Here is a 55,778-nt window from a genome sequence, read left to right as displayed (position 1 = left end):
GCGGGCACCCCGTACCGCTCGGCCAGCGCGGAGGCCCGCTCCGGGTTACGCCCCCACACCCCGACCAGTTCCGCATCCGGGTGTGCGTGCAGCGCCTTCCCGTGCGTCTCGATCGCCCAGTGACCGGTGCCGAACAAGCCGAACCGCAGCACGTGTACCTCCGCTGTTTCCCCCCACCGTGGCAACCCCACGGACGTGATCCACGCTAGTCGCCCCAGCACGTCCGTCGGCGGCGGGTCGCCAACCGGAGCAGCTTGCGTACTGCGCCAGCCAGGGGTGACCGTGGTCTGACCGGTGCCTGTCGAGCTGCCCCAGATCCGGGGCGCACTACCCGACCTCCGACGCCCCGTCCGACTTCCGATACCCGGCACCCGGCGCCCTGCCCCGACGCACCCCGAGACGCCCGTCGCAACCCCGAGACGCCCGACACCGCGAGACGCCCGACACCGCGAGACGCCCGACACCGCGAGACGCCCGACGCAACCCCAAGACGCCCGACACCCCGAGACGCCCGACGCACCCCAAGACGCCCGACACCCCAAGACGCCCGACGCACCCCAAGACACCCGACGCAACGCCCCACTGCTGACGCAGGCTCCGTGATTGCCTGCCCCATTTCCGGGGCAGCTCGACAGTGCCTGCGCACCCCTCGGGCAGCCGGCCGCCCGCACGCGCCGCCCGCGCGCCCCGGCCGCGCGACCGGACCCGGCGGGCGCGTCGGCCGGGCAGCGTGCGGTGGTTACTACGACGGTTAGTAGGCTGTGCCGGTGACCGAGGCGACGACCGGGTGGGGCCGATGACCAGCGCGGCGGCCGGCTCGCCGGTGGACGGGCTCCTCGCGACGGTGTCGATCGTGCTGTCGTTGCTCGTCGCCGTGTGGGCGTTGGTCGCGGCGGTACGCCACCGGCCGCCGGACCGGGTGCAGTTCGCCGGTCTGGCCGTACTCGAGTTGGGGTTGCTCGCTCTGGGTGTGCTGGCCCTGGTGGCGGTCGGCGGCGGCGACCGGCCGGGCGAGCCCGGCGCGTTCTTCGGCTACCTGGTCACGCTGGTCTGCCTGCCGCCGCTGGCCTGGGTGCTGGCCCGGATGGAACCGACCCGGTGGGGGTCGGCGATCGTCTGCGCGGTCTGCCTGGTGACGCCGGTCGTGGTGGTGCGGTTGCAGCAGACCTGGGAGGTGCTCGGTGGTTGAGACACGACCAGCCCAACAACGCACGAACTCCGGCCCCGGCCGGCTGTTGATCGCGGTCTACCTGCTCTTCGCCATCGCGGCGACCAGCCGGGCGGGCCTGCAGATCGCCACCAAGTTCGACGAGGCGCCGGTGGCGTACCTGCTCTCCGCCCTGGCCGCGCTCATCTACATCGTGGCCGCGGTGGGTCTGGCCCGGGCCGGGCACACCGGCCGGCGGGTGGCGCTGGCGTGCTGTTCGGTGGAGTTGGTCGGGGTCGTCGTGGTCGGCATCCTGAGCCTGGCCGACAAGGCGCTCTTCCCCGACGAGACGGTGTGGTCGCAGTTCGGTAGCGGGTACGGCTACATCCCGCTCGTCCTGCCGGTGCTGGGCCTGTTCTGGCTCTGGCGCACCCGCCGCGACCCGGCCTGAGCCGACCGGGCCGCGGTACGAGGGCGACCGCGCTCAGGCCCGTGGGCCACCGGCGACGTAGATGACCTGGCCGGAGACGAAGCCGGCGCCCTCACTCGCCAGGAACGAGATGGTGTGGGCGACGTCCTCCGGGCGTCCCGGGCGGCGTACCGGAATCTCGGCGGCGGCGTGCTTCTGGAGGTCCTCGAAGTCGACCTTCATGCGGGCGGCGGTGGCCGCCGTCATGTCGGTCACGATGAAGCCGGGCGCGACGGCGTTGACGGTCACCCCGAACGGCCCCAGTTCGATGGCGAGCGTCTTGGTGAAGCCCTGCAGGCCCGCCTTGGCGGCGGCGTAGTTCGCCTGGCCCCGGTTACCCAGCGCCGAGGTGCTGGAGAGGTTGACGATCCGCCCCCACTTGCGCTCCACCATGTGCTTCTGGGCGGCCTGGCTGAACAGGAACGCGCCCCGCAGGTGTACGCCCATGACGGTGTCCCAGTCGGCGTTCGTCATCTTGAACAGCAGGTTGTCCCGGAGCACGCCGGCGTTGTTGACCAGCACGGTGGGCGCGCCCAGTTCGGCGGCGACCCGCTCGACGGCGGCCTCGACCTGGTCACGGTCGGAGACGTCGGCGCCGACGCCGAGCGCCCGACCACCCGCGCCGGCGATGGCGTCCACCGTCTCCTTGGTGGCCGCCTCGTCGATGTCGACCACGGCGACGGCCATCCCGTCGGCGGCCAGCCGCCGGGCGGTGGCGGCACCGATACCGCGTGCGGCTCCGGTGACGATGGCGACGCGGTGCTCCTCCGACATGATTACCTCCGGGTAACTTTGGGGTGATCGGAGGAGCTTAGCGTCAGAACCCCCGCCCCCGGCATAGGCGAATCCACCGGTATCCGTGCCCGGAGACCTTCACCGCGCCGAGCTTGCCCAGTTCGCCGTAGCCACGGTCGGTGAGCACGTCGATCGGCAGGTCGGCCTCGGGTTCGAGGCTGCTCAGGTCCACCTCGACGTCGTCGGTGCCCAGGTTGTGCAGGAAGACCATCGTGCCGGTCGGCCCGTCGGCCCGGTGCGCCAGCACCCCCGGCGGCATCGCCACGTCGATGTGCGTGGTGGAGCCGGAGCCGATCTCGGGGGCCTCCCGCAGGGTACGGATCATGCGCTCGAACCACGCCAGCAGCGACTTCGGGTCGCCGCGCTGGGCGGTGACGTTGACGTTCTGGTAACCGAACTCGCCCTTGTCGATCACCGGGCGGACCAGCTTCTCCGCATCCGCCGTGGAGAAGCCGGCGTTCGGCTGGTACGACCACTGCATCGGGGTACGGATCGCCTCCCGACCGGGCAGCGACAGGTCCTCGCCCATCCCGATCTCCTCGCCGTACCGCAGCACCGGGGTGCCGCGCAGGGAGAACTGCAACGCGTACGCCAGCTCGAGGCGCCGCCGGTCGTTGCCGAGCATCGGGGCGAGCCGGCGCCGGATGCCCCGGTCATAGATGCGCATGTTCTCGTCCGGGCCGAACTCGGCGTACACCTGGTTGCGTTGTTCGGTGGTCAGCCGGGACAGGTCGATCTCGTCGTGGTTGCGCAGGAAGGTGGCCCACTGCCCGCCGACGGGCAGCTTCGGGGTGTCCCGCAGCGCCTCGATCAGCGACTCCGGGTCCTGCCGGGCGAGAGCGAGCATGAGCCGGCCGTTGAGCATGAAGTCGAAGAGCATGTGGATCCGGTTGCCGGAGCCGCTGGCGTCGCCGAAGAACGTCGGGAGCTGGTCCGGTTCGACGTTGGCCTCGGCGAGCAGGACGGCGTCACCGCGCCGCCACTGCACGTGCTGGCGCATCTCGGTGAGGAACTCGAAGTCCTTCGGGGAGTCCGGGTTGCCCGGCTCGGTCAGCTCGATGATGAACGGCACCGCGTCCATCCGGAAGCCGGAGACCCCGAGCTGGAGCCAGAACGACATGATCTTCTTGACCTCGGCCCGGACCTCCGGGTTGGCGAAGTTGAGATCCGGTTGGAACTTGTAGAAGCGGTGGTAGAACCACGCCTTGGCGGTGCGGTCGTAGCTCCACGTCTCCTTCTGCTCACCGGGGAACACCATGCCCTGGTGGCGGTCGTCCGGCTCGGTGTCGGACCAGACGTACCAGTCCCGGTACGGCGAGTCCGGCGACGAACGGGCGGACTGGAACCAGGGGTGCTCGTCGGAGGTGTGGTTGACCACCAGGTCGATGATCACGCGGATGCCCCGGTTCTGTGCCTGGTGCAGCAGTTCGGCGAAGTCCCCGAGGGTGCCGAAGCGGGGGTCCACGTTGTAGAAGTCGGTGACGTCGTACCCGTCGTCGCGGTTGGGTGACGGGTGGATCGGGTGCAGCCACAGGCAGGTCACGCCCAGCCGGGCCAGGTAGTCCAGCCGCCCGATCAGACCACGGATGTCGCCGACACCGTCGCCGTCGGAGTCGGCGTACGTGTCGATGTCGAGGCAGTAGACGACGGCTTCGGAATACCAACGGTCACCCATGCCGCGAAAAACTCTCCAGTTGATCTCCACGGCAAACCTGCCGGACGGCGGTCGGTACCCTGCCCGGCATGGACATCGACCTCGTACCACCGAGCGATGAGTTGGACTGGTCCCGGGGCGAGTGGTTGCACCCGCCGGTACGCGCCGAGCGGGGCGCCGCCGGTGAGCTGATCGTCGAGGCCGGGGCGGAGACCGACTTCTGGCGGCGGACCAGCTACGGCTTCGTCCACGACAACGGGCCGGCGCTGCTGGCGCCGCTGCCCGTCGGCGCGGCCATGGAGGTGAGCTTCGTCCTCGACTTCGCCGCACAGTTCGACCAGGCCGGGGCGCTGGTCCGGGTGGACGAGCGGACGTGGGTCAAGGCGGGCGTCGAGGTGAGCGACGGCGAGTCGCAGCTCGGCGCGGTGGTCACCCGGGAGTTCTCCGACTGGTCGGTGGCCCCGGTGCAGGGGTGGGCGGGCCAGGAGGTCACCGTGCGAGTCAGTCGGGCCGGTGACGCGCTGACCGTACGGGCGCGGGTGGCCGACGCGCCCTGGCGGCTGGTCCGCCTCGCCCCGCTGGACCCGACGGCCGAGGCGACGGCCGGCCCGTTCTGCTGCGCGCCCACGCGCGCCGGCCTCACCGTGGTGTTCACCGCCTGGCGGCAGGGCCCGGCGGACACCGCGCTGCACCCGGAGGGCTGAACCGTCGTGGGGTGACTCACTGGCAGGTGTGCCGCGCCGATCATTGGGTATGACAGTCCGATCCCCTCGTCGGCCGCTCCGGAAGGATGACCAATGGCGTACGCCCAGACCGGTGACCCCTCCGAGTTCACCGGCCTGACCGGGTGGGTGGCGTCCGTCATCGAGGCGATGGGTCCGGTCGGCGTGGCCCTGCTGGTCGCACTGGAGAGCATCGTCCCGCCGATCCCCAGCGAGATCGTGCTGGCCATGGCCGGCTTCCTGGCCCACGAGGGCCAGTTCAACGTCGTCCTCGTCGTGGTGGCCGCGACGGTCGGCTCGCTGGTCGGCGCGCTGGTGCTCTACTGGCTCGGCGCGGCGCTCGGCGAGGACCGACTCAAGCGCTGGCTGGACCGCATCCCGCTGGTGGACCGCGACGACCTGGAGAAGGCCGACCGCTGGTTCGAGCGACACGGCCGCTGGGCGGTGCTGATCGGTCGGGTGGTGCCGGTGGTCCGCAGCCTGGTCTCCGTTCCGGCCGGGGCCAACCGGATGCCGCTCGGCGAGTTCGTCCTGCTCACCACGATCGGCAGCGGCGTGTGGAACGCACTGATCGTCGGGGCCGGTTACGCGCTGGGCAGCCGGTGGCAGAACGTCGAGCGGTACAGCGACTGGTTCAACTACGCCATCGGCGCGGTCTTCGTCGTCATGGTGGTCAGTTGGGTGGCCCGCAAGATCCGCCGCCGCCGGCAACGCGACGACCGGCGGTCGGTGACCGCCGGTCGCTGATCCGCGTCCGCGCCGTGATCAGGGCACCTGTTGGCCTGCGGCGGGTGCCGGCGCCGCCTGTGGGCGGCGCAGCACCACCTGCTCCAGCGCCGACCACGCCGTCGTCGTCACCAGGTAGATCACGGCGGCGAGCGGCAGCACCAGCGCCACCAGCACGGTCGTGAACGGCAGCAGGGGCAGCAGCCGAGCGAGTGTGGCCGCGCCCGGCCCCTCGGTGGGCGTACCGGCCACCGTGCCGACCGCCGCCGACGCGCGCCGCGCCCGCCGCGAGGACCACCAGGCCAGCGCCAGCAGCAGGACCAGCAGACCGGCGAAGAGCGGTCCGGCCGCGCCGGCCAGCCCGTCGCCGAGGTGGTGACCCAGCGGTACGCCGGCCAGCCGCTCGTCGAGCAGTCCGGTACCGCCCTCGTCGGTGGCGAACAGTCGGTACAGGACCAGCAGGAACGGCGCCTGGATCAGCAGCGGCAGGCAGCCGGCGACCGGGTTCGCGCCGGCCGAGCGGTACAGCGCGAACACCTCGCGCTGGAGGGTCGCCGGGTCGTCGGCGTACCGCTGCTGTAGCTCGCGGACCTGCGGGGCGAGCGCCGCGCGGCGCCGCTCGCCGCGGACCTGCGCGACGGTCAACGGTGTGATCAGCAGCCGGACGGCGACGGTGAGCAGCACGATGGCGGCGACGGTCGCCGCGCCGCCGGCCAGCGGTTCGAGCAGGTCGGTGAGCCAGGACAACGCGGTGCCGGCGACGCCGACGACGGTGTGCAGTGGTGCGAAGGCGAGCATGGGAAACCCCTCGGTCCGATTCCGGTGGGTCCTTGCGCCGTCGTGGACGGCACGAAGGACCGATGACGGTGGGATCGGCCGCGTGGCGACGGGTCGCTACGCGGCGAGGGGGCGTCCGGGTGCGCGGGGGCGGGGTCGTCCGGCGGCGTCCGGATCGATCTGGCGGGGTGTGCGGCGGCCCCGGGCCCGGGCGCGCAGCCCGGCCCAACGTCGGGCGATCCCGGGCGCGCGTGCCGCGCCGAGCGGATGCGCGGCGAGCAGCGCGGCGACCAGGACCAGGGCGGTCAGCGCGGCCCCGGCCAGCAGGTCGGCCGGACGGTCGGCGAGCAGGCCGAGCTGGGCGAACGCGGACATCCACGTGGCCCAGAGGAATCCCAGCAGCACCGGCACGGGCTCAGCATAGGACCCGGTGTCACGTCTCCCGGCCGGATCGCTGACGGCCCGGGGCCGACACGCGGGGACGGCGTGCCGTCACCACGTTTCCGGGCGTTACCACCGTGGGTAACCACACGTCCGACCGGCGCGGACGGACCGCGAGCGGCAGAAACGGACGGTGGTGCGCGATGACGGGGCAGGTGGCGGAGGCACCCGACGGGACGACCGCGGGGACCGATGTGCTCACCGTTGGTGTCGAGGAGGAGTTCCTGCTCGTCGACCCGCACACCGGCACCGCGGTACCCGCCGTCGACCTCGTGCTGGAGCAGGTCCCGGCGGAACTGCGCGGTCAGGTGGAGCGCGAGTTCCAGACCAGCCAGATCGAGATCGGCTCGCCGCCCGGGCTGGAGCTGTCGTCGATCCGGCACTCTCTCGGCGTACTCCGTAAGGCCCTTGCCGACGCGGCCGAGCGGGCCGGCGTGCGGCTGCTGGCCATCGGCACCGGCCCGGTGGACGGCCCGGTGCCGCCGGTCGTGGACAAGCCCCGCTTCGACCGGATGATCGAACGGTTCCGGCTGCTCGTACCCGGCCCGGGCAACAACGGCATGCACGTGCACGTGGGCGTCCCCGACCCGGAGACCGGCGTGCAGGTGCTCAACCACGTCCGGCCCTGGCTGCCGACGCTGCACGCCGTCACCACCAACTCGCCGTTCGCCGGGGGCGAGGACACCGGCTACGCGAGCTGGCGGTCGGTGGAGTGGGAGCGCTGGCCGTCGGTCGCGCCGACGCCCTGGTTGGAGTCGCACGAGCACTACCAGCGGCTGATCCGTCAGTTGATCTCCAGCGGGGTGATGCTGGACGAGGGGATGCTCTACTGGTACGCCCGGCTGTCGGCCAAGTACCCGACCGTGGAGCTGCGGATCGGCGACGTCTGCCCGACGGTCGACGACGCGGTGCTGGTCGCCGCGTTGGTCCGGGCTCTGGTGGCCACCGCCATGGACGACGTCGCAGCCGGCCGGCCGGCGCTGCGGACCGACCACCACCTGCTGGTCGGCGCGCACTGGCGGGCCGCGCACGACGGCCTGGAGGGCGACGGGGTGGACGTCACCACGGGCGAGGTGCGGCCCGCATGGGAGCTGCTGGACCGGTTCGTGGAACGGCTACGGCCGGCGCTGGAGCGGCACGGCGACTGGGCCGAGGTGTCCGACCTGCTGGGTGGGCTGCGCCGACACGGCACCGGCGCGGCCCGGCAGCGGGCCGTGTACGCCCGTACCGGACGGCTCGTCGACGTCGTGCAGGACGTGGCGCGACAGACCCGCGGCTGAGCGCGCCCGCGTGACAGGATGATCCTGTGGCGCAACGACTGATCGTCATCGGTGGGGACGCCGCCGGCATGTCGGCGGCGTCCCAGGCACGTCGCCGCCGCGACCGGGACGACCTGGAGATCGTGGTCTTCGAGCGGGGTCACTTCACCTCCTACTCGGCCTGCGGTATCCCGTACTGGATCAGTGGGCTGGTGCCCGGTCCGGAGCATCTGATCGCCCGTACCCCCGAGGTGTTCCGCGACAAGTTCGACATCGACGTGCGGATGCGCCACGAGGTGACCGCCATCGACCTGGAGCGGCGCGAGGTGGTCGCCCGGGACCTGGACCACGGCGGCGAGATCCGGGAACGCTTCGACGACCTGATGTACGCGACCGGCGCGACACCGACCCGGCCCCCCTGGGCGCAGGTGGACGTGGCGGGCGTGTTCGGCATGCAGACCCTCGACGACGGCGCGGCGCTGCGCGACTGGCTGGATGCCGAGCCGAAGCCCCGCCGGGCGGTGGTGGTGGGCGGCGGCTACATCGGCGTGGAGATGGCCGAGGCGATGATGCAGCGAGGGCTGTCCGTCACGCTCGTCGAGCAGGCGTCGCAACCGATGTCGACGGTGGACGCCGACATGGCCGAACTCGTCGCCGAGGCCATGCGCGGCCTCGGCATCACCATCCGCAGCGGCCTGTCGGTGACCGGCCTCGACCAGCGGGACGGCCGGGTGTCCGCCGTGGTCACCGTCGAGGGGCCGATCCCGACCGACGTCGTGGTCCTGGGTCTCGGCGTACGCCCCAACGTCGGCCTCGCGGAGGCCGCCGGGCTGCCGCTCGGGCCGACCGGCGCGGTCCGGGTGGACCGGCGGATGCGGGTCCCCGGGTTCACCGGTGTCTGGGCGGCCGGCGACTGCGTGGAGACCCTGCACCGGGTCAGCGGCATGCCGGTGTACATCCCGCTGGGCACCCACGCCAACAAGCAGGGCCGGGTGGCCGGCATCAACATCGGTGGCGGGTACGCCACCTTCACCGGTGTGATCGGCACGGCGGTGACCAAGGTCTGCGAGCTGGAGGTCGGCCGGACGGGCCTGCGGGAGCGGGACGCCACGGAGGCCGGCTTCGACTTCGTCTCGGTGATCGCCGAATCGACCAACCGGGCCGGCTACTACCCCGGCGCCCGACCGATGACGGTCAAGCTGATCGCCGAGCGCCCCAGCGGCCGGCTGCTGGGCGCGCAGATCGTCGGCTGGTCCGAGGCGGCCAAGCGAATCGACACGCTGGCCGTCGCGTTGTGGAATGGCATGACCGTGGACGACATGACCGCACTGGACCTGGGCTACGCTCCGCCGTACGCGCCGGTCTGGGATCCGGTGCTGATCGCCGCCCGAAAGGCGGTCGACACGCTCGCCGCCCTTGATCGCTGACCGCGCCCGCCGTGGAGGTCCACCCCGTGACCCAGACCCCGACCAGGCCCGCCGCGCGCCGACGTCCGACCATGGTCGACGTCGCCCGACACGCCGGAGTAAGCCTGAAGACGGTGTCCCGGGTGGTCAACGACGAGCCGGTGGGTCAGGAACTGCTCGGCCGGGTGCTGGCCGCCATCGCCGAGCTGGGTTTCCGCCGCAACGACATCGCGCGCAACCTGCGCTCCCGGCAGCTCAACGCCACGGTCGGGCTGCTCATCGAGGAGATCGCCAACCCGTTCTACGCCACGATCGCGAGCGTGGCGGCCGAGATCGCCGCCGCGCACGGCACGATGCTGATCACCGCCTCCTCGGAGGAGGACCCGGAGCGCGAACGCGCCGTCCTGCAGGACTTCACCCAGCGCCGGGTCGACGGGCTGCTGGTCGTGCCGGCCGGCCCGGACCACTCGTTCCTGCGGCGTGAGGTCGAGCTGGGCATGCCGGTGGTCTTCCTGGACCGGCCACCGCAGGGGCTGCTCGCCGACACGGTGCTGCTGGACAACTCCGGCGGCGGCCGGGCCGGCGTCGGGGCGCTGCTCGACGAGGGGCACCGGCGCATTGGTCTGCTGCTCGGTGCGCCCAGCGTGCCCACCATGCGCGAGCGGCTGGCCGGCGCCCGATCGGCCCTGGCCGACGCCGGGATCGAGCCCGACGAGTCACTGGTACGCGACCGCCTGATCGCCCCCGAGGACGCCGGACGGGCGGTCGGCGCGCTGCTCGACTCCCCGAACCCGCCCACCGCCTTCTTCTGTGGCAACAACCGGCTCACCGTCGGCGCGTTGCAGGAGTTGCACCGCCGGGGCAGCGACGCGGCGCTTGTCGGCTTCGACGATTTCGAACTGGCCCACCTGATGCCCCGCCCGCTGACCGTCGTCGCGTACGACACCCGCGAACTGGCCCGGGTAGCCACCGAGCGCCTGTTCCAACGCATCGCCGGCGACGACAGCCCCCCGTCAACAACGGTCCTTCCCACCCGCCTCCTACGCCGAGGCCTCCCCTAACCCGCGCGCCCCCACGCTGCCCCCGGCCCGGCCCGGCCCTCGCGCCGATCTTGCACTTTCTGTCGTTGATCTGCGCGCAAATGCACCTTTTGTCGCAGCAGAAAACGCAAGATCGCGGGGGTGGGCGACGTGCACGCGCCCACACCCACCCGGACCCCTCGCGATCTTGCACTTTCTGTTGTCGCTCTGCACAGAAGTGCACCGTTTGTCGCAACAGAAAGTGCAAGATCGCGAAGGTCTCGGGGTGACGGCCCCGGCGATCATGGACTTGTGGTGCCTCGTATATGCCGCAAAACACTACGGAACGCCCATCATGAGTCCATGATCGACCCGGGCAGGGCGGGACGGGCAGGGCGGGACGGGCAGGGCGGGCGGGGCGGGCGGGCAGGGCTGCGCGGGCAGGGCGGGGCGGGTAGGGCGCGGGGCGCGTTTAGCGCGGGGCTGCCAGGAGGGCTTGCAGCTCTGCTTGGGTTGGGGGGTTGGCGCCTCGGCGGGCGCAGGTCAGGGCGGCGACCGTCGCCGCCTGGCGGAGCACCGTCGTCCACTGCTGCTCGGTCACGGCGGCGAGCCGGTCGGCGGGACGGTCGCCGAGCGCGTCGATGTCGGCCAGGGCGGCCAGCAGACCGCCGGTGAACGAGTCGCCCGCGCCGACGGTGTCGACCACCGTGGTGGGTACGGCCGGCTGCTCGTGGAGCACGCCGTTCGGGGCGAGCAGCCAGGCGCCGTCGCCACCCCGGGTCACCACCGCGCAGGACACCCCGGCCTCGCGCCACTCGGCCATCACGTCGGCGATCGAGCGGTCCGGGTAGAGCCAGGCCAGGTCCTCGTCGCTGGCCTTGACCAGGTGCGCGAGGGGTACCTGCCGGCGTACCCGCTGCTGCTCGGCGGCCCGGTCCGTGACGATGCTCGGGCGCAGGTTGAGGTCGATCGAGAGGGTGAGCGTGTCGCGTTCGCGTTCGCGGGCGAGCAGCCCTTCCAGCACCTGCGCGCCGGGGTCGAGCGCGAGGGCGAGCGACCCGGTGTGCAGGGCCGTCGCCGACGAGTCGGCAAGGTCGGGTAGCTCCTGCGCGGTCCACTGCCAGTCCGCCGCGCCGTCCAGCCGGAACTCGTAGCTGGCCTGGCCGGTGGCGTCGAGGGTGGCGACCGCCACCGAGGTTGGTTCGGGGGCGCGGACGGCCCACCGCAGGTCCACCTGGTTGGCCGCCAGGTGCTCGGCGATCTGCTGGCCGTACTCGTCGGGGCCGAGCCGGGCGAGCAGCCGTACCGGCTGGTCGAGCCGGGCCAGGGTGACCGCCACGTTGGCCGGCGAGCCACCGGGTACCGCGCGCTGCCCCTCGGGGGTGACCACCAGGTCGATGAGGGCTTCTCCCGCTACCACGATCATGCGGTCACCGTGCCCGGGGCGAGCGGGCCGGGGCCGCCGAGAGCGTCGGCCGAGCGGGACAGCAGCACCGCCTGGTACGCGTGGTAGACGTCCGGTCGACCGTGCCAGACCGTGTCGGCGGGCAGGTTCCGCTCGTCCAGCTCGTGCCGCCAGCCGGTGCCGTCGATCAGGTAGCGGCGCGCGTACGCCCAGAAGACCCGGTACCAGTCGGCGTAGCCGGCGTCCCCGGTGCGGCGGTAGAGGGTGATCGCCGCGCCGACGGCCTCGGCCAGCACCCAGTGCATCCGGGAGCGGACCACGGGCCGGTCGTCCCAGTCGATCGTGTAGACGAAGCCGTCCGCGCCGTCGACCGCCCAGCCGCGTCGTAGGGCGGCGGCGAAGAGGGTACGGGCGTCGGCGAGCAGCCAGCCCGGCGGCTGCGGCAGGACGGCTTCCAACTCCAGGAGCAGTCGGGCCCACTCCAGCCAGTGGCCCATCGTCGAGCCGTACGGCCGGAACGGGTCCGCGGGCTGGTCCCGGTTGTAGTCGAGCAGCGGCGTCCAGTCGGCCGTGAAGTGCTCGGGCAGTCGCCAGTCGTGCCGGGCGGCCTCGGTGTGCACGAGGTGGGTGGCGATCCGCAGGGCGCGGTCGGTCCAGCTCGGGTCGCCGGTGGCGGCGGCAGCGGCGAGGTACGCCTCGACCATGTGCATGCTGCTGTTCGCGCCGCGGTAGTCCTCGGTGACCGTCCAGTCGCGGTTCCACGACTCGCGGACCGCGCCCGCCTCGTCGTCCCAGAACCGGTCCAGGACCACGCTGAGCGCGTCGGCGAGCAGCCGGTCCGCGCCGGGACGTCCGGCCCGGGCGGCGCTCGACGCGGCGAGCAGCACGAAGGCGTGGTCGTAGCCGGCCTTGCGCTCGTTGATCGGCGTGCCGTGCTGGTCCACGGCGCTGAACCAGCCCCCGTACCGGTCGTCACGCAGCAGCGTGTCGAGCGCGGCGATGCCGTGGTCGACGATCGCGGCGGCGTCCGGGTCGCCGTTGCGGTGGGCGAGCGCGGCCACGTGGGTCATCCGACAGGTGATCCAGGTGTAGACGGCTTCACCCCGGTCCGGGGTCCGGTCGTCGGTCAGCCACCAGAAGCCGCCTTCGGGCCGGACCGACCGGCGGGCCGTGTCGAGCAGCGTGCGGGTCTGGTCGGCGAGGAACCCGTCCAGGTCGGGCAGGTCGGGCACCTCTGCCGGGGCAGGGGTCGGTTCGGCGTCGAAGCGGGGCGCGTCGGTCATCTCAGCTGGTCACCGTCGAGGAGCGAAGGGGCATACGGCAAGGATCGGCGGACGGACCGGGTCCGCGCCGGAAAACCCGCTAACGGTACGCCCGGAACCGGCCGGCCGACGTGGGTACGGCGCGACAGGGATCATGAGGAACATCATCCCGTTTGCCCGTTGACATCGTTGTCACCCCCCTCAACCCTGCTCCGGCAGCCGGCTCACTGTCAATTCGCGCCCAGATCCCTAGTAGTGGTCGTCGATCGGCCGACGCGCCTCCTCGAACAGCGCCGGCCCCTCGTAGCGCACCGGAGGCAGCGCCGGGGTGGCCGGCTTGACCGCTTCGAACTGCTCGCTGGAGAGCGCGTACACCACCCGGCCGAGACCGGAACGGTCGATCGCCGTCGCACACATCGGGCAGGGCTGGCAACTCGTGAACATGGTGGTGCCGGCGGCCACCTCGGTGGACAGCTCCCGGGCGGCCCAGCGGGCCAGCTTCAGCTCCGGATGGGCGGTGATGTCCGAGTCCGAGACCACGGTGTTGTGGTCCTCGATGAGGACGACACCGTTCGCGTCGACCAGCAACGAGCCGAACGGCCGTTCGCCGGACGCGCCGGCCTGGCTGGCGATCTCCACGGCACGGCGGAGGAACTTCTCGTCGTCGGGTGTCACGGGGCCTCCTGGGTCACGTCCTGCTGCGGAACGGTGCGAGCGTGGCACGGATCTGGTCGGCCGCGCCCCAATCGTCGTCGAACTGGGCCAGCACCGCGAGGTGCTGTCGCAATTGGACGATCGGCATCCGGGCCTGCCAACCGTTGTCGAGCGACGTCAGTTCGGCGTAGACGTCGAAGAACCGCCGCGCCTCCGGCGGGGGCGACGTCGTCCAGACGTGCGCGAGGTCGACCTCGGCCCACAGGTACGACACCGCCGGGTCGATCAGCGCCGGCTCCCCGTCCGGGGTGGCCAGGATGTTCTGCGCCCACAGGTCACCGTGGGTGAGGCAGGCCGGCCGGACCGGCAGCAGCTCGGGCAGCCGGGCGCAGAGCCGTTCCAGCGCGGCCCGGTCCTCCCGGTCGAGTGCGGCGTCCACACGGGGCTCGCCGAGCCAGCGGAGCAGCCGGTGCTGCGCGAAGAACGCGAACCCGTCGTCGTGCCAGGTGTTGACCTGCCGGCGACGCCCCAGCCAGTTGTCCCGGTGCCACCCGAAGCGCGGATGGGTCGTGCTCAGGTGCAGGTGGGCCAACAGGTGCGCGAACCGCTCCCAGAACACCTCACTGCTCGGCCGTGGTCGCAGCATCGACAGCACCAGCACGTCCCGGTCCGCGCGGATCACGTCGGGCGTGGCCACACCGCCCAGGTCGCGCAGCGCGGCCAGCCCGTCGGCCTCGGCGTGGAAGACGTCGTCGGCCGGCGTCTCGGCGAACGCCTTGACGAACACCGGCGGCGCATCCCGGCGGGTGGCGATGCCGGCGAGCGCCGCGAGCCCGCCCGCCGCCGGCTCGACCGCGACGACATCGCGCATCCCGGCGCGCAGCAGGGTCTCCCGCAGGAACGGTCCCGGTCGCACCACGACAGGCTCCCGGATCTCCGATCAGGTGTCCACCCCGTATGGCCCACTCCCCCGGCACGGGCAGGATGGCGGGATGGAGCTGCCCGAGGGACTTGGTTGGGTACGCGCGTCGGCGGTCGGCCGGGCCTGGCTGACCGCGCTGCCCACGCTGGTGGCGGAGTGCGCCGAGCGGTGGTCGCTGCGCCTCGGTCCGCCGTTCCGGTACGCGTACGCCTCGGTGGCGCTCCCCGCCGACCTGCCCGATGGCACGCCGGCGGTGCTCAAGATCCAGTTCCCGGACCAGGACAGCCGGCACGAGGCTCACGCGCTCGCCCACTGGGACGGCGACGGCGCGATCCGGCTGCTCGCTCACGACGTCGAGCGGCGCGCGCTGCTGGTGGAGCGCTGCCGCCCCGGTACGCCCCTGCACGAGCTGCCGATGGACCGGGCCCTGGACGCGGCGGTCGAGCTGCTGCCCCGGCTCTGGCGACCGGCCGGCGCGCCGTTCACCCCGCTCGCCGAGGAGGCCGCCGGCTGGCTGGACCGGATACCGCGGAGCTGGGAACGGGCCGGCCGACCGTACGAGCGGCGGCTCCTCGACGCGGCGCGCGCCCTGCTGGTCGACCTGTCGGCGAGCCAGGGCGAGCAGGTGCTCGTCAACCAGGACCTGCACGCCGGCAACGTGCTCGCCGCCGAGCGCTCCCCCTGGCTGGCGATCGACCCGAAGCCGCTGACCGGTGAGCGGGAGTTCTCGGTGGTGCCACTCGTACGCGGTCCGGAGCTGGGGCACTCGCCGGCCGCCGTCCGGCACCGGCTCGACCGGCTCAGCGCCGACCTCGGGCTGGACGTCGAGCGGGTCCGGGGCTGGACGATCGGCCACTGCCTGGCCTGGAGCATCGCCGACGAGGTCGTCTTCACGCACCAGATCGAGGTGGTCCGCTGGCTGCTCGGCGGCGAGTGACGTCGAGGGTCAGCCGGTCTGGCAGGTACGGCACCAGTAGAGGTTGCGGCCGACCAGGTCGCCACGACTGACCTCGGTGCCACAGATGTGGCAGGGGTCACCGGCGCGGCGGTAGACGTACACCTCGCCGCCGTGACGGTCGACGCGCGCCGGCCGACCCATCGCCTCGGGCAGGTGGGCGTCGCGGACGGTGTCGATCCGACCCTGCGCCAGGGCGAGGCGCATCAGCGCGACCAGGTCGACCCAGAGCGCGTCCCAGCCGGCCCGGGTGAGCGCCCGACCGGGCATCGTGGGCGGCAGCCCGGCCCGGAACAGCGCCTCGGTCACGAAGATCAACCCCGTGCCGGCCACCACCGACTGGTCCAGCAGCAGCGCCGCGAGGGGCGTCGGGCTGCGGGAGATCCGGACGTACGCCCGCTCGGGGTCGGCGTCGGCGCGCAGCGGGTCCGGGCCGAGCCGGGCGCGCAGGGTGTCGACCTCGGGCGGGGTGAGCAGTTCACAGGCGGTCGGACCGCGCAGGTCCAGCCAGTGCCGGTCACTGGCGAGCCGCAGCCGCACCTGGCCGACGGGCTCGGGTGGCGTTCCGGAACCGTCGGTGAACTTGCCGTACAGCCCGAGGTGCACGTGCAGGGTCACCTCGTCGGCGAAGTGGTGCAGCAGGTGCTTGCCGTACGCCTCGGTGCCTTCCAGGACGGTGCCGGAGAGCCGCGCGGCGCCCTCGGCGAAGCGGCCCTGCGGGCTGGCGGCGTGCAGCTTGTCACCGGCGAACAGCTCGGCGTGCCGGGCCGCCAGGCGGTGGATCGTGTGTCCCTCTGGCACGGGTGCCAAGGATAGCCAGCCATGTCGGGGCGGCCGCCACGCCGGCCGTACCCGGAATCGGTGTCAGGAAACACCCAAGTGGGTATTTCGGGGTCGCAGCGCGTGGGTGCCACCCCTGAACGTCGGCCACCACGCAGTCAACAGGAGGTGTGTAGTGGTCAGGATTCCTTCGCTGTCCCGGCGGTCCGAGCAGACGCCGACCCGGGACGAGAACATTGACAATCGCGATACCACGGTCACCGAGGCGGACCGGGTCGGCGACACCGACGGTCGACCGGTCGGCACCGACCGGGACGCCGACCGGACGACGTACCGCAGCACCACGGCGACCGGCGACGCCACGGCGACCGCCGGACGGACCGGGCGCACCGGCGAGGCCGAGCGGCGGGCCGCGGAGCGCGCGGCCGTGGCCCGTGCCGCCACCGCCCGGCCGGCGGAGACCGAGACCGCCCGCACCACGGAGGGCGAGAACCGGTCCGCCGCTGCGCGGCCGGTCGACGGCAAGGCGGGCGCCGCCGCGACGGCGGTCGCAGCCCCGACCATCGAACGCGACAAGGACCTCGACGGTACGACCACCCGGCGGCCCGAGCGCGACACCGACCTCGACCGGACGACGACCACGCGGCCCGACGCGACCGACCGTCCGCTCGACACCACCCTCGGCCGCGACACCGAGCCGACGCCGGTGACGCGCGGCCCGAAGCCGCGGGCCAGCCTGCTGGCCACCTTCGGCCTGATCGTCTCCGTGGTCGGCGCGCTGTTCGTGCTGAGCGGCACCCTGGCCGGGTACGGCATCGGGCTCGGCGCGGTCGGCGCGGTGCTCTCGGTGCTCGGCCTGATGGCGACCCGCCGCCGGCACGTCGCCGGCAAGACCGACGCGCTGTTCGGCATCCTCATCGGGCTCGCGGCCGTGGTGATCGGCGTGCTGGCGATGACCGGTCAGTTCGTGTGGCCGACCACGGACGGCGACTGGGTGCAGCGCCTCCGCGAGTGGCTTGACTCACAGTTTGTCGACCGTTTCTAGCGGGCACTGTTCGGCTCGCCGGTGGTGCACCGGCGAAGAGCCGGCGGTTCGCCGGCAGCCCGAAGGTGGTTCACCAGCAGGGCGACACCCTTTCAGGGGCGGCGATTCGCCGCCCCTGAAGTGCGTCCGGGGGCCGCACATCGGCTCGCATGGTCGACTCCCGGAGAAGACCTCGCGGGCACCCCTCCCTCCCCCTTTCCGTCTTTGCTCTGCTTCAACCGGCGCAACAGCGAGGCACCGAAACTGTTGCGGCGGTTGAAGCAGAGCAAAGGGTGTGCGCGCACCCCTCGCGCCCCGCGCCAACCGCGGGCCGCCGGCCTGTTCACACAACGAATCGCAGCCGAGCACCCCTCATACGCAACGAATCTGCGATCTGCGCAACCCTCGGTGGTGGATCCTGCCGCTGACGCCGCATAACGTTGAGCAACGGCGCCAGCCCGTGGGCCACGGTGGCCGGGCGCGCCCGACCCCTGGGAGCAGGACAATGACGATGGACGCCACCAGCCAGCGCCTCCTGATGTGCCGGCCGACGTACTTCGCCGTCGACTACGCCATCAACCCCTGGATGGACCCGAGCGCGCCGGTCGACGCCGCGCTGGCCGTCCGGCAGTGGGAGCAGCTTCGCCAGACGTACCTCGACCTGGGCCACACCGTCGAAGAGATCACTCCGGTGCCCGGCCTGCCCGACATGGTCTTCGCCGCCAACGGTGGCACCGTGATCGACGGCAAGGCGATGGCCGTGCAGTTCCGCGACCCGCAGCGCGCCGACGAGGCGCCGGCCTACCGGGCCTGGTTCGAGGCCGCCGGCTTCGAGCTGTACGACCCGAAGCACGTCAACGAGGGTGAGGGCGACGTCCTGCTGGCCGGCGACCACCTGCTGGCCGGTACCGGCTTCCGGACCGCGCACGCCGCGCACGCCCAGTTGCAGGAGGTCTTCGGCTACCCGGTAATCACCATGCAGCTCGTCGACCCGCGCTTCTACCACCTGGACACCGCGTTGACCGTCCTCGACGAGCGGACCGTGGCGTACCTGCCGGAGGCGTTCTCCCCCGGCAGCCAGGCCGTGCTGCGCCGACTCTTCCCCGACGCCGTGCACGCCACCATGGCCGACGCCGAGGTGCTGGGCCTGAACGCGGTCAGCGACGGACGGCACGTGGTGCTGCCCGCGCAGGCCACCGACCTGGCCGCCAAGCTGCGCGACCGGGGCTACGAAACCATCGGGGTCGACCTCTCCGAGCTACGCAAGGCCGGCGGCGGACCGAAGTGCTGCACGCTGCGACTCCGTCAGGGAAAGGCAAGCAAGTGATCGTGGACGACAAGCTGCGTACGCCGGGAGCGGTCCGGGACGCCGAGCGCTGGACGGCGCACAACTACCACCCGCTGCCGGTGGTGATCTCGTCGGCCGAGGGCGCGTGGCTCACCGACGTGGACGGCAAGCGCTACCTGGACTGCCTCGCCGGCTACTCGGCGCTCAACTTCGGTCACCGGCACCCGCAGCTCATCGCCGCGGCGCACGCCCAACTGGACCGGCTGACGCTGACCAGCCGCGCCTTCATCCACGACCAGTTCGCCGACTTCTGCCGGGAACTGGCCGAGCTGTGCGGCAAGGACCTCGTGCTGCCGATGAACACCGGCGCCGAGGCCGTGGAGACCGGCATCAAGGTGGCCCGCAAGTGGGGTTACCAGGTCAAGGGCGTACCGGCCGGCCAGGCGAACATCATCGTGGCCGACGGCAACTTCCACGGGCGGACCACCACCATCGTCAGCTTCTCCACCGACGAGGACGCCCGCGCCGACTTCGGGCCGTACACCCCGGGCTTCACGGTCGTCCCGTACGGCGACCTGGACGCCCTCACTGCCGCGATCGACGACAACACCGTCGCCGTGCTGCTGGAGCCGATCCAGGGCGAGCAGGGCGTGGTGGTGCCGCCCGAGGGCTACCTGCCCGGCGTACGCCAGGTCTGCACCGACCGGAACGTACTGTTCATCGCCGACGAGATCCAGTCGGGTCTGGGGCGTACCGGCCGTACCTTCGCCTGTGACCACGAGGGCGTCGTACCGGACATGTACCTGCTGGGCAAGGCGCTCGGCGGCGGCATCGTGCCGGTCTCCGCGGTGGCCGCGAACAGCGACGTGCTCGGTGTGCTCAAGCCCGGCCAGCACGGCTCCACCTTCGGCGGAAACCCGCTGGCCTGCGCGGTGGCCACCGAGGTGGTCCGGCTGCTGGCGACGGGCGAGTTCCAGCGCCGCTCGGCCGAACTGGGCGAGCGGCTGCGGGCCGGCCTGGAGGGGCTGCTCGGCAAGGGCCTCGTGGGCGTACGCGTCCGGGGCCTCTGGGCCGGTCTGGACATCGACCCGGCGCTGATGAGCGGACGCGAGGCGTGCGAGCGGCTGATGGCGCGCGGCATCCTCGCCAAGGACACCCACGGCTCGACCATCCGCCTGGCCCCACCCCTGGTCATCACCGAGGAGGAGATCGACCAGGCCATCAAGACCCTCACCGAGGTCCTGGCCGCCTGACACCCGCCCCGTTGATCATGAAGTTATTGCCCGCCACATCGGCGTGTCGTGGCGATAACTTCATGATCGACGCGGGTGTCCGGGCCCGGTTGGCGCGGGGTGGGTCAGGGGCGGGGTAGGCGCATCGCCATGGTGGGGGCCTCGGCCATCACCGAGGTGGGGGTGAACGGGGCGCCGGTGGGCAGTTCCTCGGCGCGGCCGATCTGCACGCCGGGGTACAGCTCGATCATGTCGTTCTCGCCCAGCACCCGGGACTGCTGCGGGGCGAGCGGAATCCGGTCCGACTCGGTCATCGAGCCGGCCGGTCGGATGCCCGAGCCGTTGGTGCTGATGTCGGTCACGATGACCTCGCCGACCCGCAGCTCGAAGCGGACGTGACCCCGGCTGATCCACCGCCGGGCCTCGTCGTTGAGCCACTGCCCGAGCATGATCCCGCCCTCCTGCTCGGGTGCCCGGCCGGCCACGATGGGCTGCTCCTCGCTCAGCACGAACCGCCGCCGGACCAGGCCGCCGACGCGTACCGCGAGCACCTCCGTACGCGGACGCGGACCGACGTCACCGAGCCGCGCGCCGTGCCGGGGGCAGGTCGGTACGCCGTTACGCAGCGAGGGCGGCGGCTGCGCGGCCGGGCTGCGGTCGGCGCCGCCGGCGAGGTCGGCGAACGCGCCACCCCCGCCACCGCTGCCGAACAGCGCGCACCCCGACTCCGGGCACCGCCACTGGCGGGCCAGCAGCTTCGCCCCGGTGGGCGAGCGCTTGCCGGCGACCGGGGCGCGCCCGCCGCCGACGTGCGCGATGAACACCGGACCGCCCGCGCCCGGCACCGGTGCGACCACCCGGCCGGGCTGCTCGACCAGCCATGGGAACCGCCCGCGCAACCCGTCGAACCGGACCCGGGTGAGCACCGGCACACCCAGCAGGTCGGCCACCTCCAACATCCGGTCGCCCGGATTGTCGAGCACCTCGACCAGCCCGTCGTCCGCCCAGCGACGCACCACCATCCGCTCGTTGGAGGTCAGGTCGGCGTCGGAGAGCAGCGCCCGGTGCACGATCGCGTACACCTGGACGCTGTCCTCCTCCAGCTCGCGGGAGAGCGCGTCGATGACCATGCCGAGGCGCAGCAGGCTCGCCGGCCGACCGCCGTCGATGTCCTGGTAACGGATGATCTCGGCCAGGTCGAGCACCGCCCGGGCCAGCGACGGATCGGTGCAGACCCGCCCCTCGATGGCGTCCAGCACCTTGCTGATCTCGAATCTCATGCCGCGCTCCGGACGATGTCGTCAATCCGCCTGGCCAGCTCGAAGTCCCGGTGGGTGACCCCGCCGGACGAGTGCGTGACACAGCGGAAGGTCAGGGTCCGCCATCGGATGTCGATGTCGGGATGGTGGTCGAGTTCCTCGGCCACCGCCGCCACCCGGTCAACCACCGCGATGGCCTCCAGGAAACTGCTGAGCTGGGCGGTCCGGCCGATGCCGGTCGGGTCGCCCGACCAGTCGGACAACCCGCCCAGCTCTTTCCGCACCGCGTCCGCGGTGAGCAGGTCTGCCATGACCAGACCCTACCGGTGGCGCGTCCGACGGGTCGGACGCGCCACCGGTGGACGGCACAGCGGGACGCGTCAGCCGCGCAGCGGCCGGCCCACCTCGTGCAGGTGAGCGAGCGCCTGCCGGTACGACTCGACCAACCCCGTCTCCGCGTATGGAATGCCCTGCTCGGCGCAGTAGGCGCGCACGATCGGCTGCGCCCGGCGCAGGTTGGCCCGGGGCATGTTCGGGAACAGGTGGTGCTCGATCTGGTAGTTGAGCCCGCCCAGCGCGGTGTCGACCAGCCGGCTGCCCCGCACGTTGCGCGAGGTCAGGACCTGCTTGCGCAGGAAGTCCAGCTCGTCCTCGGCGGTCGGCATCGGCATGCCCTTGTGGTTCGGCGCGAATGCGCAGCCCATGTAGAGGCCCCACAGCCCCTGATGCACGGCGGCGAAGAGCAGCGCCTTGCCGGGCGACATGACCGCCAGCAGCAGCCCCGCGTAACCGATCGTGTGCGCGGCGAGCAGCATCGCCTCGACCGCGCGGTGCCGCATCGGGGTGGCGTACCGGCCGTCCGGCCCCCGGCCGACGATCGCGCGGATGCTCGCCACGTGCAGGTTCAGGCCCTCCAGCAACAGCATCGGAAAGAAGAGGTACGCCTGCCGGCGGGCCAGCCACCGGCCGAACCCCCGGGTGCCCAGCGCCTGCTCGTACGTCCACACCAGGGCGCCCGCGCCGACGTCCGGGTCCTCGTCCTCGTGGTTCGGGTTGGCGTGGTGCCGGTTGTGCTTGTCGACCCACCAGCCGTAGCTGAGCCCCACCGCCGCGTTGCCGGCGACCAACCCGACCAGTTCGCTGGGAAGGCGACGACGGAACATCTGGCGGTGTCCCGCGTCGTGGCCCAGGAACGCGACCTGGGTGGTGGCGACCGCCAGCACGGCCGCGAGCGCCACCTGCCACCAGGAGTCGCCGACGAGCGCCACGGCGACCCAACCGGCCACGAACGCGCCGAGGGTGAGCACGATCCGGGCGACGTACGAGGCGGGCCGCCGTTCCAGCAGGCCGGCCTGACTGACCCGTCGGGACAACTGTGCGTAATCACTTCCCCGCCGTCGCACCGGCCGTTCCGCCACCGCTCCGAGCGCCATCGCTGTTCCCCCGTTCGACGTTGGGCCCTCACCGGCTGGTCCGGGCGCACTGTCAACTCTCGCCGGATCCGTTGCGCTGAGTAACCCTGGGAACCCCCGAACCGGGGGTAGGGCGGGCCCTACCCCCGGCACCGGGCTCAGCCCAGTCGGGCCACCGCGGAGCGCAGCCGGGCCAGGTCGCGCCGCCGCCGCTCGTAGCTGGCGGCCAACCCGATCAACGCCAACCCGCCGACGCCCAGGTAGATCCACCGGGGCAGCAGATCCCAACTCCGGGCCAGTTCGTGCAGCGCCAGCACCGCCAGCACGCCGCCGCCGACCAGCACCGGCGCCTGCCAGCGGCGGCGGGCCCCGGCCAGCACCACACCCAGCGCCGCCACCCCGAGCAGCAACCGCCGCCACGGCTGCGGGTCCGAGCCGGCCAGCACCGACGCCAGGCTCGGCAGCAGCGCCGCGGCGAGCCCCGGACCGAGCGCCGGCCAACTGGTCAGCCCCGGCCGGGTCCGCAACGCCACCAGCCCCGCGCCGACGGCGAGCGCCCCGGCCGGCAGGGTGTACGCCTCCAGCACGGTCACCCCGCCCGCCGCGAGCAGCACCCACGCCCCGATCAGCTCGCTACCGGCGGCGATGGCGGCGAACCGCCACCGTCGACCGGCCGGCTCGCTCCGCCGCAGCAGCCGCAGCGCCACGGCCGCCCCCCACAGCACGCAGACGGTCGCGAGAGGCCGGGCCGACTCGACGGCGAGCACCGCCGCCACCAGCGCCACCGCCTGCGCGGCGGCGTCCAGCACCCGACCGACCGCCACCCGCCGGCCGCTCGCGAGGGCTGCCGCCGCGAGGACGAGCACGGCCACCCCCAGCAGCGGGTACGCCGCCGCCCGCACCGGCTGCCCGGCGGCGAGCGGCGCCGTCACCGCCAACGCGCACGCGGCGCCCACCGCCGCGACGCTGCCGGCGACCCGTACCGCGCCGACCCGCGCCCCCACGGCGACGACCACGGCCGCCACCAGGAGCGCGCCCTCGGCGGCGAGCGTGCCGGGCCGGGTGGCCAGGAGCCCGGTCACCCCGGCCACGACGAGCACCGCTCCCGTCGGCACGACGATCGACGCGAGCGCCGGCCGGGGCGTGACCAGAGCGGCGAGCAGCAGCGCGGACACCCCGGCGAGCAGGATGGCGGCCGGCAGCACCGGCCAGGGCGCGCCCACCGCGACGAGCAGCACCGGCAGCGCGGCGGCGGCGAACGGCACGGCGGTCAGCACCGGTGGGCGTACCCGCGAACCGGCCGCCGCCACCGCCAGCGCGACGAGCGCCAGCCCGGCGGGGAACAGTCCTCGGTCGGCGGCGGCGGTCGGCGCGCCGGACCAGACCGGCCCCGGGATGCCGTACGGCGCGATCAGCGCCTTCCCGATCGCCGGCAGCGCGGCCAGCACCGCGACCCCCGCCAGCACCACCCCCGCCGCTGCCAGCAGCCCCGCGGGGCCGGCCGCTGCCGATCCCCCGATGGTCGCCGGCCCCCCGACCGCCACCCCGCCGGCCTCGGCCGGCTCGCCCGTCGACTGCTCCACCGGCACGGCCGTCTCGTCGGCGGACGTCGACGGGTCGCCCCAACGGGCGACGAGCGCGACGCCCAGCGCCGCCAGCGCGGCGTACAGCGACACCGGCTCGTCCCCCGCCGCCAGCAGCGGCGCGACTCCGGCCGCGAGCACCGCGACCACCCCGCCCGTCACCGCGTACCCCAGGAGGTCGGCCCGACGACCACGCACCGCGAGCGTCGCGACCAGCGACAGCCCGGCGGCGACCAGGGCCACCCGGGTCTGCCACCACGGCGGCGCACCGGCCGCGAACAGCGCCGCCGCTGCCAGACCGGGCAGCGTGAGCTGCGCGACCAGCAGACCCCCGCCCGCCACCGCGCGGTACGCCCCGGTCCCCCGCCGCGCCGCCACCGCGACCCCGAGCACCGTCCCGACGCCCAGCACCACCACCACGCCGACCGGATCGGCAAACGCCACCAGCAGCGCGTGCCCGAGCAGGACCGCGCCACCGGCCGCCCAGCCGAACAGGATCGCCGGCCGGGCGGCCGGACGGGCCAGCACGCCGAGCAGCAGCACGGACCCACCCACCAGGTCCACGGCCACCACCGTCGCCCACGACGCCGTCCAGCCGGCCGGGACGGCGAGCAGCACCGCCACCGCGCCCGCCGAGGCCAGCGCCACCCACGCGCGCCGGGGCAGCAGCGAGACGGTCGCGACCAGCGCCAGCGCCACGGCGGGCGCCACCTGCCAACCCCAACTCAGGTCCGGCCCCATCCGGGCCCCGTGCCACGGCGGCAGCGACCGGGCGGCGGCGGCCACCGCCAACCCGCCGGCGATCAACACGGCGAGCTGCGCCGTACCGGCCGCGACCAGCAGCGCGCCGGCACGCGGCCCGGTACGCCAGCCGACCGGGAGCAACCGCACCGCCCCGGCCAGGGCGAGCGCCACCGCTGACGCCGCGAGCAGCAGCAGCGACGGACGCAGTTCACCCACCGGGCGCAGCAGCGCGGCGGCGAGCACCGGAACCAGCAGCCCGCCGGCCACCGCCCGCAGCGCCGGACCGCCGACCAGCCACGCCGCGCCGACCCCCGTCACCGCGACCAGCAGCAACGGCGCGCCGGCCAGCAGTGGTGAGCCCGCCGCGTGCCCCAGCAGCAACGGCACCAGCGCACACGCGGCGGCGGCGACCAGCGCGCCGACGTGGCCCACCCCGGCGAGCACCCGACCGGCGAGCCGGACCCCGCTCTCCCCGTCGCCCAGCGCGACCAGCACCACCAGGTCGAGCAGGGCCACCCCGAGCAGCACCAGCGTCCAGCCGGACGCGCCGACCTCTGCTTCCGCCGCGAGCAGCGGCAGCACCGGCTGGCTCACCAGCAGGGCGGCGAACCAGGGACCCGCCAACCCACTGAGCCGCCCGTACCCGACGGCGACCGCCGCGCTGGCCCCCCCGGCCAGCGCGGCGTAGCGGCTACCCGGCCAGTCGGCCACCCCGCCCAGGTTCACCGACCAGGCGGCGTACCCGTCCAGCAACACCAGCAGCAGGCCCACCGCGGCGAACGTCTCCGCCGTCCCCCGCAGACCCCGCCGGACCGCCACCAGCGGGCCGGCCAGCACGAGAGCGGTGACCGCCGCCAGGATCAGAGCCCGGCCACCGACCCCCACGGCCGCCCAGGCCACCGCCGTAAAGACCACCGCCGCCGTACCGAGCAGGAGTCCACCCAGAACGAACAGCAGCCCCTGGACCGTCCGCGTCGAGGTCTCCGGCACGCCGGGCGGCAGCGCCCCCACGGCGCCACCCACCGGCGTCGGCGGGACGACCGCCGCCGCCGGCACGCTCGGCGTACCCGCCGCCACCTGCGCGCTCGGCGTCGCCGCCGCCACCTGCGCACGGACGACCGCCGCCAGCTCCGCACGGCGCCGCGAGGTCGCCGTCAACACGGCCGCCAACTCGGTGTACGTCCGGCGGGCCCGCTCGACCTCCGGTTCGAGTCGAGCCACCTCCCGGCCGAGTCGAACCACCTCGGCCGCGACCGGGTCCGGTGGGCGGCGGCAACCGGCACAACCGGCACTCAGATCGGCCGGGGCGCCGCAGGCGGGGCAGGGATAGCGGGTGTCGTCCACCCGGTCATCATCGAGAAGCCGGTGGGGTACGGCCCAGAGTAGGCGTACCTAGGGTCGGGTGTGGTCGTGCACCCAGGCCGCGTAGCCGGGGTCGCCACACTCCACCCTGGACACCAGAATCTCCGGCACCTCGTACGGATGGCTCACCCGGATCTGGTCCACCAGCGCGGCCAACCGGTCCGGTGCGGTCTTGAACTGCACGGACCACTCGGTGCTGGTCTCCACCCCGGAACGCCACCAGTAGGTGCTGTCCACCTGACCGCCGACCTGGGCACAGGCGGCGAGCCGCCCGGCGACGGCCGCGGCCGCCAGCACGTCCGCGACCGAACGCGCATCCACCACCGTCGTCACCACGCAGATCTGGTCCACGAGCGCACCCTACGCGGAGACCTCGCGATTAGCCGCGATCCACGTGTCGATCTGCGCCCACCAGTCGAAGAGCCAGTCGATGCGCTGCTGCCGTCCGGTGGGCACCTCCTCGGGCGGCACCGACCAGAACCGCATCACGATCCGCTTGTCCATGGGCAGCTCCCGCCACACGTCGCCGATGGTGAGCATCCGGTCCAGCCCGGTGTGTGCGACGAAGATGACCCCGGCGTCCGGTGCGGCGTCCAACGCGGCGAGCATCCCACCGGGCTGCGGGGCGAGCACGTGACGCATCCGTTCGGCGCGCCGCGCCATGCGTTCGAGGCCGAGCGAGCGCAGCCGGGCGATGGCGCGCAGTCGCCGCCTCGGGGTGAAGTTGCCGCCCTCCGGGAAGATCACGAAGGCGTCGTTGTCGTCCAGGCCGGTGGCCAGGTGCCCGACCTGGCGTACGGTCTCCTCGCCGCGATCCGCCGTGGGCGCGATGAACCGGTTGGGCAACCGGTTGAGCAGCACGTCGATCGCCGGATCCCACTGGAGACTGTCCTTCAGGACGATCCGCGGCTCCCGCTTGAACCAGTTGACCAGCCCGTGGATCAGGATGAACGAGTCGCCCGGCCCCGCGTGTCGGCACAGCACCAACTCGGGTCGGCCGGGCAGGGCGGTGTCCGGGTCGGTGCCAACCACGTCGATGGTCAGCCGCAGCGACCAGCGGGCCTGCCAGAACAGCACCCGAAGGAACCAACCGGCGAGCACGTAGTGCGCACGCTGGAAGGCCGGCGACCGGCTGCGCCAGCCGAAGCCGGAGGCCAGCCAGAGGACGAAGAGGGCGAGCAGCGCCGCGGCGTCCCAGACCAGGTAGACGCAGCCGATCCAGAGCAGCCGCAGCGGGCGGAAGCGGCCCGGGACCAGCGGTGACGCGGCCGCGGCCAGCAGCGCCCAGACCGGCAGCGTGGTCACCACGACGATCGCCAGCAGCACCACGGCGGGAGCGATCAACAGCCGCCGTAACCACCTGGGAGGCAGCGGCATCAGCGTGCCACGTGGGTGGCGAGGTAGCGGCGGGACGCGGTGTACGCCCGGCTGATCCGGCGGCCCACCGCCGCCATGTCCCGGTACGCCCACGGCGTGTCGTCGCGCGGATCGAGTCCGCCGGTCGGCAGGACGTGCACCTCCACCCCCTCGGGTAGCGCGGCCATCTCCCGGAAGAACCGGTGCCGGCGGGAGATCTCGAACGCCACCTGCGCGATCTCCCACGGTCGACGCGGCGGCGTCAGCTCCCGTTCGATCCGGCCCACCTGGAGGACGAATATCTGGCCGGCGCCCGCGGCCACCGCCTCGCCGATCGGGATGGAGTTGACGATGCCACCGTCGATGTAGTGCGCACCGTCGATCTCCTTGGGCGGGAGCAGGCCCGGCACGGACGCCGACGCCAACACCGCCGGCACCACCGGTCCGCTGGTGAACCAGTGCTCGGCGGCCCGCTCGATGTGCGCGGCGCAGCAGCGGAACGGCACCCGCAGGTCGGCGAAGGTGGTGTCCACGCCCAACTCGGATTCCAGCAGCCGGCGCAGCGGCCGGGGCGAGTGCAGGTGGGTACGGGCGGCGAAGCGGCGCAGTTGCCGGGCGACCGAGTCGCCGTACACCTCGCTGGCCTCGGGCGACGCCCAGAGCCGGACCAGCCGGTCGGTCACCGCCTCGGACGGGTCGGCGGCGACCAGCGCGCCGTTGACCGCGCCGATCGACGTGCCGAGCACCATGTCGGGCTGGATGCCGGCGCGGAACAGGGCGCGCAGCATGCCCACCTCGACGGCGCCGAGCACTCCGCCGCCGCCGAGTACGAACGCCACCGGTCCCGGAGCCATGTCCTCATCCTGGCACGGGCCCGCCGCCCACCTCACAGGCCGCCGTCACCGGACGGTCGGCGCACCCCAGCCACCGTCCGCCGACGATCCGTACCGTCGGCGTTGACAGGGTGGACACATTCGCGCAACCTGATACCGCTCCCACCCCGAGGGCAGGTGCGATCCGTGAAGGCAGCACTGCATCCGGGCCGCTTGCTGGCCCGCAGGTACCGACTCATCGACCAGATCGGTGCCGGCGGCATGTCGGTCATCTGGCGCGCGCGGGACGAGGTGCTCGACCGCTTCGTGGCACTCAAGGTGCTCGCCGCCTCGCTGGCCGCCGACGCGCGGTTCCGCGACATGGTGCGGGAGGAGGCACGCGCCGCCGCCCAACTGGTGCACCCGCACGTGACGTCGGTGCACGACTACGGCGAGACGGTCGACCCGGACGGCTCCATCACCTCGTTCGTCGTGATGGAGCTGCTCAGCGGCGAGGAGTTGGAGCTGCGGCTCACCGAGGGGCCGCTGCCGTGGCCCGAGGCCGTCGAGGTGGGCGCGCAGGTCGCCGACGCGCTGGCCGCCGCGCACCGGCTGGGCATCGTGCACCGGGACATCACCCCGGCCAACGTCATGATGACCGCGATGGGGGTGAAGGTCCTCGACTTCGGCATCGCCACCCGGATCGGCGCACCCGACGAGGACGAGGACGGCGGCACGTTCGGCACCCCGGCGTACGTCGCCCCGGAACGTCTCGACGGCGCGCCCGCCCAGCCCGCCACCGACGTCTACTCGCTCGGCGTCCTGCTGCACGAGGCGTTGACCGGACGGGTGCCGTACCCGGCGGACACCTGGGAGCAGCTCACCGCCGCGCTCGCCGAGGGTCCCGCGCCGACGCTGGCCGGCGTGCCGGAGCTGCCCGTCGAGGTCGCCCGGATCTGTCTGCGCAGCCTGGCCCGCGATCCGGCCGATCGACCGACCGCCCGGCAGGTCGCCGCCGTGCTGCGTGGCCACCTGCTGACGCCCGACCCGCCGACCGCCACGATCGCGGTGCCGACCCCGCCCCTGCCGGCGCAGCCGCCACCGCCGAGCGAGGCTCCGGGCGCGGCCGTCGGCGTCGTGACGGCGGTACGCGCCGGCGACCCGGTCCGGCCGCTGACGCCGCCCGGCCGGTCGCTTCGGCGACCGGCGCTGCTGTTGATCCCCGTGGTCCTGGCCGTCGCGGTGGCGCTGGCCGGCGTGGCCCTGCTCCCCGATGACAAGACCGTTCGTCAGGCCGGACCCGCGGCCGGGCCGACGACGCCCCCACCCAGTGCCCCGCCGACCGATCCGCCGACCACCGCACCACGCCAACCGGCGCCCTCGTCGGCACCGCCCACCGTGGCGTCCACCGCCGGGCCGGGCACCCTCGCCGAGGCCGCCAACCGGATCAACGGGTTGGTCGACGACGGCGTGCGGGACGGGGAGATCCGCAGCGACGTCGGCCTCGACCTGCGCCAATCGCTGGGCCAACTGGTCGTCGCCGTCGGGTCCGGCCGGGACGAGCTGGCGCCGTCGGTGGCCCGACTGCGCGAGAAGGTCACCGTCCGGCTCGGCGAGGGGGGAATCAGCCCGGCGTACGCGCAGCGGCTCGACGCCGCGATCGCCGAACTGGGCGCGGCACGGGTCTGATGCGGGGCGCGATCCGTCAGCGCACCGCGACGGTAGCCGTCCGCCGGACGTCCGGCCGTCCGAGGGCGAACCGCTGGAAGACCTCCTCATAGCCGTACGCCATCCGCTCGACCGAGAAGTTCTCGGCGACGTGCGCCACGCAGTCCTGCGGGTCCAGTTCCCGTGCGGCCAGCAGTGCGGCGGGCAGTTCCGCGGGCTCCCGGCAGACCAGCCCGGTACGTCCCGGACGTACCAGCTCGGGCACCGCGCCCCGGTCCAGCGCGACCACCGGCGTGCCGGTCGCCATCGCCTCGAGCATCACCATTCCGAACGGCTCGTCCCACTGGATCGGCATGATCAGGCAGCGGGCGTCGACGAGCATCCGTAGGGTCTCGGCCCGGTCGGCGTTGAAGACGACCGTCACGTCGTCGTCGACGAGCGGCGCGACGACCTGCTCGAAGTAGCGCCGCTCGGCCGGCTCGTTGCACTTGCCGGCCAGCAGCAGCGGCAGGCCCGCCTCCCGGCAGGCGCGGATGGCGACGTCCGGGCCCTTGTCCGGGCTGAACCGGGCCAGCCACAGCACCGGCCCCGGGCCGGGCGTGGTCTTGCGCGGAAAGCCCCGCAGGTCCAGCGCGTTGTGCACGGTCCCCGCCCAGGGCAGGCTGGTGTTGAGTCGACGTTGGGCGTGCGAGATGGCCACCAGGGCGACGTCCTCGTCGGCGTCGCCGAGCACGTCGCCGTACTCGCCCACCGGGTTGCCGTGCACCGTCGCCACCGTCGGCACCGACCGGCGGCCGGCCACCAGCGGGCCGATCGTGCTGTGGTCGTGGATCACGTCGAAGTCGGCGGGCGTGATCAGGCGGTTCACCCGGGCCAGGTGCGCCAGCTCCGGCAGTGACTCGCCGAGCCGCTCGTACTGCACCTCCGGCACGGTGGAGACGAACCCGCTGGCGGCGGTCCCGTGGTGGTCACCGGCGCCGAACAGCGTCACCGCGTGGCCGTGTGCCGTCAACGCGTCCACCAGGCCGGCCACCACCTGCTCCAGGCCGCCGTAGCCGGGCGGCGGCACGGACAGCCAGGGCGGGACCACCATCGCGATGCGCAACGACCGCTCCGGCGGGCGGTCAGCGGACGGGTGGTTCACGGCCACGAGTCCTCCCCGTTGGTCCCCCGGTCGGCATGGTTCGCGGCGGGTTCCCCAGGCGGCTTCCAATAAACCGGACAAGACGGACGCTTACCCGCCGACCAGGAGATGGTCGTGCACGACCCGGACACCCGGCGTCGACCACGCCACCCGCTCCACCTGGTCCCGTTCCCACCACGACCGGACCACCCCGGCCAGGACCAGCGTGTCGCCGTCCACCTCCACGGTCACCCGTTCCCCGCCGAGCGTCCGCGCCAGCGCGCGCTGGACGTCCTGTCGCGCCCGCTCGTCCGGCGGTGGCGTCGACGGTCGCACCTCGACGAGGTTCGTGATCCCCCGGACGCCGTCGAGGCGGCGCAACTCCCCCTCGGCGGCGCGGCGCTGCCAGCCGAACTCGACCTCGCCACGCAGCATCAACCAGCCGTTGGCCACGCTCACGTCGAGCCGCTCGGCAGGCACGAAACTGTCCCACTCGAGGGCGCGGGACGCGGCGAGGGCGATGTCACCGTCGGTACGCCCCGGAGTCCCCGGCAGCCGTACCTCGATCCCGTCGACCACCGCGCGTACCCCCCGGACCCGCTGGGCGCAGCGGGTGGCCGCCCACGCCTTGGCAGCGCCGTCGACGTACCCGGTCAGGGTGACGACCCCCTGGTCGACGATCACCCCGATCTCGTTCGGCAGCACCTGCGGATCCCAGGCCAGTTCAGCCAGGACGTCCCGCTGGATCCCCTGGTCGTCCACCCCGTTCATCGGCCCACCCCCGTACGTTCGCCGGCTCGCCCGCCGAGCCTGCCGGGTGCACGGGTGACGGCGGCTCACCCGGTAAGGGTGAACCGCCGAGGAAGAAGCGGCGGGTGACGGAGCCAACCCCCTTGGCTCCGCCACCCGCCGCCGGAGGGAGGCAGGTTCTGGTGTCGGTCAGGACGTCTCGGCGAGCGTCACGGTCACCGTCTTCTCGGCGCCGTTGCGCTTGAAGTGCAGCTCGACCCGGTCGCCGACCTTGCCGGCCTGCACCGCGCCGACCAGGTCGTCGGAGTCGTTGATCGGCTTGTCGCCGAAGCGGGTGACCACGTCGCCCTGCTGGAGGCCGGCCTTCTCGGCGGGGCTGCCCGGGGTGACCGAGGCGACCAGCGCGCCGCCGCCCTCGGCCTGGTTGACGCCGACCCCGAGCGACGGGTGGCTGACCTTCTCGCCACGCTGGAGCTTGCCCGCCACGTCCTTGGCCTTGTTGCTGGGGATCGCGAAGCCGACGCCGATGTTGCCGGTGCTCTGCCCGGAGGTGGCGATGGCGGTGTTGACGCCGATCACCTCACCCCGGGTGTTCACCAGGGCGCCGCCGGAGTTGCCCGGGTTGATCGGCGCGTCGGTCTGGAGCAGGCCGGAGATCGAGCTGACGGTCTGGCCCTGCTGGCGCGGGTCCTGCTGCTGGCCCTCGCCGGCCCGGATGGTGCGGTCCCGGGCGCTGAGGATGCCGGCGGTCACCGAGCCCTGGAGGCCGAGCGGGCTGCCCAGGGCGAGGACCTGGTCGCCGACCTGCATGGCGTCGCTGTCCCCGAACTTCGCCGGCTTGAGGTCGCTCACCCCGTTGGCCTTGACCACCGCCAGGTCGGTCTTCGGGTCGGTGCCGATGATCTTCGCCTGGACGTTCCGGCCGTCGGCGAAGACCACCTGCACGGTGTCCCCGCTCGCGGAGGCGACCACGTGGTTGTTGGTGAGCACGTAGCCGTCGGCGGTGAGCACCACGCCGGAGCCCTCACCACTGTCGGTGGCGATGGAGACGACGCTGTCCTGTACGGCGGCGGCGATCTTCGGCAGGTCCGCGCTGTTGAGCACCGGGGCGGCCGTGTAGGTGCGGGTGACGCCACCGCGGTCGCCGTCGAGGGCGAGCGCGAGGGCCCCACCGGCCACGCCGGAGCCGAGCATCAGGGCGAACACCGCGACACCGGCGCCGGCGAACTTGGCGATCCGACCCGGGCGCGGGCCGGCGCCGGGCGGCGTGACCTGCGGCCCCCAGGGCGGCACCGGCTGTCCCGGGTGCTGCGCGTGCTGGGGGTGCTGCGGGTAGGCGCCCGGCTGGCCCCCGCCGGCCCAGCCGGACTGCTGGCCCGCATACCAGGGGGCACCCGGGTAGCGGCCGTCGGTCGGCTGCGGGTAGCCGTGCTGGCCGGGCGTCGGGTGGCCGGAGACCGGGTACGGCGGCGCGGACGTGCCGGCGGCCGGCGGCTCGTACCCGGTGGGCTGCGCAGCGGTCGGCTGGTACCCGGCGGTCGGTGGCTCGTACCCGGTGGGCTGGCCGACGGTCGGCGGCTCGTACCCGGTGGGCTGGCCGACGGGCGTGGTCGGCGTGTCGGAGGCGGCGGGGACGGCCGGGCTGGCGGCGGTCGGCGTCGCGTCCCCGTCGGTCTGCACGACCGGAACGGGGGTGGTCGGAGAGTCGGACTGCGCGCGCTCGTCGCGCGGCAGCTCGGCGGTGGGGTGCGACGGCTCGGCGTCGGTGGGGGCCGGCCGGCGCTGCGGGTCGGACTCGAACTCGGTCATGTCCCTACCTTCTCCCTCGGCACTGCGATCAAGCTGGAACCGTCCTGGAAGTTGGCTGAAAGTCACTCGCCGCTGCCCTCGTCCGACGGCAGCAGCGGTAGCCGGACCCGGAAGGTGGCCCCGCCGCCGGGCGTCTCGGCGACCTCGACCGACCCGTGGTGGGCGGTCACCAGAGCGGCGACGATGGCCAGGCCGAGGCCCGTGCCGGTGTTGCCGTCGGCGCGTCGGGTCCGTGCCGCGTCGGCCCGGTAGAACCGCTCGAACACCCGTTCCGCCTGCTCCGGGGTGAGTCCGGGGCCGGTGTCCGCCACCTCGATGACCGCCAGGTTGCCCGGTTCGGCGCGCAGGCGCAGGCGGATCTCGGCGTCCGGTGGGGTGTGGGTGAGGGCGTTGGTGACGAGGTTGCCGATGACCTGGCGCAGGCGCGCGTCGTCGGCGAAGACGACGAGCGGACCCGATCCGGGCTCGATGTCCAGGTCGATCCGGCGGTCCGGGGCCATCGCGCGGGCCGCCTGTACCGCGTCGGAGGCGAGCACCGGCAGCTCCACCGGGGCGAGCGAGAGCGGGCGTTCCCGATCCAGCCGGGCCAGCAGCAGCAGGTCCTCCACCAGCAGCCCCATCCGGGCCGCCTCGTCCTCGATCCGGCGCAGCAGTCCGGCGGTCTGCTCCGGCGCACGGGCCGCGCCCTGCCGGTACAGCTCGGCGAAGCCACGGATGGTGGTCAGCGGGGTCCGCAGCTCGTGCGAGGCGTCCGCCACGAACTGCCGCATCCGTTCCTCGGAGCGCCGGGCCCGCGCCTCGGACGCCAGGGCGGCGGCGGCCGCGTCCCGGGCGCTGCTCTCCGCCGACCGAGCAGCCGTCTCGGACGCCGCCCGGGCGGTGAACGCCGCCTCGATCTGGGTGAGCATCGCGTTCAGGGCGCGGGACAACCGGCCCAGCTCGGAGGTGGGATGCTCCTGGCCCTGCTCGGGGTCCGGCACCCGGCGGGTGAGGTCGCCACCGGCGATGGCGGCGGCGGTCTGTTCGATCTCGACGAGGGGTTTGAGACTGGTCCGGACGATCGCCGCGCCGACCGAGGCCAGCATGATCAGCACCGCGCCACCGACCAGCAGGTCGATCCAGACGAGTTGCTTGACCGCGAGGTCCACGTCGGTGAGGTGCTGACCGATGGCGGCGAGCTGACCGTTGGGCAGCTCGGTGTAGAGCATCCGCCACCGCACCTGACTGTCCCGGGCGCGGACCGTGAAGGGCTTACCCTCCAGCTTCTCGAAGCCGGCGGCGTCGGTGGGCCACGGCGGCAGGTCGTCGACGTTGAACCGCTTGTCGTCGTAGACGGTGACCCGAACGCCGTTCGGGTTGACCACCACCACCACGTAGTCGGTCGGTACGCCAAGACGCCCCTGCTGCGCGGTCACCACCGCCGTCTCGATGTTGCGCGCCGAGCCGATCAGCTCGTTGTCGATCTGGCCGACCAGGTAGTTGCGCAGGAGATAGGCGGTCAGCGAGCTGATCACCAGCAGCGCGACGGCGACCAGCGCGAGGACCGAGGTGACCAGTTTGAGCCGAAGGGGTACGCCCCGCAGCCGTCCCTTTGCCTGCTGGACCGGGTTCACGCCGCCGGCTTGCGCAGCACGTACCCCACGCCACGGAGGGTGTGGATCAACCGGGGCTGACCGGTGTCGACCTTGCGGCGCAGGTAGGAGATGTAGGACTCGACGATGTTGTCGTCGCCCCGGAAGTCGTAGTTCCAGACGTGGTCGAGGATCTGCGCCTTGGACAGCACCCGGTTGGCGTTGAGCATCAGGTACCGCAGCAGCTTGAACTCGGTGGGCGAGAGCTGCACCCGCTGCCCGGCGCGGTGCACCTCGTGGGTCTCCTCGTCCAGCTCCAGGTCGGCGAAGGTGAGCCGGGACGGGGCCTGCTCGCCGGTGCTGGTGCGGCGCAGCACGGCGCGGATCCGGGCGGTCAACTCCTCCAGGCTGAACGGCTTGGTGACGTAGTCGTCGCCGCCCAGGGTGAGCCCACGGATCTTGTCGTCGGTGGCGTCCCGCGCGGTCAGGAAGACCACCGGGGTACGCGTACCGCCCTCGCGCAGCATCCGGATGACCTCGAAGCCGTCCAGGTCCGGCAGCATCACGTCGAGCACGACGAGGTCGGGCCGGTGGTCCTTGGCGGCGTTGAGGGCCGCGCTGCCGCTGGTCGCGGTCGCCACGTCGAAGCCCGCGAAGCGCAGGCTCGCGGAGAGCAGTTCGAGGATGTTGGGGTCGTCCTCGACGACGAGAAGTCGCGCCTCGGTCTGGGTAGCGGGCATGGGCCCAATCATCGGTGACCTCACTGCACCGGCGCTGGACGCTTCCTGGAAAAATCCTGTGAGTCGCCGAACGGTCAGCGCAGCAGCCGACGCAGCCCGTCCAGGGCCCCGTCGAGCAGCCGGATCGCCGTACGCAGTTGAGTGTCGCTGAACTGCCGTCCCCGCGCCAGCCGGCTCACCTCGGCGGTGAACGAGGCGAGCCGCTGGTCGAACTCGTCGAGCAGGGCGGCGCGCGGCGCGTCGGCCGGCGGAGACCGGTGCGGCGACGGAGGCGGCATCCACCGCGCGCGACGGGTCTGCCGAGCGGCCTCGCTCAGCTCCCGCTTGAGGTCCCGCGTCGAGCCACGCACCTCGCTGCGGATCTCGCCGGCCAGGGTGGAGAGGTCCGCCACCGAGGCCGCGATGTCCGCCTCCAACGCGGCCAGCTCACCGGCGCGCTGGCGCAGTTCGTCGAGGCCGGCGTCGGTGATGGCGTACGTCTTGCGTCCCCCGGCGGCGGTGTGGCTGACCAGCCCTTCGGCCTCGAGCCGTTGCAGGCGGGGATAGATGGTGCCGGCGCTGGGGGCGTAGAGCCCGAGGAACCTGTCCTCCAGGAGGCGGATCAGCTCGTAGCCGTGCTTGGGACCGTCGTCGAGGAGCTTGAGCAGGTAGAGCCGGAGCCGTCCGTGGCTGAACACGGCGGTCACGGCAGCTCCTCGGAATCGTCGTCGACCGCTCGGGCGAGCAGGGCGATGCTGCCCGAGGTCGCGGAGGCCCAGAGCTTACCGGCACCGCTGCCGAGCACCCCCTCGCTGCTCGGCAGCGGGTATGTCGCGTTGCGCACCTGGGGAAAGCCGCTGGTGATCCGGCCGGCGGCGGTGTTCAGCCGGACCGAGAGGTCGCTGTCCTCGCGGACCCGGACGGTGATGCTGCCGGAGATCGTGGCGAGCCGGATGTCGCTGCCCCGGGGGTTGTCCAGATCGCAGGTGATGGCGCCGGAGACCGTCTGCGCCCGCACCCGCTCGGCGGCGCTGTCGGCGAGGATCACCTCGCCGGAGACGGTCTCCAGGGTGAGGTCACCGCGCACCCCGAGCGCCTCCACCGGCCCCGAGGTGATCTTCGCGGTGGTGGTGCCGCGCAGCCCCATCAGCGTGATCTGACCGGCGGCGAGGTCGACGGTGGTCTGCCGACGCAGCCCGGAGACGACCACCGAGCCGGCGCCCAGGCCCAGGTCGGCGAGGACGTCGGCGGGCACGGCCACCGAGACGTCCACCCGGGGGAAGCGGTGGATCGCGCGGAGTCCGCGCAGGAAGCCCGACCAGCCCCACTCGCGTTCGTGGCGGATGCTCAGGCGGCCGTCGGAGTGGTCGATCAGGACCGGCCGGCGGCCGACCTCGGTGATGTCGATCCGGGCCGGCCCGTCGGCGGCGACCACGTTGAGCCGCCCGCTGGCGAGGCGGACGTCCAGCCGGTCGACCGGGCCGTCCAGGGTGAGCCGCTGCGGTCTCTCGACCGTCCATCCGGCCATGGCTGTGCTCCTCTCGACGGCACGCCGCAGCGCGCCTCCCGAGAAGACACTAACGCGATACATCGCGATACGACAAGACTCTCACACGGACCGCCCCGCGCAACCCCTCAAGATCGCGCCCGAACAGGGATGTAGTGGTCTCCAAGGGCGTGGGATGCCCCTAGATCCATGTTCGAGCACGATCTTCGCGGGCTCGGACGCGGCGGGGTCGGGTCAGGCGGCCAGGTCCAGGCCCCGGCCCGGGACCGCCGGGACCGCCGAAACCGCCGGGACCGCCGAGACCGCCGAAACCGCCGGGACCGCCGGGGACAGGGCGGCGACCGGCCGCAGCCGGGTCCGCGCCGGAGCGGCCGCCACCAGGTGTACGGCTGACTCGGCGGCCCGGGCCAGCAACCGCCGGTCGGCGTCCTGCCCCGGGTGCAGCGCGGCGGCGACCGTCACCGAGACCACCAGGTCCCGGGCCGCGACCACCCGGGCCACCGAACGCAGGAGGGTGTCCGCGCCGAGGAACGCGGCCACTGTGGTCCCCGCCCCGGTGTCCCCGCTGCGGTACCCGAGCCGCAGCGGCACCACCGGAGCGCCCGCGTCGATGGCCGCCTGGAACATGGCCGGCCGGAAGCCGCCCCCGGGGCGACACTCGGCCGCGCCGTCGCCGGCACACCAGGTCGTACCCTCGGGAAAGACCGCGACCGAACGACCGGCGCGCAGCGCGTCGGCGAGCCGGCGCACGGTGGCCGGCAGCGCGCGCGGGCGCGACCGGTCCACGAAGACCGTGCCCGCGACGGCGGCCAGTGCACCGACCACCGGCCACGACCGGATCTCCCGCTTCGCCACCATCCGGGTGGGTGCGACCGCCAGGACGGCGAGGATGTCCAGCCACGACACGTGGTTGGCGACCAGCAACGCGCGCCGCCGGGGCAGCCGCCCCTTGATCACCAGCCGGACGCCGAAGGCGCGGACGGTGCCCCGGGCCCAGCCGCGCAGCAACGCCTGCCGCTCCGACGCCGGCAGTACGGGCAGCAGCACCGCCACGCCCACCCCGGCCAGCAGCATGCCGCCCGCCGCGACCAGCCGGAGCACCCGGCGGGCCACCGGAACCGTGGGCACCTCGCCGACCGCCGGCAGGCAGTCGTCGTCGCAGCCCGACGAGGGCCGCCACAGGTCGTGCGCCGCGACGCTCACCGCTCGTCCCCGCCCAGGAAGTGCCGCAGGTAGCGCGGGTTCATCCGGTCGAGGGAGAAGAGCACGTAGAAGTCCGCGCACCGGAAGTCGGGGTCGTACGACGGCTCACCGCAGATCCACGCGCCGAGTCGCAGGTAACCGCGCAGCAGCGGCGGCACCGCCACCCGGGCGGCCGGCTCGGCGGCGGGGGCCAGGGCGGCGGCCGGTTCGGCGAACCACGGACGCAACGGCCGGACCCGCAACGGCGGCGGTGCCAGGTGCCGGGCCTGGGCCTGCGCCCACACCCCGGCGACCGTACGACCGTCGTCGTCGACCGGCACCGACGCGCAGCCGCCGAGCCAGCGCGAGCCGCGCAGGTGCAGGTAGCGGGTGAGGCCGGCCCACATCAGGTTGATGACCGCGCCCGAGCGGTGGTCCGGGTGCACGCAGGACCGGCCCGTCTCGACGAGGTCGTCCCGCAGCGGGTCCAGCGCGGCGAGGTCGAACTCGCTCTCGGCGTACCGCCGGTCGGTACGCCCCGGCGGCAGCAGCCGGTACGTGCCGACCACCTGCCCGGTGCTGTCCTCCCGGACGATGAGGTGGTCGCAGTGGGCGTCGAAGGGGTCCACGTCCAACCCGGCCGCGCCGGGTGCGAGGGTGGCGCCCAACTCGGTGGCGAACACCTCGTGGCGCAGGCGTTGCGCGGCCGCGACCTGGGTGGGGTCGTCGGCGATCAGCAGGGTGTATCCGCTGGTCGTCAGTGGCGTGCCAGCGACATGCAGAACGGCCATGGGATCTGTGTAAGGGCCCCGGGTGCCATCGGCGGGCACCGCTGGTGTCGGACGGATGAACGCCGGTCGGCGGATGCTCGCGGAAGGCGCCCGTGCGAGGCTGCGGGACGGACCGGCGACGACGCCGGGCCACGCCCCACGGAGGTCACCCATGCGTATCGAGTCCCGCTACAACGGGCCCACCGGCTCCGGCAACGGCGGTTGGAGCGCCGGGCTCTTCGCCACCGCGGCGGGGCCCGGACCGGTCGAGGTGACGCTGCGTCGACCACCGCCGCTGGACACGGAGTTGACCCTCGTCGACGGCGAGGTCCGGGACCCGGCCGGTGACCTGGTCGCCGAGGTCCGCCCGACGGATGCCGTGGACGCCGTCGTACCGCCGGTCGACGCGGCGACGGCGGCCGAGGCGGCCACCCGCTATCCCGGGTTCGCCGCGCACCCGTACCCCGGGTGTTTCGTCTGTGGTCCGGGCCGGACCGACGGGTTGCGGATCTTCCCCGGACGGCTGCCGGACGGCCGGACAGCCGCGCCGTTCCGCGCGCCCGAGCAGGTCGACGACGCCACCGTCTGGGCCGCGCTGGACTGTCCCGGCGGCTGGACGGTGCTCGCGCCGGAACGCCCGTACCTGCTCGGCCGGATCGCCGCCGTGGTCGCGGCCCGGCCGGCGCCCGGCGACGAGTGCGTGGTGACCGGCGCACTGATCGGTGTCGACGGCCGCAAGGCGCTGGTGCACACCAGCCTGTACGGCCCGGACGGCACGCTGCTCGGCGCGGCCCGGGCCACCTGGATCGCCCGCTGAGGTCCGCCGTCGTGGCCGGCGTCATTCGCAAGGAGGACCACGCCGTAGGTACTCGGGCTGATTGACCTTGTTGCTCGGTACCGTCACGCTGTGCCACGGCGTACCTCGACGCCACACGGGAGGAGAACGATGACTGACGGGCAGCGAAGCCCCACCAGCGACGGTCAGATCGTGGTGTCCGGTCTGACGAAGCAGTACAAGAACGTGCGGGCGGTGAACAACCTGTCCTTCACCGTGGCACCGGGGCGGGTGACCGGCTTCCTCGGCCCGAACGGCGCCGGCAAGACCACCACGCTGCGCATGCTGCTGAACCTGGTCACTCCGACCGGGGGCACGGCCACCATCAGCGGCCACCGCTACGCCGACCTGAGCGACCCGCTGCGGCACGTCGGCGCGATCCTCGAGGCGTCCAGCGCGCACAAGGGCCGCACCGGCATCAACCACCTGCGGGTGATCTGCGCCGCGGCCGGCCTGCCCCGCAACCGGGCCGACGAGGTGCTGGAGCTGGTCGGGCTGACCCCGGCCGCGAAGCGTAAGTTCAAGGGCTACTCGCTGGGCATGAAGCAGCGGCTCGGTATCGCCGCCGCGATGCTCGGCGACCCCCGGGTGCTGATCCTCGACGAGCCGGCCAACGGGCTCGACCCGGAGGGCATCCGGTGGATGCGTGGGTTCCTCAAGAACCTCGCCCACGAGGGTCGTACGGTGCTGGTCTCCAGCCACCTGCTGTCCGAGATGCAGCTCCTCGCCGACGACGTGGTGATCATCGCGGCCGGGCAGCTGGTCCGGCAGGGGCCGGTCGAGCAGGTGCTCGGGTCGATGGCCCAGGGCGCCCAGGTCCGGGTCCGCACCCCGCAGGCCGAGGCGCTGACCACCGCGCTGAAGGCGCAGTCGGCCACGGTCACCACCGACGAGCACGGCGTCCTGCTGGTCTCCGGGGTGGACGCCCCGACGATCGGCCGCGCCGCCCTGGCCGCCGGTGTGGAACTGCACGAACTGACCACCGAACGGCCCGACCTGGAACGGGTCTTCCTGGAGCTGACGGCCGGAAAGGCGGACATCCGATGAACCTGGTCCGATCCGAGCTGCTCAAGATCCGTACCACCAACACCTGGTGGATCTTCGCGCTGATCAGCCTGCCGCTGTGGGCGCTCACGCTGCTCATCAACTGGTTGCAGGCCGACGCCCTCACCAGCACCAACCCCGCCGACGTGGGCGACCAAGCCGCCCAGTTCGAGGCGGCGGCCACTCCGGACGCGCTCTCGTCGAACCTGTTCACCACCGGGCAGTTCTTCGGCCTGCTGATCATCATGCTGCTCGGCATCATCGTGGTGACGAGCGAGTTCTTTCACCAGACGGTCACCACCACGTTCCTCACCGCACCACACCGCACCGCCGTCATGCTCGCCAAGCTGGTCGCGGCGGGCGTGCTGGCGCTGCTGTTCTGGCTGGTCACCACCGTGTTCAACCTGATCGCCGGGTCGGCGGTGCTGAGCGCGGTCGGAGTGGACTCACAACTCGGCAACGACGCCGCCTGGCGGGCGATCGGGTTGAACCTGCTCGCGTACCTGCTCTGGGCGGTGTTCGGCGTCGGCATCGGCGTGCTGATCCGCAGCCAGATCGGCGCGACCGTGACCGGCATCCTGCTCTACCTGGGCGGCTCGATCGGCGCGGCCGTGGTGATCGCCATCCTGGCCAACCGCTGGGGCGACTGGATCAACAACCTGCAACTGCTGGTGCCGTCGCTCGCCTCGTCGCTGATGGTCACCGGGACCGACATCCCCGGTAACCCGCCGCGCTGGGCCGGCGCGGCCGTGCTGATCGGGTACGCGGTGGTCACCGGCGTGGCCGGCTCCTTGCTGATCCGTCGGCGCGACATCTCCTGACCGACCGGTTTCCGGGGTGGCGGCGGCACGGCCGTCACCCCGGGACCGTTTCGGGGTGCGGGCGGCATCGCCGCCACGCCGACGCGGCGTCGGGGGTGGCGGGGCATCGCCGGCAGCCCCGGAGGGCGCCCGTCAGCCGCCGGGACAGCCCCGGCCGCCGCTGACGGGGATGCACTGGGTGATCTGCGGGGCCGGCTCCTGGTCGGCGGGGACGTGCCCGATCAGTCCGCTGATCGCCATGTTGCCCACCAGCGCGACCGCCACGTAGATCAGCGCCACACCGCCGAACGCCCCGGCGAAGTGCCGACGCCACATCGCCTCGCCGGCCAGTCCGGCCAGGAGCAGACCGATCACCGGCAGCACCCCGTTGAGCAGGAGCCCGGTCATGAGCAGGTCATCGGTGGTCGCGCCGAACGCCTGCGCCTCGGCGTGCGTCGGCGTGTACGGCCGGGACACGCGCCGGATCAGACCCACCAGCAGGAGGAACGGCACCCCGTAGAGCCAGGCGAAGAAGAGCCCTCCGAGGCCGAGCCGCTTCACAGCGACCCCGCGAGGACGGCACCACAGAGCGTGAGGCTGAGCCCCGCCGACGCGGTGCCAGCGACCACGGCCGACGGGATGAGCCGCGCGGCCAGCGCGGCCACCAGCGCCGTCACGAACAGCAGCCCGACGAGTACCGGTGCGCCCCACACCAGCGCGACGAACGCCAGCGACTCCCCCGGCGACAGGCAACCGAACCAGGCCGCGCAGTCGTCGCCCACCGGCCTGCTCGGCACGCTCGTGGTGCCCACCGCCACGGCCGCGACGGCGGTGACGTACCAACCGGTCGCCACCGCCATGCTCCTGCCGTAGCGCCCCCCTGCCCCGTGTCGATCCATGCGCCCGATCCTCGCGGAGAAGGGCCCCCGGGACATCCGTAGGGATACTCAGTCCGGGCGTACCAGCCTGCGACGATCGCCGCAGGGGATGCTGAACTTCTGGCATCTTCTGTGAATCCGGCCACCCGACCGAGGCGGAAATGCCGGGGCGATCCGTACGGCGTAGCCTGGGAGTCGTCTGTCCGTTCTTCTTGATCGGGCGTGACGGACACCGCGTGACACACAAACCCGCGTGAAAGAGGCGATTACCGGCCGTGTCGACCCAGCAGACTTCGCAGGAGAACCCACTGGCGGGTTTCGGCCCGAACGAGTGGATCGTCGAGGAGATGTACCAGCGCTACCTCGCCGACCCAACGAGCGTCGATTCGGCCTGGCACGACTTCTTCGCCGACTACCGACCAGCGCCCGGCGCCGCCACACCGCGTCCGGCGGAGAGCGCCGGTAAGCCGGCCGCCGCGCCCGAGCCGGACGGCCAGCCGGAGGCGGCAGCAAAGGTGACCCAGCCCGCCACGAAGCCGCCCGCCGCGCCGGCCAAGCCGGCCGCCGCCGCGCCCGCCCCGGCCAAGAGCGCCCCGACGCCGGCCCCGGCGGCCGCTGCCAAGGAGGCACCGGCCAAGCCGGCCGCCAAGGCCCCCGCGCCGAGCGCCGAGGGCCCGCAGACCACGCCGCTGCGGGGCGTCGCCGCGAAGATCGTCCAGAACATGGACGCCTCGCTGAGCGTGCCGACCGCGACGAGCGTGCGCGCGGTTCCGGCGAAGCTGCTGGTCGACAACCGCATCGTGATCAACAACCACCTCGCCCGGGGGCGGGGCGGCAAGGTCAGCTTCACCCACCTCGTCGGCTACGCGATGGTCCGCGCGCTGGTCGAGCACCCGGAGATGAACAACTCGTTCGCCGAGGCCAACGGCAAGCCGGCCGTGGTCCGCCCGGCGCACGTCAACCTCGGCATCGCCATCGACCTGGCCAAGCCGGACGGCAGCCGCAACCTCGTGGTCCCCTCCATCAAGGGCTGCGAGCAGATGGACTTCCGGCAGTTCTGGCAGGCGTACGAGGACGTGGTCCGGCGGGCGCGGCGCAACGAGCTGACCATGGAGGACTACTCCGGCACCACGATCTCGCTGACCAACCCGGGTGGCATCGGAACCGTGCACTCGATGCCGCGGCTCATGCAGGGGCAGAGCGCGATCATCGGCGTCGGCGCGATGGAGTACCCGGCCCCCTACCAGGGCATGTCCGAGGCCACCCTCGCCGAGCTGGCGGTCAGCAAGATCATCACGCTGACCAGCACGTACGACCACCGGATCATCCAGGGCGCGCAGTCCGGCGAGTTCCTCAAGGTCATGCACGAGCTGATCCTGGGCGAGCACGGCTTCTACGACCAGATCTTCACCTCGCTGCGCATCCCGTACGAGCCGGTGCGCTGGATGCGGGACGTGGCCGTCAACTCCGAGGGTCAGATCAACAAGACCGCCCGGGTGCACGAGCTGATCCACGCGTACCGGGTGCGCGGCCACCTCATGGCCGACACCGACCCGCTCGAGTTCAAGATCCGCAAGCACCCCGACCTGGACGTCCTCCAGCACGGGCTGACCCTGTGGGACCTCGACCGCGAGTTCCCGGTCAACGGCTTCGCCGGCCGGCAGCGGATGAAGCTGCGCGAGATCCTCGGCGTGCTGCGCGACTCGTACTGCCGCCGGGTCGGCATCGAGTACATGCACATCCAGGACCCGGAGGAGCGGCGCTGGATCCAGGAGCGGATCGAGCGCAAGTACGAGAAGCCGTCCGCCGACGAGCAGAAGCACGTGCTCAACCGGCTCAACGCGGCCGAGGCGTTCGAGACCTTCCTGCAGACCAAGTACGTGGGCCAGAAGCGCTTTTCGCTGGAGGGCGGCGAGTCGCTGATCCCGCTGCTCGGCGAGGTGCTGGAGTCCTCCGCCGAGAACGGGCTGGACGAGGTCGTCATCGGCATGGCCCACCGCGGCCGGCTCAACGTGCTGGCCAACATCGTCGGCAAGCCGTACGAGAAGATCTTCTCGGAGTTCGAGGGCCACCTGGACCCGCGCTCCACCCAGGGCTCCGGCGACGTGAAGTACCACCTGGGCCAGAACGGCAAGTTCACCACCCCGGACGGCGAGCACGCCGTGAAGGTGTCGGTGGTGGCGAACCCGTCGCACCTGGAGGCCGTCGACCCGGTGCTGGAGGGCATCGTCCGGGCCAAGCAGGACCGGATCGACCTCAAGCTGGAGGGCTACACCGTGCTGCCGCTCGCGGTGCACGGTGACGCCGCCTTCGCGGGGCAGGGCGTGGTCGCCGAGACGCTCAACCTGTCGCAGCTGCGCGGCTACCGCACCGGCGGCACCGTGCATGTGGTGGTCAACAACCAGGTCGGTTTCACCACCGCCCCGGAGTACAGCCGGTCCAGCCTCTACAGCACCGACGTGGCCCGGATGATCCAGGCGCCGATCTTCCACGTCAACGGCGACGACCCGGAGGCCGTGGTCCGGGTGGCCCGGCTGGCCTTCGAGTACCGGCAGGCGTTCAACAAGGACGTCGTGATCGACATGGTCTGCTACCGCCGGCGCGGCCACAACGAGGGCGACGACCCCTCGATGTCCAACCCGCAGATGTACAAGATCATCGACTCGAAGCGTTCGGTGCGCAAGCTCTACACCGAGGAGCTGATCGGTCGCGGCGACATCACCGTGGAGGACGCGGAGGAGCTGCTGCGCGACTACCAGGCGCAACTGGAGAAGGTCTTCAAGGCCACCCGGGACGCCGCCGCCGCGCCGCGCCAGCTCAACCGGCCGCGCCGTGAGGAGGAGCCGGAGCCGCAGGTCGACACCGCCACCGACGCCGCCGTGGTCAAGGCGATCGGTGAGGCGCACATCAATCTGCCGGAGGGCTTCACCCCGCACAAGCGCATCCAGCAGCTGCTCGACCGGCGGGCCAAGATGTCCGTCGAGGGCAACATCGACTGGGGCTTCGGCGAGATCATCGCGTTCGGGGCGCTGCTGCACGACGGGGTCACCGTCCGGCTGGCCGGCCAGGACTCGCGTCGCGGCACCTTCGTCCAGCGGCACGCGTCGGTGGTCGACTCCCGCACCGGCGACGACTACCTGCCGCTGAAGTCGCTTACCGCCGACGGCGAGCGTTCGCGGTTCTTCGTGCACGACTCGCTGCTGAGCGAGTACGCGGCGATGGGCTTCGAGTACGGCTACTCGGTGGAGAACGTCAACGCGCTGGTCGCCTGGGAGGCCCAGTTCGGTGACTTCGTCAACGGCGCCCAGTCGGTGATCGACGAGTTCATCTCGTCCGGCGAGGTGAAGTGGGGCCAGCGCTCGGCGGTGACCCTGCTGCTGCCGCACGGCCACGAGGGCCAGGGCCCGGACCACACCTCCGGCCGCCCGGAGCGGTTCCTGCAGATGTGCGCCGAGGACAACATGCGGGTGGCCATCCCGACGACCCCGGCGAACTACTTCCACCTGCTGCGCCGCCAGGCCCTGTCGCCCAAGCGCAAGCCGCTCGTGGTGTTCACGCCGAAGTCGCTGCTGCGGCACAAGCTCTGCGTCTCGCCGGTGGAGGACTTCACCACCGGCACCTTCCAGCCGGTGCTGCGCGACACGGCCGCACCGGCGCCGGAGGCGGTGAAGCGGGTGCTGCTCTGCTCGGGCAAGGTCTACTACGACCTGTTCCAGGCCCGGCAGGAGCGCGGCATCACCGACACCGCGATCATCCGGATCGAGCAGCTCTACCCGCTGCCGGTGGAGGAGATCCGCGCGGCCCTGGCGCAGTACCCGAACGCGGAGGACTTCGCCTGGGTGCAGGAGGAGCCGGCCAACCAGGGCGCCTGGTCGTTCGTGGCGCTCAACCTGCTGGAGCACCTCACCGACGTCCGGCTGCGGCGGATCTCCCGCCCGGCCGCGGCGGCCCCGGCGGTCGGTTCGGCCAAGACCCACGAGGTCGAGCAGACCGCGCTCATCGAGGCGGCACTCCCCCGCCCGTGACCTGACCGCGCCACGCGAGCCGGGGCAGGGCCGTCGAGCACGGTCCTGCCCCGGCTCGCGTCGGTCCATCCGATCACCGAACCGCCCGGCCCGCGCCGGGCCGAGCACGAGGACGTACGCCGTGTACTTCACCGACCGTGGCATCGAGGAGCTGGTCGAACGCCGGGGCGACGAGCAGGTGACCCTGGAGTGGCTGGGCGAGCGCCTGCGCGACTTCGTCGACCTCAACCCCGAGTTCGAAACCCCCATCGAGCGCCTGGCCACGTACCTGGCCCGCCTGGACGACCCCGACGACGAAGACGCCTGACCAGCCGCCGACATCCCGTCAACTCCGGCGGGACGGGCTTGCCACTGCTGGCGGGGAGCTGACACCTGTCGCGCTCCCTTTGCTCTGCTTCAACGGACGCAACAGCGCGCGTCCGATATCCGGACACCGGCTGTTGCGTGGGTTGAAGCAGAGCAAAGGAGGGCTGAACCCCCGCCGACCGGCCGCCGAAACACGCGGTCCCGGGTCTCCCTTCTCAGCCCACGAGGCTTGTCACACTCGCGATCTTCTAGGGTGAGGCTGTGGCTCGGAGCGTTTATCTGACTAGCGTGGGTTCGGGCGGGGGTAAGTCGACCATCGCTCTCGGGCTGGCCGAACTGCTGTCGCGGCAGGTGGGGCGGATCGGCGTGTTCCGGCCGCTGGTCGCCGACACCGGCCCCGATCCGATCCTCGCCCTGCTCAGCGAGCGGTACCGGGTCGAGGTGCCGATCGCCGAACTGGCCGGGGCGACCTACGCCGAGGCAGCCGCGCTGGTGGCCGACGGCCGACGCGAGGAGCTGATCTCCGCGATCGTGGAGCGCTACCGGGCGGTGGAGCGGCAGTGCCCGGCGGTGGTCGTGGTGGGCAGCGACTTCGACGAGCCGGGCGACCCGGCGCACCCCCGCGAGCTGGCCTTCAACGCCCGGCTGGCCACCGAGTTCGGCAGCGTCGTGGTGCCGGTGGTGGACGGGTACGAGCAGGAGCCGGCGGCCGTCGCGGCGGCCATGCGCGGGGCGTACCACGATCTGGCCGACCTGGGCGCGACCGTGCTCGCGGTGATCGCCAACCGGGTGCCCGGGCCGATGACGCTGCCGGAACTGCCGGTGCCCGCGTACGCCATCCCGGAGGTGCCGAGCGTGTCGGCGCCGACGGTGGCCGAGGTGGCGGCGGCGCTGGGCGCGACCCTGCTGGCCGGGGACGACGCCGCGCTCGGGCGGGACGTGCTGGACTTCGTGGTCGGCGCGGCGCACGTGCCGACCCTGTTGGGCCACCTCACCGAGGGGGCGTTGGTGATCACCCCCGGCGACCGGGCCGACCTGCTCGTCGCCGCCAGCGCGGCCCACGTCGCCGGGCAGGTGTCGGTGGCCGGGCTGGTGCTCACCCTCGGCGAACAGCCCGATCCCCGGGTGATGCGGCTGGTGGAGGGGCTGAACACCGGCCTGGCGGTGCTCTCCGTGGGCAGCGACAGCTACGACACGGTCGAGGCGTCCAGCCGGATCGAGGGGCGGCCCAGCGTGGCCAACCCCCGCAAGGTGGAGGCCGCGCTGGGCGCGTTCGAGCGCTGCGTGGACACCGACGACCTGGCCCGCCGGCTCCGGGTCAGCCGGTCCACCCGGGTCACCCCGTTGATGTTCGAGAACGAGCTGATCGACCGGGCCCGCTCGCAGCGCCGCCACCTGGTGCTGCCCGAGGGTTCCGACGACCGGATCCTGCGGGCGGCGGAGATCCTGCTGCGCCGGGGCGTGGCCGACCTGACCCTGCTCGGCCGTCCCGACGACATCGGCCGGCGCACCCGTGAGCTGGGCATCGACCTCGGCGACGCGCGGCTCGTCGACCCGACCAGCAGCGCGTGGCGCGACGAGTTCGCCGCCGAGTACGCCCGCCTGCGCGCCCACCGGGGCGTCACCGCCGAACTGGCGTACGACGTCGTGGCCCAACCCAACTACTTCGGCACGCTGATGGTGGCCACCGGGCACGCCGACGGCATGGTCTCCGGCGCCACGCACACCACCGCCGCCACCATCCGGCCCGCGTTCGAGATCATCCGTACCGTTCCGGACGTCACGGTGGCCTCCAGCGTCTTCTTCATGCTGCTGCGCGACCGGGTGCTGGTCTACGGCGACTGCGCGGTGAACCGCGACCCGGACGCGGCCCAACTCGCCGACATCGCGATCTCCTCGGCCGACACCGCGGCCCGGTTCGGCATCGAGCCCCGGGTGGCGATGCTGTCGTACTCCACCGGCAGCTCCGGCGCCGGCGCCGACGTGGAGAAGGTCGCCGCGGCCACCGCGCTGGTCCGGGAACGCCGGCCCGACCTGCTGGTCGAGGGACCGATCCAGTACGACGCGGCGATCGACCCGGCGGTGGCGGCCACCAAACTGCCGGACAGCCCGGTCGCCGGGCACGCCACGGTCTTCATCTTCCCGGACCTGAACACGGGCAACAACACGTACAAGGCGGTGCAGCGCTCGGCCGGGGCGGTCGCCGTCGGTCCGGTGATGCAGGGCCTGCGCCGGCCGGTGAACGACCTGTCCCGGGGCGCACTGGTGCCGGACATCGTGAACACGGTGGCGATCACCGCCATCCAGGCGGCCGCCGGGGAGGCGTCATGAGTCGGGTCCTGGTGCTCAACTGCGGGTCGTCGTCGGTGAAGTGGCGGCACTACGACAGGGACCGCACGCTCGGCCAGGGCACCGTCGAGCGGGTCGGCGAGCCCGGTGGCGGCCCGGCCGACCACGCCAGCGCGGTCCGCCAGATCCTGGACGGGCTGGACCGGACCGGACTGACGGCCATCGGGCACCGGGTGGTGCACGGCGGCCGGACGTTCACCGCCCCGACGCTCGTCGACGACGCGGTGCTGGCCGCGATCCGTGACCTGGTCCCGCTCGCCCCGCTGCACAACCCGGCCAACCTGGCCGGCATCGAGATGGCGAGGGCGGCCCTGCCGGACGTACCGCAGGTCGCCGTCTTCGACACGGCGTTCCACCACACCCTGCCCGAGGCCGCCGCGACCTACGCGATCGACCGGGACACCGCCGAGCGGTACGACATCCGCCGGTACGGCTTCCACGGCACCTCGCACGCGTACGTCTCCCGGCGTACCGCCGAACTGTTGGGCCGCCCGTACGACCAGCTCAACACGATCACCCTGCACCTGGGCAACGGAGCCAGCGCCTGCGCGGTGGCCGGTGGCCGCAGCGTCGCCACCTCGATGGGGATGTCGCCTCTGCAAGGACTGGTGATGGGCACCCGCAGCGGCGACCTCGACCCGACCGTCATCTTCCACCTGCGCCGCGAGGGCGGACTGTCGGTCGACGAGATCGACGACCTGCTCAACCACCGCAGCGGCCTGCTCGGCCTGACCGGCGCCAACGACATGCGCGAGGTGCTGCGACGCCGGGCCGACGGCGACCCGGCCGCCGCGCTCGCCTTCGACGTCTACTGCCGGCGGATCACCGGGTACGTCGGGGCGTACTACGCGCTGCTCGGCCACGTCGACGCGATCGCGTTCACCGCCGGGGTGGGCGAGCACGCCGCGCCGGTGCGGGCCGCCGCGCTGGCCGGCCTGGACCGGCTCGGCATCAGCGTGGACGACACCCGCAACGGCGGCGAGGGTGACCGGGTCATCTCGCCCGACGACGCCGAGGTGCGCGTCTGCGTCATCCGCACCGACGAGGAGCGGGAGATCGCCCGGCAGACCCGGGACGTGGTGGGGAAGCTTTAAGGGGCTGTTTCATAAGAACTGGCCGGCCTGCGGCGGGCCCGGACGACGACCGGCGGCGTTGCGGTGGCGTCCGGATACAACACCGGTATCCGGACGCCACCGCGCCTTGCCGGATCGCCGACCGGACTCCGCCTCGGCTCGACCGCCCTTATGAAACAGCCCCTAGGCGAGCCAGACGACCAGGGCCACCAGCAGCACCACGACCACCGCCGCACCGACGATGAGCGGCAGCCGGGACGGCGTGTCGGCCGGGCCGTTGGCCTCCGGCGTCTGGGTGAAGGCGCGGAACGCCTCGGTGTTGCCGCTGGGGTCGGTGTAGTTCTCAGCCATGTCGGTGACCCTAGCGAAGCCGTACCCGACGCACCGCCCCCGCCTCCGCGATCGGGTCGGGTCGGGCCGCGCGGCGGAGGCGACCCGACCGGGTGGCGGGCAGAGCCGGGCCGGACGGCGGGGTCGGCGGGCACGTCCCGCCGCCTACGGTGGGACCGTGGGGGCGGGACGGCTGGTCGCCGTACTGGTGACAGCGCTGCTGGCGGGGTGCGCGCCGGCCTCCGCCGTGGCCGTCGGCGGGTCCAACGCGCCGCAGGCCGCGCGCCGAGCGCCCGAGGGGTCGTACACCGTCGGCGTGCGTACGCTCACCCTCGATCCGCGCTCGGCGCGCCCCCTGCCGGTGACCATCTGGTACCCGGTGGACGCGGACCGGGTGGCCGCCGGGCGGTTCCCGGTGGTCGTCTACAGCCACGGGCTGCGCAGCCGGCCCGAGCTGCACGCCGGGTTGACCACCCGCTGGGCGGCGGCCGGTTTCGTGGTGGCCGCGCCGGCGTACCCGCACACCCGTACGGACGCCGCGCACTTCACCCGCGCGGACGTCCGCAACCAGCCCGCCGACGGTTGGCGGCTGATCCGGTACCTGAGCCGCCTCGACCGCGACCCGGGCGATCCGCTCGCCGGTCACCTGGATCTCACCTCGGTCGCCGCCGCCGGTCACTCGGCGGGCGGATTCACCACCTCCGGCATGTTCACCGAGGGTCATCCGAGCCGGCTGCGCGCGGGCATCGTGATCGCCGGCGGCGGCCTACCCGGTAGCTTCGCCGGGCCGAGCGCCCCGGTGCTGTTCGTGCACGGCACGGCCGACCCGGTGGTGCCGGTGACGGTCGGCCGGGCGGCGTACGCGCGCACCCGGGGTCCGGCGGCCTTCCTCAGCGTCGTCGGTCAGGGCCACGGCGAGTACCTCACGCCGGACCGACCCGGGTTCGCGCCGGTGCTGGCCACGACGACCGACTTCCTGCGCTGGACCCTGTACGGCGACGGCGCGGCCGGCGCGCGCCTCCCCCTCGACGCCCGCACCCCGCTGACCCGCTACGAGTCGCGCCCGGCCGGCTAGCGTCCTCTCGCCCGGTACCCGGCCGAGCCGTCCGGTCACACCTTGAGGACGTCCACGTCGTACAGCGCTATCGACGCGTCGCGGGAGGCGAGGGTCAGCCCTTCGGTGATCGCCTGTGCCACCAGCATGCGGTCGAAGGGATCGCGGTGGTGCGCTGGCAGGCGGCCGGCGGCGATGGCGTGGGCATGGGTCACCGGGAGTTCCCGGAAGCCCATGTCCCGTACCCGTCCTGCGAGGTCAGGGGGTCCGGCGAGTTTTCCGGCGCGCTGTTTGATGGTGATCTCCCACAGGGTGACCGGGGAGAGGAAGATGTCTGGCTCGTGGCGTAGTTGGTCGAGCAGCTCGGGGCCGAGGGTTGGGTCGCCGGTGATCGCCCAGAGCGCGACGTGGGTGTCCAGCAGCAGGTTCATGCGCCGATGCCGAAGTCCTCGGCGATCTCGGCGTTGGTCTGTGGTGAGTCCCAGTCACCCGAGAGGTCCAGTTGGCCGGCGAGAGAGCCGACGGAGGTGCGGTTGGCCCGCCGGACCAGCGGTACGACCTTCGCCACCGGGGTGCCCGCCCGGTCGATGATGATCTCCTCGCCGCGTTCGACCCGTTCGATGATGCGCGACAGATGGGTCTTGGCGTCATGCATGTTGTAGTGCACGGCCTCAGCCGACATGGCGCAGCCTCCTCGCTTAGCTAAGGGATTAGTCTAGCCTGCCCGGCCGCCTACGTCAGCGGCCTTGCCGGCTCGGGGCGGGGGTCGGACCCGCACCCCTCCTCGTCGGTACCGTGGCCCGATGGACGACCTCGCGCAGCGTCAGTTGGCGAGCATCGCCGAGCTGGTCGAGGTGTCCGGGTCGGCCGGCATCCCGGTGTGGCTGCGCGGCGGCTGGGCGATGGACCTCCACCTCGGCGCGGTGACCCGCCCGCACGTCGACGTCGACTGGTACTGCTGGCGCGAGGACGCGCACCGACTGGCCGCGTTGCTGCTGGCCCGGGGTTGGCGTCCCGACCCGAGGGTGCCGGCCGAACGACAGCTCGACCTGTTCGCCGGTGACGTGGAGGTCAGCGTCGCGTACCTGGGCCGGGACGAGAGCGGACGGCCGACCGTGGGCTCCGGCCCCTGGGCGGGGACCCTTCTGCCGGCCGGGATGCTGGACGCGCCGCCGGGCCGGATCGGCCCGCTCACCGTGCCGACGATCTCGGTGGCGGCCCAGATCGAGTTCAAGCAGATGTACCCGGTGTGGATGCCGGAGCGTCCCCGCCGTCCGAAGGACGCGGACGACCTGGCTCGACTGCGCGCCGGGCCTCGTCGAGCAGGTCCTCGTACACCCCGACCTTGAAACCGATCAGGTCCAGGCACTGCGTGAGTTTGCCGATCTGGCCGGTGACGCGCTCGCGGTGTTCGCGCAGCAGCGCGAGCCGTTCCTCCTCGTTGCCGGCGCCCGCCCGGACGAGATCGGCGTACCGGCGGAGCGCGGGCAACGGCATGCCCGAGGCGCGGAGGATGATGCAGACGGTCAGCCAGTCCACGTCGTTCTGGCTGTAGACGCGACGGCCACCGGCACCCCGGCGTACGGGGTCGACGAAGACGCCCTCCTGCTCGTAGAAGCGGAGGGCGTGCACGCTCAGCCCGGTGCGTTCGGCGACCTGCCCGATGCTCAGACTCGCGATGTCCTCGGCCATGTGGAGCAGGGTAGCGAGGCTTGACCTAGAGCCGACTCGAGCTCCTAGGGTCCCCCTTGATCGTTACGACATCGCCAGGGGAGTTTCGGCATGCGCTACCGCACGCTCGGCGGCACCGGCATCGAGGTGAGCACCCACTGCCTCGGAACCATGATGTTCGGTGCCGTCGGAAACCCGGACCACGACGAGTGCGTCCGCATCATCCACGCCGCGATCGACAGCGGCATCAACGCCGTCGACACCGCCGACATGTACGGCCAGGGTGAGTCCGAGCAGATCGTGGGGAAGGCCCTGCGGGGGCGTCGCGACGACGTCGTCCTCGCCACCAAGGTGCACTTTCCGATGGGCGAGGGGCCCAACCAGGGCGGCAACTCGCGGCGGTGGATCCTCAAGGCGGTCGAGGGGAGCCTGCGGCGTCTGGGGACCGACTGGATCGACCTCTACCAGGTCCACCGCCCCGACCCCTCGACCGACATCGAGGAGACACTGTCGGTGCTCACCGACCTGGTGAGCCAGGGAAAGATCCGCGCCTTCGGGTGTTCGACGTTCCCCGCCGAGGAGATCGTCGAGGCACACCAGGTGTCCGAGCGTCGCGGCCTCGGCCGGCTGCGCACCGAGCAGCCGCCGTACTCGATCCTCGCCCGCGGGGTGGAGACGTCGGTCCTCCCGGTCTGCCAGCGCTACGGCATGGGGGTGCTGGTCTGGAGTCCGCTCGCCTTCGGGTTCCTCAGCGGCAGGTACCGCCGGGACCGGGCCGTCGACCTGTCGACCGGGCGGGCGGTCCTGCGGCCGGCGCAGTTCGATCCCACGATCGCGGAGAACGCGGCCAAGCTCGACATCGTCGAGCAGCTCGTCGAACTCGCGGCGGACATCGGGTGCACGCTGCCCCAACTCGCCATCGCCTTCACCGTGGCCCATCCGGCGGTCACCTCGGCGATCATCGGACCACGGACCATGCAGCACCTGGATGACCTGCTCAAGGGCGCGACGCTCGTCCTGGACGACGCGGCCCTCGACCGGATCGACGAGATCGTGCCGCCCGGGACCAACCGGTACGAGCCCAACGCGGCCTTTCCCCCGCGCTCCCTGACCGAGCCGGCGCGGCGGCGTCGTCCGCTCCCCGAGCGCGCCGCGGCCTGAGACGACCGGCAACAGCGTGGCCGTGGCGCGTCGGACCGCGCCGCGACACCGGCCCGGCAGGGCACAATTGCCTTCATGTCGCGTCGTGTCACCCCCACGCTGCTGGCCAGCGCCCTGCTCCTGGCCGGCCTGGTCGGTTGTTCCACGGACGCCCCCAAGAAGGAGAACCCGCCGGTCGCGGTCGAGCCGTCGCCGGCCGCCACCCCGACACCGCAGGTACCGGCCGGGTCGGCGCCAAAGAACACCTTCGGTGTCGGCGTACGCCAGCTCAAGCTGAACCGGGACGGCCGTGCGTTGCCGGTGACCATCTGGTATCCGGCGGCCGGGAAGGCCGGCGGCGCGGTCAAGCGGTCCGCGGCGGCGGCGGACGGCCGGTTCCCCGTGGTGATGTTCAGCCACGGTCTCGGCGGGCGGCCGGAGGACTACGCCGCGCTGCTGACCCGCTGGGCGGCGGCGGGTTTTGTGGTGGCCGCGCCGGCCTTCCCGCACACCTCTCAGGGCGGCGACGGCAACATCCTCGACGTGCTCAATCAGCCGGCCGACGTGTCGTACGCGCTGACCCAGGTGCTGGCGCTCGACGGGAAGGCCGGCGACGGGCTGCGCGGCCGGCTGGCGACCGACCGGGTGGCCGCGGCGGGGCACTCGGCCGGCGGGGTGACCACCATCGGCCTCTTCACCGCCAGCCGGG

Annotated in this window: 55 protein-coding genes (2 of these 55 running past the window's edge); 23 read left to right on the top strand and 32 right to left on the bottom strand. The window is 72.9% G+C overall.

All coding sequences use genetic code 11. From position 1 onward, the window contains the following. Positions 1-152 carry the 5' end (the start) of a Gfo/Idh/MocA family protein gene (locus AC3EN4_RS13740; RefSeq protein ID WP_435206270.1) on the bottom strand. Its footprint begins 751 nt before the window's first position, so 152 of the gene's 903 nt are visible here — the first part of the coding sequence; it begins with the start codon at positions 150-152; the stop codon falls past the left edge of the window. Positions 153-796: 644 nt separating this feature from the next. Here AC3EN4_RS13740 and AC3EN4_RS13735 point away from each other — a divergent pair. Both AC3EN4_RS13735 and AC3EN4_RS13730 read left to right on the top strand, forming a co-directional pair. After that, positions 797-1,189 carry a hypothetical protein gene (locus AC3EN4_RS13735; protein ID WP_435206269.1) on the top strand — a complete coding sequence of 131 codons (393 nt, stop codon included), beginning with the start codon at positions 797-799 and terminating at the stop codon, positions 1,187-1,189. Beyond that, positions 1,182-1,598 carry a hypothetical protein gene (locus AC3EN4_RS13730; protein ID WP_435206268.1) on the top strand — a complete coding sequence of 139 codons (417 nt, stop codon included), beginning with the start codon at positions 1,182-1,184 and terminating at the stop codon, positions 1,596-1,598. The genes AC3EN4_RS13735 and AC3EN4_RS13730 overlap by 8 nt, the downstream gene beginning before the upstream one ends. A gap of 33 nt (positions 1,599-1,631) precedes the next feature. On the opposite strand, the gene fabG is transcribed toward AC3EN4_RS13730, so the two are convergent. Then, positions 1,632-2,390: a 3-oxoacyl-ACP reductase FabG gene (fabG, locus tag AC3EN4_RS13725; protein ID WP_435206267.1), complete on the bottom strand. Its 759-nt coding sequence runs from the start codon at positions 2,388-2,390 to the stop codon at positions 1,632-1,634. Between the two features lie 43 nt (positions 2,391-2,433). Then, positions 2,434-4,086, bottom strand: a complete 1,653-nt coding sequence (locus AC3EN4_RS13720; RefSeq protein WP_435206266.1) for an alpha-amylase family protein — start codon at positions 4,084-4,086, stop codon at positions 2,434-2,436. A 68-nt stretch (positions 4,087-4,154) separates the two neighbouring features. Here AC3EN4_RS13720 and AC3EN4_RS13715 point away from each other — a divergent pair, with 68 nt between their 5' ends. Beyond that, on the top strand, positions 4,155-4,769 hold the full coding sequence (locus tag AC3EN4_RS13715) for a DUF1349 domain-containing protein (protein WP_435206265.1): 615 nt from the start codon (positions 4,155-4,157) through the stop codon (positions 4,767-4,769). Positions 4,770-4,862: 93 nt separating this feature from the next. Further along, positions 4,863-5,534, top strand: coding sequence for a DedA family protein (locus AC3EN4_RS13710; RefSeq protein ID WP_435206264.1), 672 nt, complete (start codon positions 4,863-4,865; stop codon positions 5,532-5,534). An 18-nt stretch (positions 5,535-5,552) separates the two neighbouring features. Here AC3EN4_RS13710 and AC3EN4_RS13705 read toward each other — a convergent pair whose 3' ends face one another. Then, a complete protein-coding gene (locus AC3EN4_RS13705; RefSeq protein ID WP_435206263.1) occupies positions 5,553-6,311 on the bottom strand; it encodes a YidC/Oxa1 family membrane protein insertase in 759 nt (252 codons plus the stop codon). A 96-nt stretch (positions 6,312-6,407) separates the two neighbouring features. Then, positions 6,408-6,701, bottom strand: coding sequence for a DUF6412 domain-containing protein (locus AC3EN4_RS13700; RefSeq protein ID WP_435206262.1), 294 nt, complete (start codon positions 6,699-6,701; stop codon positions 6,408-6,410). Positions 6,702-6,874: 173 nt separating this feature from the next. On the opposite strand from AC3EN4_RS13700, the gene AC3EN4_RS13695 reads away from it, so the two are divergent. From AC3EN4_RS13695 to AC3EN4_RS13685, 3 genes are all read left to right on the top strand, one after another. Beyond that, the gene (locus AC3EN4_RS13695; RefSeq protein ID WP_435206261.1) at positions 6,875-8,011 is read left to right on the top strand and encodes a carboxylate-amine ligase; all 1,137 of its coding nucleotides are present in this window, start codon (positions 6,875-6,877) and stop codon (positions 8,009-8,011) included. Between the two features lie 26 nt (positions 8,012-8,037). Next, a complete protein-coding gene (locus tag AC3EN4_RS13690; RefSeq protein ID WP_422736695.1) occupies positions 8,038-9,417 on the top strand; it encodes an FAD-dependent oxidoreductase in 1,380 nt (459 codons plus the stop codon). A 71-nt stretch (positions 9,418-9,488) separates the two neighbouring features. Next, on the top strand, positions 9,489-10,457 hold the full coding sequence (locus AC3EN4_RS13685) for a LacI family DNA-binding transcriptional regulator (protein WP_422740812.1): 969 nt from the start codon (positions 9,489-9,491) through the stop codon (positions 10,455-10,457). A 430-nt stretch (positions 10,458-10,887) separates the two neighbouring features. On the opposite strand, the gene AC3EN4_RS13680 is transcribed toward AC3EN4_RS13685, so the two are convergent. The 4 genes from AC3EN4_RS13680 to AC3EN4_RS13665 all read right to left on the bottom strand — a co-directional run bounded on the left by AC3EN4_RS13680 (position 10,888) and on the right by AC3EN4_RS13665 (position 14,655). Beyond that, on the bottom strand, positions 10,888-11,841 hold the full coding sequence (locus AC3EN4_RS13680) for a carbohydrate kinase family protein (RefSeq protein WP_435206260.1): 954 nt from the start codon (positions 11,839-11,841) through the stop codon (positions 10,888-10,890). Further along, on the bottom strand, positions 11,838-13,103 hold the full coding sequence (locus AC3EN4_RS13675; protein WP_435206259.1) for an AGE family epimerase/isomerase: 1,266 nt from the start codon (positions 13,101-13,103) through the stop codon (positions 11,838-11,840). The genes AC3EN4_RS13680 and AC3EN4_RS13675 overlap by 4 nt, the downstream gene beginning before the upstream one ends. 228 nt (positions 13,104-13,331) lie before the next feature. Then, a complete protein-coding gene (locus AC3EN4_RS13670) occupies positions 13,332-13,757 on the bottom strand; it encodes a nucleoside deaminase (RefSeq protein WP_435206258.1) in 426 nt (141 codons plus the stop codon). A 13-nt stretch (positions 13,758-13,770) separates the two neighbouring features. Next, on the bottom strand, positions 13,771-14,655 hold the full coding sequence (locus tag AC3EN4_RS13665) for a fructosamine kinase family protein (protein ID WP_488179827.1): 885 nt from the start codon (positions 14,653-14,655) through the stop codon (positions 13,771-13,773). 73 nt (positions 14,656-14,728) lie between these two features. Here AC3EN4_RS13665 and AC3EN4_RS13660 point away from each other — a divergent pair, with 73 nt between their 5' ends. Further along, a complete protein-coding gene (locus AC3EN4_RS13660) occupies positions 14,729-15,595 on the top strand; it encodes an aminoglycoside phosphotransferase family protein (RefSeq protein WP_435206256.1) in 867 nt (288 codons plus the stop codon). A 9-nt stretch (positions 15,596-15,604) separates the two neighbouring features. Here the strand turns inward: AC3EN4_RS13660 and AC3EN4_RS13655 are convergent, their stop codons facing one another. Continuing rightward, positions 15,605-16,414 (bottom strand): Fpg/Nei family DNA glycosylase, encoded by an 810-nt coding sequence (locus tag AC3EN4_RS13655; RefSeq protein ID WP_435206255.1) that lies wholly within the window; start codon positions 16,412-16,414, stop codon positions 15,605-15,607. 154 nt (positions 16,415-16,568) lie between these two features. Here AC3EN4_RS13655 and AC3EN4_RS13650 point away from each other — a divergent pair, with 154 nt between their 5' ends. The 3 genes from AC3EN4_RS13650 to rocD all read left to right on the top strand — a co-directional run bounded on the left by AC3EN4_RS13650 (position 16,569) and on the right by rocD (position 19,958). Then, on the top strand, positions 16,569-17,438 hold the full coding sequence (locus AC3EN4_RS13650; RefSeq protein WP_435206254.1) for a thrombospondin: 870 nt from the start codon (positions 16,569-16,571) through the stop codon (positions 17,436-17,438). A 490-nt stretch (positions 17,439-17,928) separates the two neighbouring features. Further along, positions 17,929-18,744: a dimethylargininase gene (gene ddaH / locus AC3EN4_RS13645; protein WP_435206324.1), complete on the top strand. Its 816-nt coding sequence runs from the start codon at positions 17,929-17,931 to the stop codon at positions 18,742-18,744. After that, positions 18,744-19,958, top strand: coding sequence for an ornithine--oxo-acid transaminase (gene rocD / locus AC3EN4_RS13640; protein WP_435206323.1), 1,215 nt, complete (start codon positions 18,744-18,746; stop codon positions 19,956-19,958). Before ddaH ends, rocD begins: the two co-directional genes overlap by 1 nt. Positions 19,959-20,062: 104 nt before the next feature. On the opposite strand, the gene AC3EN4_RS13635 is transcribed toward rocD, so the two are convergent. The 7 genes from AC3EN4_RS13635 to AC3EN4_RS13605 form a co-directional block, all read right to left on the bottom strand. Continuing rightward, positions 20,063-21,217 carry an FHA domain-containing protein gene (locus AC3EN4_RS13635; protein WP_435206253.1) on the bottom strand — a complete coding sequence of 385 codons (1,155 nt, stop codon included), beginning with the start codon at positions 21,215-21,217 and terminating at the stop codon, positions 20,063-20,065. Next, positions 21,214-21,507 (bottom strand): 4a-hydroxytetrahydrobiopterin dehydratase, encoded by a 294-nt coding sequence (locus AC3EN4_RS13630; protein WP_435206252.1) that lies wholly within the window; start codon positions 21,505-21,507, stop codon positions 21,214-21,216. The genes AC3EN4_RS13635 and AC3EN4_RS13630 overlap by 4 nt, the downstream gene beginning before the upstream one ends. A gap of 69 nt (positions 21,508-21,576) precedes the next feature. Beyond that, positions 21,577-22,629 carry a fatty acid desaturase family protein gene (locus AC3EN4_RS13625; RefSeq protein WP_435206251.1) on the bottom strand — a complete coding sequence of 351 codons (1,053 nt, stop codon included), beginning with the start codon at positions 22,627-22,629 and terminating at the stop codon, positions 21,577-21,579. 137 nt (positions 22,630-22,766) lie between these two features. After that, entirely contained in the window at positions 22,767-26,279 is a 3,513-nt protein-coding gene (locus AC3EN4_RS13620) for an SCO7613 C-terminal domain-containing membrane protein (protein WP_435206250.1), read from the bottom strand. 48 nt (positions 26,280-26,327) lie between these two features. Continuing rightward, on the bottom strand, positions 26,328-26,648 hold the full coding sequence (gene cutA, locus AC3EN4_RS13615) for a divalent-cation tolerance protein CutA (protein WP_422736707.1): 321 nt from the start codon (positions 26,646-26,648) through the stop codon (positions 26,328-26,330). Between the two features lie 9 nt (positions 26,649-26,657). Further along, positions 26,658-27,674, bottom strand: a complete 1,017-nt coding sequence (locus tag AC3EN4_RS13610) for a 1-acyl-sn-glycerol-3-phosphate acyltransferase (RefSeq protein ID WP_435206249.1) — start codon at positions 27,672-27,674, stop codon at positions 26,658-26,660. Beyond that, on the bottom strand, positions 27,674-28,507 hold the full coding sequence (locus AC3EN4_RS13605) for a patatin-like phospholipase family protein (RefSeq protein ID WP_435206248.1): 834 nt from the start codon (positions 28,505-28,507) through the stop codon (positions 27,674-27,676). Before AC3EN4_RS13605 ends, AC3EN4_RS13610 begins: the two co-directional genes overlap by 1 nt. A 165-nt stretch (positions 28,508-28,672) precedes the next feature. On the opposite strand from AC3EN4_RS13605, the gene AC3EN4_RS13600 reads away from it, so the two are divergent. Next, positions 28,673-30,154, top strand: coding sequence for a serine/threonine-protein kinase (locus AC3EN4_RS13600; protein ID WP_435206247.1), 1,482 nt, complete (start codon positions 28,673-28,675; stop codon positions 30,152-30,154). Positions 30,155-30,170: 16 nt separating this feature from the next. On the opposite strand, the gene AC3EN4_RS13595 is transcribed toward AC3EN4_RS13600, so the two are convergent. The 9 genes from AC3EN4_RS13595 to AC3EN4_RS13555 form a co-directional block, all read right to left on the bottom strand. Beyond that, complete coding sequence (locus AC3EN4_RS13595) at positions 30,171-31,226, bottom strand: glycosyltransferase family 4 protein (protein WP_435206322.1); 1,056 nt, start codon at positions 31,224-31,226, stop codon at positions 30,171-30,173. A gap of 141 nt (positions 31,227-31,367) precedes the next feature. Then, entirely contained in the window at positions 31,368-32,027 is a 660-nt protein-coding gene (locus AC3EN4_RS13590) for a BON domain-containing protein (protein ID WP_435206246.1), read from the bottom strand. A gap of 168 nt (positions 32,028-32,195) precedes the next feature. Then, positions 32,196-33,815: a S1C family serine protease gene (locus AC3EN4_RS13585; protein WP_435206245.1), complete on the bottom strand. Its 1,620-nt coding sequence runs from the start codon at positions 33,813-33,815 to the stop codon at positions 32,196-32,198. Positions 33,816-33,877: 62 nt separating this feature from the next. Then, positions 33,878-35,428 carry a sensor histidine kinase gene (locus tag AC3EN4_RS13580; protein ID WP_435206244.1) on the bottom strand — a complete coding sequence of 517 codons (1,551 nt, stop codon included), beginning with the start codon at positions 35,426-35,428 and terminating at the stop codon, positions 33,878-33,880. After that, positions 35,425-36,126, bottom strand: a complete 702-nt coding sequence (locus AC3EN4_RS13575; RefSeq protein WP_422736714.1) for a response regulator transcription factor — start codon at positions 36,124-36,126, stop codon at positions 35,425-35,427. The genes AC3EN4_RS13580 and AC3EN4_RS13575 overlap by 4 nt, the downstream gene beginning before the upstream one ends. A 74-nt stretch (positions 36,127-36,200) precedes the next feature. Further along, positions 36,201-36,812, bottom strand: coding sequence for a PadR family transcriptional regulator (locus AC3EN4_RS13570; protein ID WP_435206243.1), 612 nt, complete (start codon positions 36,810-36,812; stop codon positions 36,201-36,203). Then, positions 36,809-37,633 (bottom strand): DUF4097 family beta strand repeat-containing protein, encoded by an 825-nt coding sequence (locus tag AC3EN4_RS13565; RefSeq protein ID WP_435206242.1) that lies wholly within the window; start codon positions 37,631-37,633, stop codon positions 36,809-36,811. Before AC3EN4_RS13565 ends, AC3EN4_RS13570 begins: the two co-directional genes overlap by 4 nt. Before the next feature lie 213 nt (positions 37,634-37,846). Then, the gene (locus AC3EN4_RS13560) at positions 37,847-38,815 is read right to left on the bottom strand and encodes a lysophospholipid acyltransferase family protein (RefSeq protein ID WP_435206241.1); all 969 of its coding nucleotides are present in this window, start codon (positions 38,813-38,815) and stop codon (positions 37,847-37,849) included. Then, complete coding sequence (locus AC3EN4_RS13555; protein ID WP_435206240.1) at positions 38,812-39,585, bottom strand: GNAT family N-acetyltransferase; 774 nt, start codon at positions 39,583-39,585, stop codon at positions 38,812-38,814. Before AC3EN4_RS13555 ends, AC3EN4_RS13560 begins: the two co-directional genes overlap by 4 nt. Before the next feature lie 151 nt (positions 39,586-39,736). Between AC3EN4_RS13555 and AC3EN4_RS13550 the strand changes: the two genes are divergently transcribed. From AC3EN4_RS13550 to AC3EN4_RS13540, 3 genes are all read left to right on the top strand, one after another. Then, on the top strand, positions 39,737-40,381 hold the full coding sequence (locus AC3EN4_RS13550; protein WP_435206239.1) for a hypothetical protein: 645 nt from the start codon (positions 39,737-39,739) through the stop codon (positions 40,379-40,381). 129 nt (positions 40,382-40,510) lie between these two features. Continuing rightward, a complete protein-coding gene (locus AC3EN4_RS13545) occupies positions 40,511-41,446 on the top strand; it encodes an ABC transporter ATP-binding protein (RefSeq protein ID WP_435206238.1) in 936 nt (311 codons plus the stop codon). Then, entirely contained in the window at positions 41,443-42,264 is an 822-nt protein-coding gene (locus AC3EN4_RS13540; protein ID WP_435206237.1) for a DUF2705 family protein, read from the top strand. Before AC3EN4_RS13545 ends, AC3EN4_RS13540 begins: the two co-directional genes overlap by 4 nt. Positions 42,265-42,396: 132 nt before the next feature. Here the strand turns inward: AC3EN4_RS13540 and AC3EN4_RS13535 are convergent, their stop codons facing one another. Continuing rightward, a complete protein-coding gene (locus AC3EN4_RS13535; RefSeq protein ID WP_435206236.1) occupies positions 42,397-42,804 on the bottom strand; it encodes a hypothetical protein in 408 nt (135 codons plus the stop codon). Next, on the bottom strand, positions 42,801-43,103 hold the full coding sequence (locus tag AC3EN4_RS13530) for a hypothetical protein (protein WP_435206235.1): 303 nt from the start codon (positions 43,101-43,103) through the stop codon (positions 42,801-42,803). Before AC3EN4_RS13530 ends, AC3EN4_RS13535 begins: the two co-directional genes overlap by 4 nt. 293 nt (positions 43,104-43,396) lie before the next feature. On the opposite strand from AC3EN4_RS13530, the gene AC3EN4_RS13525 reads away from it, so the two are divergent. The 4 genes from AC3EN4_RS13525 to AC3EN4_RS13510 all read left to right on the top strand — a co-directional run bounded on the left by AC3EN4_RS13525 (position 43,397) and on the right by AC3EN4_RS13510 (position 50,895). After that, positions 43,397-47,146, top strand: coding sequence for a multifunctional oxoglutarate decarboxylase/oxoglutarate dehydrogenase thiamine pyrophosphate-binding subunit/dihydrolipoyllysine-residue succinyltransferase subunit (locus AC3EN4_RS13525; protein WP_435206234.1), 3,750 nt, complete (start codon positions 43,397-43,399; stop codon positions 47,144-47,146). A gap of 121 nt (positions 47,147-47,267) precedes the next feature. After that, entirely contained in the window at positions 47,268-47,453 is a 186-nt protein-coding gene (locus AC3EN4_RS13520; RefSeq protein WP_139582193.1) for a DUF6104 family protein, read from the top strand. Between the two features lie 260 nt (positions 47,454-47,713). Beyond that, on the top strand, positions 47,714-49,783 hold the full coding sequence (gene pta, locus AC3EN4_RS13515) for a phosphate acetyltransferase (protein WP_435206233.1): 2,070 nt from the start codon (positions 47,714-47,716) through the stop codon (positions 49,781-49,783). Further along, positions 49,780-50,895, top strand: a complete 1,116-nt coding sequence (locus tag AC3EN4_RS13510; RefSeq protein ID WP_435206232.1) for an acetate/propionate family kinase — start codon at positions 49,780-49,782, stop codon at positions 50,893-50,895. The genes pta and AC3EN4_RS13510 overlap by 4 nt, the downstream gene beginning before the upstream one ends. A gap of 162 nt (positions 50,896-51,057) precedes the next feature. On the opposite strand, the gene AC3EN4_RS13505 is transcribed toward AC3EN4_RS13510, so the two are convergent. After that, entirely contained in the window at positions 51,058-51,225 is a 168-nt protein-coding gene (locus AC3EN4_RS13505; RefSeq protein WP_435206231.1) for a hypothetical protein, read from the bottom strand. A gap of 157 nt (positions 51,226-51,382) precedes the next feature. Here AC3EN4_RS13505 and AC3EN4_RS13500 point away from each other — a divergent pair, with 157 nt between their 5' ends. Further along, positions 51,383-52,279, top strand: a complete 897-nt coding sequence (locus tag AC3EN4_RS13500; protein ID WP_435206230.1) for an alpha/beta hydrolase family protein — start codon at positions 51,383-51,385, stop codon at positions 52,277-52,279. Between the two features lie 35 nt (positions 52,280-52,314). On the opposite strand, the gene AC3EN4_RS13495 is transcribed toward AC3EN4_RS13500, so the two are convergent. Next, on the bottom strand, positions 52,315-52,689 hold the full coding sequence (locus AC3EN4_RS13495; RefSeq protein WP_435206229.1) for a type II toxin-antitoxin system VapC family toxin: 375 nt from the start codon (positions 52,687-52,689) through the stop codon (positions 52,315-52,317). Further along, positions 52,686-52,940, bottom strand: coding sequence for a type II toxin-antitoxin system Phd/YefM family antitoxin (locus AC3EN4_RS13490; RefSeq protein WP_435206228.1), 255 nt, complete (start codon positions 52,938-52,940; stop codon positions 52,686-52,688). Before AC3EN4_RS13490 ends, AC3EN4_RS13495 begins: the two co-directional genes overlap by 4 nt. A 121-nt stretch (positions 52,941-53,061) precedes the next feature. Between AC3EN4_RS13490 and AC3EN4_RS13485 the strand changes: the two genes are divergently transcribed. Then, entirely contained in the window at positions 53,062-53,607 is a 546-nt protein-coding gene (locus AC3EN4_RS13485; RefSeq protein ID WP_435206227.1) for a nucleotidyltransferase domain-containing protein, read from the top strand. On the opposite strand, the gene AC3EN4_RS13480 is transcribed toward AC3EN4_RS13485, so the two are convergent. Beyond that, a complete protein-coding gene (locus AC3EN4_RS13480; RefSeq protein ID WP_435206226.1) occupies positions 53,489-53,950 on the bottom strand; it encodes a MerR family transcriptional regulator in 462 nt (153 codons plus the stop codon). The genes AC3EN4_RS13485 and AC3EN4_RS13480 overlap by 119 nt on opposite strands. A 90-nt stretch (positions 53,951-54,040) precedes the next feature. Between AC3EN4_RS13480 and AC3EN4_RS13475 the strand changes: the two genes are divergently transcribed. Both AC3EN4_RS13475 and AC3EN4_RS13470 read left to right on the top strand, forming a co-directional pair. Beyond that, positions 54,041-55,090, top strand: coding sequence for an aldo/keto reductase (locus AC3EN4_RS13475; protein WP_435206225.1), 1,050 nt, complete (start codon positions 54,041-54,043; stop codon positions 55,088-55,090). Positions 55,091-55,165: 75 nt separating this feature from the next. After that, positions 55,166-55,778: the 5' portion of an alpha/beta hydrolase family protein gene (locus AC3EN4_RS13470; protein ID WP_435206224.1), read on the top strand. Its footprint extends 353 nt past the window's final position; only the first 613 of its 966 coding nucleotides appear in the window; its start codon is at positions 55,166-55,168; its stop codon lies off the right edge, out of view.

The organism is Micromonospora sp. bgisy143, from assembly GCF_057708145.1.
Note: the sequence above shows the minus strand (reverse complement) of the source record. Positions and strands in the feature narration are given on the sequence as shown.

Excerpts from the sequence above, each read along its gene's own strand:
- AC3EN4_RS13735 (WP_435206269.1), top strand. The coding sequence starts at position 797 with ATGACCAGCGCGGCGGCCGGCTCGCCGGTGGACGGGCTCCTCGCGACG.
- fabG (WP_435206267.1), bottom strand. The coding sequence starts at position 2,390 with ATGTCGGAGGAGCACCGCGTCGCCATCGTCACCGGAGCCGCACGCGGT.
- AC3EN4_RS13720 (WP_435206266.1), bottom strand. The coding sequence starts at position 4,086 with ATGGGTGACCGTTGGTATTCCGAAGCCGTCGTCTACTGCCTCGACATC.
- AC3EN4_RS13715 (WP_435206265.1), top strand. The coding sequence starts at position 4,155 with ATGGACATCGACCTCGTACCACCGAGCGATGAGTTGGACTGGTCCCGG.
- AC3EN4_RS13710 (WP_435206264.1), top strand. The coding sequence starts at position 4,863 with ATGGCGTACGCCCAGACCGGTGACCCCTCCGAGTTCACCGGCCTGACC.
- AC3EN4_RS13705 (WP_435206263.1), bottom strand. The coding sequence starts at position 6,311 with ATGCTCGCCTTCGCACCACTGCACACCGTCGTCGGCGTCGCCGGCACC.
- AC3EN4_RS13695 (WP_435206261.1), top strand. The coding sequence starts at position 6,875 with ATGACGGGGCAGGTGGCGGAGGCACCCGACGGGACGACCGCGGGGACC.
- AC3EN4_RS13685 (WP_422740812.1), top strand. The coding sequence starts at position 9,489 with ATGGTCGACGTCGCCCGACACGCCGGAGTAAGCCTGAAGACGGTGTCC.
- AC3EN4_RS13680 (WP_435206260.1), bottom strand. The coding sequence starts at position 11,841 with ATGATCGTGGTAGCGGGAGAAGCCCTCATCGACCTGGTGGTCACCCCC.
- AC3EN4_RS13675 (WP_435206259.1), bottom strand. The coding sequence starts at position 13,103 with ATGACCGACGCGCCCCGCTTCGACGCCGAACCGACCCCTGCCCCGGCA.
- AC3EN4_RS13660 (WP_435206256.1), top strand. The coding sequence starts at position 14,729 with ATGGAGCTGCCCGAGGGACTTGGTTGGGTACGCGCGTCGGCGGTCGGC.
- ddaH (WP_435206324.1), top strand. The coding sequence starts at position 17,929 with ATGGACGCCACCAGCCAGCGCCTCCTGATGTGCCGGCCGACGTACTTC.
- AC3EN4_RS13635 (WP_435206253.1), bottom strand. The coding sequence starts at position 21,217 with ATGAGATTCGAGATCAGCAAGGTGCTGGACGCCATCGAGGGGCGGGTC.
- AC3EN4_RS13630 (WP_435206252.1), bottom strand. The coding sequence starts at position 21,507 with ATGGCAGACCTGCTCACCGCGGACGCGGTGCGGAAAGAGCTGGGCGGG.
- AC3EN4_RS13625 (WP_435206251.1), bottom strand. The coding sequence starts at position 22,629 with ATGGCGCTCGGAGCGGTGGCGGAACGGCCGGTGCGACGGCGGGGAAGT.
- AC3EN4_RS13610 (WP_435206249.1), bottom strand. The coding sequence starts at position 27,674 with ATGCCGCTGCCTCCCAGGTGGTTACGGCGGCTGTTGATCGCTCCCGCC.
- AC3EN4_RS13605 (WP_435206248.1), bottom strand. The coding sequence starts at position 28,507 with ATGGCTCCGGGACCGGTGGCGTTCGTACTCGGCGGCGGCGGAGTGCTC.
- AC3EN4_RS13595 (WP_435206322.1), bottom strand. The coding sequence starts at position 31,226 with ATGGTGGTCCCGCCCTGGCTGTCCGTGCCGCCGCCCGGCTACGGCGGC.
- AC3EN4_RS13590 (WP_435206246.1), bottom strand. The coding sequence starts at position 32,027 with ATGAACGGGGTGGACGACCAGGGGATCCAGCGGGACGTCCTGGCTGAA.
- AC3EN4_RS13585 (WP_435206245.1), bottom strand. The coding sequence starts at position 33,815 with ATGACCGAGTTCGAGTCCGACCCGCAGCGCCGGCCGGCCCCCACCGAC.
- AC3EN4_RS13575 (WP_422736714.1), bottom strand. The coding sequence starts at position 36,126 with ATGCCCGCTACCCAGACCGAGGCGCGACTTCTCGTCGTCGAGGACGAC.
- AC3EN4_RS13565 (WP_435206242.1), bottom strand. The coding sequence starts at position 37,633 with ATGGCCGGATGGACGGTCGAGAGACCGCAGCGGCTCACCCTGGACGGC.
- AC3EN4_RS13555 (WP_435206240.1), bottom strand. The coding sequence starts at position 39,585 with ATGGCCGTTCTGCATGTCGCTGGCACGCCACTGACGACCAGCGGATAC.
- AC3EN4_RS13550 (WP_435206239.1), top strand. The coding sequence starts at position 39,737 with ATGCGTATCGAGTCCCGCTACAACGGGCCCACCGGCTCCGGCAACGGC.
- AC3EN4_RS13545 (WP_435206238.1), top strand. The coding sequence starts at position 40,511 with ATGACTGACGGGCAGCGAAGCCCCACCAGCGACGGTCAGATCGTGGTG.
- AC3EN4_RS13540 (WP_435206237.1), top strand. The coding sequence starts at position 41,443 with ATGAACCTGGTCCGATCCGAGCTGCTCAAGATCCGTACCACCAACACC.
- AC3EN4_RS13530 (WP_435206235.1), bottom strand. The coding sequence starts at position 43,103 with ATGGCGGTGGCGACCGGTTGGTACGTCACCGCCGTCGCGGCCGTGGCG.
- AC3EN4_RS13510 (WP_435206232.1), top strand. The coding sequence starts at position 49,780 with ATGAGTCGGGTCCTGGTGCTCAACTGCGGGTCGTCGTCGGTGAAGTGG.
- AC3EN4_RS13505 (WP_435206231.1), bottom strand. The coding sequence starts at position 51,225 with ATGGCTGAGAACTACACCGACCCCAGCGGCAACACCGAGGCGTTCCGC.
- AC3EN4_RS13495 (WP_435206229.1), bottom strand. The coding sequence starts at position 52,689 with ATGAACCTGCTGCTGGACACCCACGTCGCGCTCTGGGCGATCACCGGC.
- AC3EN4_RS13490 (WP_435206228.1), bottom strand. The coding sequence starts at position 52,940 with ATGTCGGCTGAGGCCGTGCACTACAACATGCATGACGCCAAGACCCAT.
- AC3EN4_RS13485 (WP_435206227.1), top strand. The coding sequence starts at position 53,062 with ATGGACGACCTCGCGCAGCGTCAGTTGGCGAGCATCGCCGAGCTGGTC.
- AC3EN4_RS13480 (WP_435206226.1), bottom strand. The coding sequence starts at position 53,950 with ATGGCCGAGGACATCGCGAGTCTGAGCATCGGGCAGGTCGCCGAACGC.
- AC3EN4_RS13475 (WP_435206225.1), top strand. The coding sequence starts at position 54,041 with ATGCGCTACCGCACGCTCGGCGGCACCGGCATCGAGGTGAGCACCCAC.